Origin of the sequence: Shewanella sp. MM_2022_3 (genome assembly GCF_022557375.1) — a bacterium.
GTDB lineage: Bacteria > Pseudomonadota > Gammaproteobacteria > Enterobacterales > Shewanellaceae > Shewanella > Shewanella xiamenensis.
On record NZ_JAKZGV010000005.1, the window covers coordinates 846 to 58,516 of the forward strand.

Sequence of the window (57,671 nt, forward strand, 5' to 3'; positions counted from 1 at the left end):
CGTTCGTGCTGACAGGCGGCACCTTAGTGCTCAATAGCAACGGTAGCTACAGCTTTACACCTAATGCCAACTGGAACGGTGCAGTTCCAGTCATTACGTACACCACCAACACCGGTGCCATAGCGACCCTGACCATCACGGTCACACCAGACAACACCGATGCGGCCAATGACAGCAAAACTGTCGTTGAGGACACCGTCGCCAGCGGCAACGTGTTAACTAACGATGAAGCGGGCAATACCAGCGTGGTCAGCTTCACCGTCGCCGGCAGCAGTGTGGTGCATAACGCCGGCAGCAGCGTCGTGCTGACAGGCGGCACCTTAGTGCTCAATAGCAACGGTAGCTACAGCTTTACACCTAATGCCAACTGGAACGGTGCAGTTCCAGTCATTACGTACACCACCAACACCGGTGCCATAGCGACCCTGACCATCACGGTCACCCCCGCAGATGATCCAGTGACGATCATTAATACGGTTGGACCATTAAATGTTTATGAGTCGGCTTTAGCAAATGGCACCGGTAATCCGAGTACAGGACAAACATCTGCTCAAGGCAGCATGAGTATTACGGCTAATGATGGGTTAAATAGAATAGAAGTTACAAACTCTGTTGGCATAACCTCAACTTTAACATTAGCAACACTACTAAGTGCATCATTAACATCCCCAATTGTTATTGCTGGTGCTAATGGAACGCTTTACATTACTGGTTATAGCAATGGTCAGTTGCAATACACCTATACTCTTACCCATGCTCAAACTCATTCTACGCAAGGAAGTGATACGCTTAATGATAATTTCCAAGTTAAGGCTATCGACACCGATGGCGATTTTGCGACAACGACAATAACAACGACCGTCCATGATGATGTTGCTACTGCGCATAATGATACTGACCAACTAGAAGTAGTTTTAGACTCCTTTAACTTCTCCGGTATTGTGGCAAATTGGACAACTATCAACGGCGGCTCAGATGTCAGGAAGTTTGATGGTCCTGACAATGATAGCGGCAAAGATCAAGTCCGCTGGGGTGATCCTGCGAGCTATAATGGAAGTCAATCGGGATATGGTTTTGCTGACAATGATGCCGCTCTAAATGGCTCATTATCACTAAACCAAGATATAGTACTTGGTACTTTCACTCACTATAACTACCCGATTGATTCAGGCACATCTATCACATCTGCAACAATGCAAATCACTTTTAATGTGACTGATGCCTATGGTGTTACAACACCTGTAACTTTAACACTCAACTTTAGCCATAATGAAACGCCGAACGATGGTCCAGATCCTAGGGATATAGTGACTGTAGGGCAAACAAGTGTAACCTTTAATTACGAAGGTCAAGTTTACACAATGCAAGTCATTGGTTTTAAAGATAGTAATGGCAATATAGTTACTTCGATTTATACCAATGAAAATGATGCAACTAGCTATCAACTAGTGGTTCGTATGGTGGCGGGTAATGGATATACGTTGCCGCATACCGATGGCAATGTACTAACCAATGATACAACTGGTGCAGATACTGCTGTTACAGTCATTGGAGTTGCTAATGGTGACCATACAAATACGGGCGTATCGGGCCATGTAGGTACAACTATTAATGGTCTTTACGGCACATTGATACTTTATGCTGATGGAACCTATCACTATCAATTGACTGCGAGTGCAGATCTAATCCCAGCCTCTGGTGCAACAGAAACCTTTACCTACACTATGCAAGATGGTGATGGAGATAGATCAAGTGCAACACTAAAAATTAATGTGAGCCCCGTAAATGCTGATGGCGTCAACCTTGTCGATGCCAATGCGTTTACAACTCAAGGTTCTAGTTTGAATGATACTATCGTTGTGACAAATGGTGAAAACTCATCCAGTCACAATCGTCTAAATGTTACTTTTGGTGGTGGTTTAAGTGGCATCATTACAAACAGCAGTGAACAAAAAATTGTTTCTTCTGGAGCTAACAAAAAGAGCTATAGCACTACTGATGCTCAAATTGTAAGTGGAGGTGATGGTAACGACCATATCGAAACAGGTAGGGGCGATGACGTTATATACGCTGGCAAAACTGGTGCAATTGGTTATGGAACTGATGATCAACTCGAGTTATCAGTGAATGCTCTATCAACTCACCATATAATGACAGGCACATTAAGCGGTACAAATAGCATCGTTGATAACGATGGCTTGTTATTAGCCAATGATGTTGCATCTCAAAGAGCTGATGTTGTGAACGGTGGCAGCGGTGATGACCGAATTTATGGTCAATCCGGCTCTGACATTCTCTATGGTCATACAGGAAATGATTATATTGACGGCGGCAGCCATAACGATGCGCTTCGCGGCGGTGAAGGCAATGATACCTTAATTGGTGGCCTTGGTGATGATGTACTACGTGGCGATAGTGGCGCAGACACCTTCGTATGGCGCTATGCTGATGCCGACAAAGGTACTGACCATATTATGGACTTTAAGGTCGGTGAAGATAAGCTCGATCTAAGCGACTTACTCCAGGGTGAAACGGCGAATACGTTAGAAAGCTATCTAAGCTTTAGCTTAAACAATGGTTCAACCGTGATCGATATCGATGCAAACAAGGATGGCACGTTCGATCAACACATTGTGCTTGATGGGGTTAACCTCTATAGCCAATTTGGTGCAACGGATAATGCGGGTATTATTAATGGATTGCTCGGAAGCAATGGTAATGGCCCACTCATTATTGATACAGCGCCACCAGTAACACCTGATGCACCTCAAGGAGTGACACCACTGACCGATCCACACAACAATATCATTCCTTAATAAAAAATCAGTTCGGATGGCCTATAGAAATATAGGCCATCATGACCGATACTTCTGATAAGTAAATAAAAAATCAAAGGATAGATAATTAGGTGCCTGTTACAGCGTCTGAAAAAGTTGAGCAGTGGACGATATCCGCATCACAGCGAGTAATTGTTGACCCACTGCTAGATTGTTTAGTGCTTCTGACTGAACATTTTGGTAATCCATGCTCAAGTGAATCACTTGCGGCAGGCTTGCCTTTGTCTGGAGCGGTATTAACACCCGACCTGCTTCCTCAAGCAGCATCTCGTGCAGGGTTAGCAGCAAAATTATCTCGTAAGGGTTTAAATGAGATCTCGCCGATACTGCTACCCTGTATTTTATTATTAAAAGACAAGAAAGCCTGTATTCTGCGGGAATTAGACCTCGAGTCAGATAGAGCAATCATCCAACTGCCAGAAACGGGCGGTGAAGAAAAACTCACCATTGAGTCACTTGAAACTTTGTATGTCGGCTATTTGTTCTTAGTCAAACAAGAATATCGTGGCGACATGGGGTTTGATGTCTATTTGCACGATAATAAAACCCACTGGTTAGTTCAAACCTTAAAAGACTCCGCGCCCATTTATCGAGATGCGTTAATCGCCTCGGTGTTGGTCAACATATTTGCCTTAGTTTCTCCCCTGTTTATTATGAATGTGTACGACAAAGTCGTACCTAATTTAGCTTTTGACTCCCTTTGGGTATTAGCGATTGGCGCATCAATTGCCTATTTATTTGACCTTGTTATGCGGCAACTTAGAAGCTACCTAATTGATGTGGCTGGGAAAAAAGTTGATATCATTGTCTCGTCGAAGCTATTTGCCAAAGCAATTGGTATTCCATTGGAAAAACGTTCCCCAAGCATTGGTGGTATGGCAAAACAACTGGGAGAATTTGACAATATTCGGGAAATTTTAACTTCAGCAACGATAACAACACTTGTCGATCTTCCTTTCGCACTCTTTTTCCTTATCGTGATTTATATTGTTGCAGGTGATTTAGCCGTGATCCCTGTCGTGGGAGGCTTGATCATTATCGGCTTTACACTTTATACCCAACCTAAATTAAAAGCGGCGATTGAAGAAGGTAATAAGTTTTCCAGCTTAAAACATGGGCATTTGATAGAAAGTCTTTCGGCGTTAGAGTCTATAAAAGCCAACGGCGCAGAAGGTATTGTCCAAAAAAGTTGGCAACAAATGATCGGCCATAGCGCTAACTGGCAATTAAGATCCAAAAAACTGTCTAACTCAGTCTCAAATTTCGCTAACTTTATTGTGCAATTTTCCGTTGTATGTGTGGTGATTTTAGGCGTTTATCGTGTGTCTGATAACGCTATATCTATGGGGGGGATCATCGCTGCGGTGATGTTATCGAGTAGAGCAATAGCGCCAATGGCACAACTTGCAGGACTGATGACGCGCGCCAACCACACAGCCAGTGCACTGCGTCAACTCAATGAGCTCATGGTGCAGGAAGATGAGTTTGAAAATAAAGGCCACTTGGTGAGTAAGCAGCGTTTAATCGGGAAAATTAATGCTGACCATGTTGGATTTAGTTATCCCGGCTCAGAAAAGCCAGTGCTTCACCCGCTCTCATTAACCATCAACCCAGGTGAAAGGGTTGCAATTATCGGTCGTAATGGTTCAGGTAAAAGTACCTTAGCCAAACTTCTCGTTGGACTGTTCCAACCCACAACCGGTAGCCTACGTTACGATGGGGTCGATTCGGCACAAATTCATCCTAGCGATCTGCGCCGTAACTTTGGTTACTTACCGCAGGACGTCACCCTCTTCCACGGTACCATAAGAGATAACATTCTCTTTGGTACTCGCCAAGTGACAGAGCATCAACTTATCCGTGCAGTACAGCTTTCAGGTGTCAGTCAGTTCACCCATTTGGAGGCTGAAGGCCTAGATCAACAAGTCGGCGAAGGTGGCATGTCTCTTAGTCGTGGACAAAGACAAACCGTTGCCCTAGCTCGGGCGACTCTCAACGATCCGCCAGTATTGCTAATGGATGAGCCTACAGCCAGTTTAGATGCGAGAGCAGAACAACAGTTTATTCGCTCAATGCAAAATGTCAGCAAGGATCGAACCTTGCTATTAATCACTCACAAAATGCATTTATTACAATTAGTTGACCGTATTATTGTGCTTGAAAGGGGACATGTTGTTGCTGATGGTCCTAAAGCTGAAGTGTTAGAAAAACTCAATTTTGGCCTTGTAAATGGAGGCTCCAGACAATGAGTAAAAATCTAACGGCAAATGATTTAGACATGGTTGATGATGTTTACGGTGCCATGATGACAGATGCCCCAAGTGGACATAGGCTCATCATATGGGCGTTAGCTGCCATGGTTGTGTGTTTTCTACTTTGGGCAGGTTTTGCCAAACTGGATAAGGTGACAACGGGTTCAGGGAAAGTTATCCCTTCTTCTCAAGTTCAAGTCATTCAAAGTCTTGACGGCGGTATCATGCAAGAACTCTTTGTGAGAGAGGGTGATATTGTCACTAAAGGTCAGCCACTTGTACGGATTGATGATACCCGCTTTCGCTCCGATTTTGCCCAGCAAGAGCAAGAGGTCTTTGGCTTAAAAACCAATGCCATCCGAATGCGCGCAGAATTAGATAGCATTCTTATCTCAGATATGACTTCTGACTGGCGTGAACAAGTTAAAATTACCAAAAAAGCTTTAGTATTTCCCGATAGTATTCATGAGGCTGAACCCGCCCTAGTGAAAAGACAACAGGAAGAATATAACGGTCGCTTAGATAATCTGAGCAACCAACTGGAGATTCTGGTTCGTCAGATACAACAAAGGCAACAAGAAATCGATGACCTTGCCTCAAAAACGACGACCTTAACAACCAGTATGCAGTTGATTTCTAGGGAGTTAGAGCTTACGAGGCCTCTGGCTAAAAAAGGGATTGTGCCCGAAGTTGAATTACTTAAACTCGAACGCGCAGTGAACGATGCTCAGGGGGAATTAAACTCATTGAGACTGCTTAGGCCGAAACTGAAAGCAGCATTAGATGAAGCAATATTAAAGCGCCGTGAAGCGGTATTTGTTTACGCTGCAGATCTTCGTGCACAACTTAACGAAACACAAACCCGTTTATCCAGAATGAACGAAGCACAGGTGGGAGCCCAAGATAAGGTTAGCAAAGCGATTATAACTTCCCCTGTAAACGGCACCATTAAGACTGTGCATATCAACACCTTAGGAGGCGTGGTTCAACCCGGAGTTGATATAGTTGAAATCGTGCCATCTGAAGACCAGTTACTGATAGAAACCAAGATCTTACCTAAGGATATTGCGTTTTTACATACAGGCTTACCTGCAGTAGTTAAGGTGACTGCCTATGACTTTACCCGTTACGGTGGTCTTAAAGGTACAGTAGAGCATATTAGTGCCGATACATCACAGGACGAAGAAGGAAATAGCTTCTACCTTATAAAGGTAAGAACCGAAGAATCGAGTTTGATAAAAGACGATGGCACAGAGATGCCAATTATACCGGGGATGTTAACTAGCGTTGACGTTATCACCGGACAAAGATCCATTCTTGAGTACATTTTAAATCCAATTTTAAGGGCTAAGGACACAGCGCTCAGAGAGCGTTAAGCCTGTTATAAACCGGGAGGTTTGCAATGAAGACTTTAGTAAGACGACAATTTCAATGTTCAAAAATAGCGGTTCTGCTGTCAGCTATCTTGCTTCCACTATCGGCTCAAAGCCAAACGCTTGAGCAAGCGGTTGCGCACACGCTCGATACCAACCCAGATCTACGAGTGGCGTTTAACCGATTCAAAGCGAGAGAAGAGCAAGTAAATCAGGCAATTGCTGGTTATATGCCAACAGTCGATCTCACTGGTGGCTATGGCTACGAGCAGACGGATAGCGTATCAACCCGTCGACGCAAAAACGTCGGCGATGTTGATAGCAATGGCGTCGCGGAACTCAACCGCGGTGAGTTTGGTATTAGCCTAAAACAAATGCTTTTTGATGGTTTTTATACCAGCAGTGAAGTTGACCGTTATAGCTTTGAAGCCAGTGCAGACCAGTGGGCCTTACTTGCTGCTGCTGAAGATATGGCATTGGATGTCAGCAAAGTCTATCTCAACTACCTTCGTACTGATGAAGTGTTGAAACTGGCTGAAAAAAATCTTAACAGCCATAAAGAAATTTATGATCAAATCAAGCAACGTACTGATTCAGGTCTAGGCTCAACAGCCGATCTATCACAAATATCAGGCCGTCTTGCAAGGGCAAATGCGAATGTGATTTCTGCTCGAAATAATTTGCTCGATGCTAAAGCGCAATTTATCCGAGTTGTGTCTGCCGACCCAGTTGACTTAATTCAACCCGTTCCAGATGCCGATATGTTACCAAAGGATTTAAACAGTAGCTTAGCTGACGCAGAGAAAAATCATCCTATCCTTAAATCTGCAGCAAACGATATTCGTGCTGCTGAAAATGAGCGTTCATCCGCCCAAGCCAACTATTACCCGCAAGTTTCGTTAGAGCTAAATGGTAGCTGGAACAATGATGTGGGTGGCGAAGATGGCGTAAGTGCATTAGCGAGCCAAAATGTAGGTGGTTATAGCAACGACATCGTCGCCATGGTGCGAGTAAGATATAACCTCTTCGCTGGCGGTAAAGACCTCGCTCGTGAAAAAGAATCAGCCTATAAGCTGGGTGAAGCCAAAGAAATCCGTCAACGCGCTCAAAGAGAAGTCGTTGAGGGCGTCAATCTAGCTTGGAACGCGTACGAAATGTTAGCACCTCAAAAGCAATACATTCGTGACCATGTCATTGCAGCCAAAGATACTCAGTCCGCTTATGCGCAGCAATTTAACCTTGGTCAACGCAGCTTACTCGACTTACTTGATACTGAGAATGAATTGTTCGAAGCACGTAAGGACTACTTACAAGCTGAATATGATGAAATCATTGCTAAATATCGCGTGCTTAACGCGACAGGCCGCTTACTCGACTCACTGAAAGTGACGCGTCCGGAAGCATGGCGCGGAGAGCGTAGCTACGAAGGAGGAGCCAACCAATGAAAACCACTATCCTATTCCTTAGCGTGGCGCTTTTAGCAGGTTGTTCCATGCGTGATACAGTCAATATTGAAGATATGACAACAACTCAAGCATACGATCTTTCCGATAAGGATAGTGATGGAGTAGTTGAAGCCCGTGAACGCTGCAACGATACTGTTAAAGGTGCAGGCACGGATAACTACGGCTGTGGTCAGATCAAATCAATTAATGAGCGTAAGGAAATCAATGTATTATTTCCCAATAACTCAGCATACATTGCACCTGATTATTACCCGCAAATTGAAGAGATCGCAATATTCTTACGTCAATACCCCACAACGAAGGTGACCATTGAAGGACACACAAGTCGTACGGGTACAGATGAAAGAAACTCGGTATTATCACAGGAACGTGCTGATGCCGTTACCGCCGTTCTTGCCGAACGTTTTGGTATCGACAGAAGCCGACTCACCGCCATAGGATATGGCTCAAGTCGTCCAGTCGTTTTAGAACAGACACCTGAAGCAGAAATTCGTAATCGCCGAGTCGTCGCTGAAGTGACGGGTGATGACACCGCTACAGATATGAAGTGGACGATTTATTCCGTCGATGACACCAAATAAGGGCTAACAGAGTAGGTTATGAACGGCAGGCCAAAGGATATAAATGCATTTTTTCGCGCCTGCCGCTCAAGCCTAATTGCGTCTGCGTTGGGGATTAGTTGCCTGTATGCGGCACCGACCCAAACACTCGATGAAGCAAAAATCACCTCAACGCTAGAAAAACGCTATGGTGAGCGAGCAGGAATGCGAGCAAGAGCTTGGTTTAAAGTATTAGCAGAGGCAAACACGGTTGACGAAAAAGACAAGCTATTGAAAGTTAATAACTTTTTTAACTTATTTCGTTTCGTTGATGATATAAAATTATGGGGAGAATCAAACTATTGGGCCACTCCAATGGAGTTTATTGGAGTCAATGGTGGAGATTGTGAGGATTTTTCAATCGCCAAGTATTTTACACTGCTTCAATTAGGTGTGCCCGAGGATAAAATGCGGATCACCATGGTTAAAGCAACCAGTGTTAATCAGTATCATATGGTATTAGCTTACTATGATACCCCTTCCTCCATCCCTTTAGTGCTTGATAATCTTGATCATGTCATCAAACCCGCAACTCAGCGTAAAGATCTTATACCCGTATACAGCTTTAACGGTAAACAGTTATGGCTTAACAAAGAACAGGGACGAGGCGTTTTAGCTGGCTCGTCAACACGACTCGAAAAATGGAATGACCTAAACCATAGGTTAGGGGTTGATCGCTTAAGACAGCCCAAATTAAAACTGGAGTAGCACCCAAGATGACACTGTTTAGACAGATTTATTCGCTGCTTTTTAGCCTATTCTTGTTAGTAGTAGCAAGTCTTGGCTATGTGCAATTTACTGAGACTCAAAGCTTTTTGACCAAGCAAATGGAATCGGATCTAAACAATACCAGTACCTCGCTTGGATTAATGCTAACTCCCGCGCTTGAGGCGGGTGATACTGCAGCCGCAGAAACCTTAGTCAACGTTATTTTTGAAGGCGGCTATTATAAAAATATTAAACTGACGTGGATGGTTGACGGTAAACAGCAAGAATGGGCTAACCCTATTAAAATTGATGATGTACCTCAATGGTTTATCAATTTGAACCTATTTAAAACCATCAAAAAAGAAAGCACGATTACCTCTGGATGGTTACAGCTAGCTCAGCTTGAAATCACTGCGCACCCAGGATTTGGTTACCATGAATTATGGCGCATCATGTCCAATACTATTATCGCCTTTTCGTTGCTGTTTTTAGTCGCTATTTTTACCGCAAGATTAGGATTAACTTGGATTTTAAAACCACTACACGCTTTATCTGATCATGCTAAAAGGATTGCGGCTCGCCAGTTTGGGCCAGATATGCCTTTGCCTAAAACCACAGAACTCAAAGATCTCGTTACCGCGTTCAATAGCATGTCAGCTCAACTAAAACAGCTCTTCCAATCACTCGATGAGGAGGTAGGTACTTTACGCAAAAAGAATCTCACAGACCCCGCCTCAGGACTGCCTAATCGCCAATATGTGGTGAGCCGTCTCAATGGCTGGTTAAGCGAACCGAGCAGCGGCGCCCTGTTCTTAGCTAAGTTAGACTGGCTCGAAGAAGTTCACAGTAAATATGGCTATCAGGTTCGCGATGAAACCATTCGCCTATTGGCCGAAAAACTAGTCCAGCAATTAAATGAGATCACCCCCTCTGTGGTTGCGCGTATTGCCGCATTTGAGTTTGCCTTCCTTGTAACCGATGTAGAACATGATCAAATTAGCAAATATTTGCAAACGCTGATCCGCACAATCAATCAAGAAATATCAAAAGCAGGTTGTAAGCCCAATGAGAATTTTGCGATTGGGGTGGCTGAACGGATTGGCCAAATGAAGGTCTCCGATATTCTTGCCCAAGCAGACAACGCTCTGCAAAAAGCGCTCAAAGAGAATAAAACCTTCCATTGGTTCGAGACAACTGAACAACAACTTTTCACCCGAGAACAATGGCGTGACAACCTTAGCCACGCGATTAGCAACAAAAAGTTCAAGTTCCGTTGGCAACCTATCCAATTTTGTAATGGCGATGGCGTGAGCCAAAGAGAGCTCTATTGCCAACTCGAGTTGGGTGATAAGCTCGCTCATGCTGGCCAGTTTATGCCTTACATAGAGCTACTGTCACTCGGCTCATTACTCGATAAATGCCTCATTGAGACTGTCTACGAGCAAAAACTGCTTGAGCGTCATTACGAGCCTTTAGCGATAAACTTAACGCATCAAAGTATTAGTGATACACAGTTCCACGACTGGCTTAATCACTTCCTGCGCACGGCTCAGCAGGTTGAACGGATTTGCTTTGAGATCCCTGAAGCAGGGGTTTATAGCGACTTAGAATCCTGTACTCGCCTTTGCAATATTATTAGGGACAATGGTGCTAAATTTGGTATTGACCATTTTGGTAGACAATTTGGCTCCATGTCTTACCTCCAAGAGCTAAGACCAAGTTACGTTAAACTTGACCAATCTTTCTCTTACTATGACGAAGCATCACATAATAGCGAGCTCTGCCGTGCGATTATCAATGTAGCTAGAGGATTAGATATTCAGGTGATAGTGACAGGAATTCAAGAAAAGGCTCAGCTAGAGCGCTTCAATGAGCTAAAAACGGATGCCTATCAGGGCTTCATTGTCCCGCCAGAAAATATCGACTAAATCGAATACCATTGATTAAGGCTCCTTCGGGAGCCTTAATTATTTGAGATGTTGCTAACGGCCTTGAATCCTCGCAGCACCATGTCATGCAATCACAACGAGCCAGCAAGATACGAATAGCAAAACAGTACCAAGAGACAAATACAAAAAAGCCTCAGTACTTCTTTCGAAATTCTGAGGCTTCAGTGTAATTGGTCGGTGATAGAGGATTCGAACCTCTGACCCTCTGGTCCCAAACCAGATGCGCTACCGGACTGCGCTAATCACCGTAACTGTTAACTATTTGCTTGAAAACTCAAACGCGCTAGTTATGCGAAGAATGTGGTCGGTGATAGAGGATTCGAACCTCTGACCCTCTGGTCCCAAACCAGATGCGCTACCGGACTGCGCTAATCACCGAAATTTACTTTAGCTAAAGAGAGTAAAACCCTCTGGTCCGCTCTTATCCAAAAATCTGGATGCGCTATCGGACTGCGCTAATCACCGAGATGTTAAATGAAATGGGGTGACTGATGGGGCTCGAACCCACGACAACCGGAATCACAATCCGGGACTCTACCAACTGAGCTACAATCACCACTGAATTTCACTTTACTGCTAACCTCAAGCTCACAACTCATTCGGAGAGATGGTGCGCCCAAAAGGATTCGAACCTTCGGCCTCACCCTCCGGAGGGGTGCGCTCTATCCAGCTGAGCTATGGGCGCTCGCCTTGGTTAGCGCCGCATATAGTATGGACAAATAGCCTTTGAGTCTATAGCTGTTTTGCACTTTTTTTACTGACTGCTCAAGTTTTGATACATTAGCATGCTTTTTCAGCGAAAACACAGTTAAAATATGACTTGGATGTTACGGTATTTCGTGCTAATTATAACGTTTGGCAACAATTAACGCAGAACTGATTAGTGAGTATCATGTTTAGGGATGAAGATGAAACTACCCAACCTCGAGCTCCTGAGCTTGAACGCTTAAAAAAAAGACTTAATCGCCTTAAATATTTGGCGCATAAGTACAAGCGGGCGGAAGTCGTTCAAAATGCGTTACTCGAATTATCCCATATTGCCACTCAGGTTCCTTCCCTTGAAGAATTCTATTTAGGGGTTCACCACCACCTAAAAAAGCTTATTTCTGCTGATAATTTTTTTATCGCGACTCTCGATATCAATACCAACACCATTTCGGTTCCCTTCTTTGCCGATGAAAAAGATGCCCATCCTGCCCAGCTTTATCCCGAGCAATCCCTATCAACGCTGTTGCAACAAGGATTAACAGGTTATGTGTTTCGCACAGGAAAAACCCTACTATGCGATGAATCCAAGGTTGAAGAGCTGGTCGAAGCGCAGGAGATCGTCAATTTAGGTTCTCCTTGTCACCTTTGGCTTGGAGTGCCTATCAAGCATGAAGGCATAGTCACTGCCGTACTGGTAGTACAAACCTATGATACCAATGTCAGTTATGGCGATATCGAGGTCGAGTTAATGACCTTTATTTGTCACCATATTGCTGGCGTGATGGAAAGACTTAAGCATCAAGAACAGCTAGAGCAAGCAATACAACAACGGACTAAAGAGCTTAGCCAAGCCTATGACAAGCTCAAGCAAGAAGTGTATGAAAGACGCAGAGCCGAGCGGCTGCAAAAATCATTATTTGAAATAGCAGAACTAGCAAGCTCTAGTTCAGATAATCCTGAATTTTATGCACAGCTACATAATGTGATTCGGCACCTTATTCCTGCCAATAACTGTTACATCGCACTGCTAAATGAACAAGGTACCCACTTAACCTTCCCGTTTTACGTTTCCCAATTAGGTAACCAACACCCTGGGACTCGGCCATTACAGGATGGGCTTACGGAGTATGTGCTCAAACACAAACGTCCACTACTGCTAGACCAGAATGATATTCATGGTTTGATTGCCTCAAAAGAAATTTACGCTAAGGCACCCACACTTAATCACACTCAAACAATGCATCAATGGATAGGTATCCCACTGTTTATCCATGATGTAGTACGAGGTGCGCTAACCATTTATAGCTTTAGCATGACCCAAAACTACCAAACGAAAGACTTGGAGTTACTCACCTTTGTGTCACAACATATCGGTGCTGCTATCGAGAAAAAACTCGCTGCAGAGTCATTACGCCGCAGCTATGAAGAACTAGAGGAAAAGGTTGCAGCTCGTACAACTGCACTCGCTGAGCTCAATAAGGACCTAGAGAAAGAGATCCGTCAGCGCCGTAATATGGAAGCTAAACTCGTTCATGATGCCAAACACGATGCGCTCACAGGATTGCCCAATCGTGCGATGTTTATGGAACGTCTCAATCAGGCTATCAAACATGTTCGCCGCCATAGCCTAGAACAGTTTGCCCTGCTGTTTATCGACCTCGACCGCTTTAAGCAGATTAACGATACTATGGGGCATTTGGAGGGCGATAGATTCTTAATTGAAACCGCCACTCGCTTACGCGGTTGCATCCGTAGCAACGATACCTTGGCGAGGCTCGGTGGCGATGAGTTTGTTATCCTGCTCGATACCATCAACGGCATCAACGATGCCCGTGATGTGGCCGAACGGGTCATTCAAAAAGTCTCACAATCCTACAAATTAGGGACAATCGAGTTTCACTCAGGTGCCAGTATCGGCATAACCATTAGTGGTAATAAGTTAGATACCAGTGAATCGATGCTACGTAATGCCGACACCGCAATGTACCAAGCCAAGGCGAATGGCAAAGGTTGTTATGTCATTTTTGACGATAGCGCGTCACAGCAAAAAATCCAGGATATTGCCTTCGAGAATGATTTTAAACAGGCGCTGCAAGCAGAGGAGTTACAACTCAATCTTCTCCCAATAGTTGATTTACAGACTCTACAACCCCATGCTTTTGAGTGTCGATTAATTTGGGAGCATCCCGTATGGGGAAGTATTCCGCACGAAGTTTTAAGCCAATTAGCTGAGCAAGCTAACCTCATGGTTGAGTTGGATAAGTATGCAATTAACTTACTGAATAAGCATTATCACCAGCTCGTTGTGAGCCATGGAGATAACCTTGATTTACACCTTATGCTTTCCAGTCAACATCTTAAACACAAGCATGTACTTCGTGGTCTTAAAAATGCGCTCAAACAAACTCAGCTTCCTCTCCCGCAGCTATGGTTATTTTTTAATGAAAAAGCCTTAGTTCAAGAAACAGAGAACCACATAAGCGGCTTTGAATTATTAAATAAGCAGGGGGTTAACTTAGGGATTAGCCACTACGGAAGCGGCCACAGTGCGTTAAACAGTTTGTTATTCCTCCCTGTAAAAGGCTTAAAGCTGGATGCGAATATCACGAAACAACTGCAAGATGAACAACACATAAAGCTGATGTCTGCCTATCAAAAGGCGGCCTCAACCTTAAACTTACAAACCTTTGTTGACGGACTTCATCACCCTGAGCAAATCAATATATTCAATGCACTAGGTTATCGCTTCGGCCAGGGTAGTGCCATAGCCCACCCTTTTACCTTAGTGGAAACCCTGCATCAGGTTTGCGCCTAAAACTGCAATTACATGATTAATTATGACTTCTTAAACATATCTCTTAAATTCGAGATATGGCTGCGCCCGGTCTGCATTCGCTCTTGCTCTGTTTGCTGTGGCTTACGGTTTTCCCAAATAAGGTCATCCTGCGGTAACTCATGCAGAAAGCGGCTCGGCTCGCAGCGCATAGTTTCACCAAACTGGCGACGCTCACGGCAGAGGGTGAACCATAGCTCACGTTGTGCCCGCGTTATCCCCACATAGGCAAGACGACGTTCTTCGTCGACGTTATCTTCATCTATGCTAGTTTGATGCGGCAGAATGCGCTCCTCAACCCCCACCATAAACACGAAGGGGAATTCCAGCCCTTTAGAGGCATGCAGCGTCATTAATTGCACCTGATCGCCACCTTCATCTTCGCTGTTACGCTCCATCATATCCCTAAGCGTTAGTCGGTTAACCACCTCAGGCAAGGTCATAGGTTCATCTAACTCATCCCCTGAGAGCATTTCCGTCACCCAGCGATACAACTCGGAGATGTTTTTCATCCGCATCTCGGCGGCCTTAGCACTGGTACTGGTCTCGTATAAATAGTCTTCGTAATTAATCTTACGGATCAATTGTTTTACGGCTTCAACCGGTTCGCCCCGCTCGGCGTGCTCACCCGTATCGACAATAAATCGACCAAATTGATACAAGGCTGACATGGCATTAGGCGGCAGATGATGATTCAGCTCAGGGTCAAAAATCGCCTCGAACATGGAGATATGTTTCTCGTTGGCAAAGTTACCCAAACGCTCCAAGGTGGATGGACCAATACCCCGTTTAGGTAAGTTAACCACCCGCAAAAAGGCATTATCATCATCGGGATTGACCACCAGTTTAAGGTAGCCCATGATGTCTTTAATCTCGGCTCTGGCAAAAAACGAAGTGCCGCCGCTTAGCTTGTAAGGGATACGGTTCGTCATCAACGCCCGCTCAAGTAGGCGAGACTGGTGGTTACCGCGATACAGAATTGCGTAATCACCAAATTGGGTACGGCCGACAAATTTGTGGCGAATGATTTCGGCGACCACACGCTCGGCTTCTTGTTCCTCATTGGCAGCAAACAGCACCCGCATCGGCTCACCATAAGCCAGTTCGCTAAATAACGACTTATCGTACACATGGGGATTGTTGGCGATAAGAATGTTCGCCGCCCGCAAAATGCGTTGGCTAGAACGATAATTTTGCTCAAGTTTAATCAACTTAAGCTTTGGGAAGTCTTTACCCAACAACACTAAGTTCTGCGGCTTAGCACCACGCCACGAATAGATAGACTGGTCATCGTCCCCCACCACGGTAAAACGCGCGCGCTCGCCCACCAGTAGCTTGACCATTTCATATTGGGAAGTGTTGGTATCCTGATATTCGTCCACCAGCAAGTATTGGATCTTGGTTTGCCAGCGCGTACGCACTTCTTCATGATGGCGTAACAATAGGGTTGGCAGCAGAATTAAGTCATCAAAATCCAAAGCGTTGTAGGCTTTCATATGCTGGGCATAACGCTGATATAACAGGGCAAACAACTGCTGCTGTTCATCCTTTGCCAGCTTGCGCGCTTGGTCGGGAATAATCAGCCCGCTCTTCCAATTGGAGATGCTGCTTGCCAAGGCTTTGAGTAAATCTTTATCTTCCTGTAATTCTTTTTGAGTCAGCTCTTTAAGGAGCGCAAGCGTATCTTGGTCATCGAATAACGAGAACCCAGGCTTTAAACCCAACACTTTATGCTCACGTTTTACAATCTCAAGACCTAAGGTATGGAAGGTCGAAATCCATAAACCTCTAGCCTCTTTACGCCCCATAGACTGTGCGACCCGCTCCTTCATCTCGCGCGCCGCTTTGTTGGTAAACGTCACGGCGGCGATATTGCGGGCATTGTAGCCACACTTTTGCACTAGATAGGCAATCTTGTTGATAATTACCCGCGTTTTGCCACTGCCCGCGCCCGCTAATACTAAGCAAGGCCCAGAAACATAATGAACGGCATCATTTTGGGCAGGATTGAGTTTCATCGTCGCGCAATATCCAAACAAGTCTTCAGAAGGGGGATGGGATCATAGCAGAAGCGAAGGTTTTAAGGCCAACAAATCCCCAGATATCAATTGAGCAAACAATAGAAATGACTCGTCTCTTCAAATGAATAAGCATTTGAATATGACATCCTAAAAACCAGTCAAATATGCTGCAATCAGTGTGCAGGCAAGCTTATTACAAAATAACTTTCTTAAATCACACTTTTGCCATTTTTTGAGCTAATTTGTTGCTAAGGTTGATAATGCGCAGTAGAATTCCGCATGAATGAACGTTCATTCACAGATGTCAATATCGGAAAGCAGAATGGATAACAAACGTGACTTAATACTTCGCTCCGCCGAAAAAATCATTGCGACAGCAGGCTTACATAACCTTTCAATGCAAAAACTAGCAGTAGATGCAGGCGTTGCCGCAGGTACGATCTACCGCTACTTCAAAGATAAAGAAGATTTGATCATTGAACTGCGTAAAGACGTATTACAACAAATTGCCAGCAAGTTGCTTGAAAACATTAATGAAGGCAGCTTTGACGAAAAATTTCGCCGCCTATGGTTCAAGATTGTTGAACTGGGTCGTGAACAATCCCATGCAAATTTGAGTTTTGCTCAGTATTCCCACCTCCCAGGGGTAGATGCACCTGAGCACCAAGCATTTGAAAGAGAAATATTTCAACCGCTACACCAATTATTTGAGCAGGCAAAAAACCAAGGAATGATTCAAAAGCTTGATAATACCTTGTTGTTTTCTATCGCCTTTGAGCCGGCTATCGCTATAGGCAAACGCCTACGGCGAGGCCATTTGGAATGTACAGAAAATGAAATCCGGCGGGCATGTGAATTATGCCTAAAGGCCATTTCAATCAATCTTCAACTTTAACTCTAGGAATCTTTAGCACCATGAAAAAATGGACTCTAAGTATGCTAGCGATCGCTGTACTTGCCTTTGGCTCGGTGATCGGCTTTAACCTGATGGTAAAAAATAAAATCGCCGAGGCGATCGCCAATATGCCAGAGGCTGAGTTTCCTGTAACAGCCATGACATTAGATATGCAAAAGTGGCAACCCACAATTGATGCGATTGGCTTTGTTGAGCCGCATCAAGGGGTGACCATCTCCAACGAATTAGCAGGACGCGTCACCAGCATTAATTTTGAAAACGGTAGCCGAGTGGAAAAAGGCCAACTACTGGCCGAACTCGATGCCAAAGTGGAAAGAGCCAACCTTAAAAGCAAAATGGTACAACTGCCCGCCGCTGAGGCCGACTTCAAACGCCTTTCAAAACTCTATGCGCAAAAGTCAGTCTCTAAACAGGATTTAGACAATAGTGAATCTAAATACTTGGCCTTACAGGCGGATATTGAAAGTTTAAAAGCCACTATCGAGCGCCGTGAAATCAGTGCGCCTTTCAGTGGTTTAGTGGGTATTCGTAACATTAACTTAGGTGAATATCTTCAGCCTGGTACCGATATTGTGCGTCTCGAAGATATCAGCACAATGAAAATCCGCTTCACTATTCCGCAAACCCAATTACCTCGTATTGCCGTAGGTCAAAAAATCCATGTGTTTGTGGACTCTTATCCTGAGCAACCCTTCGAAGGTGAAATTGCCGCGATTGAACCCGCCGTGTTTTACCAAAGCGGTCTGATCCAAGTGCAAGCACGCATTCCTAACGATAACGCCAAACTGCGTAGCGGGATGTTTGCCCGAGTATCCATCCTATTGCCAGAACTGAACGATCAGTTTGTACTGCCACAAACCGCCATCAACTTTACCCTTTATGGTAACTCTATTTACCTCATCAAAGAGGTCGAAGAAAACGGTAAAAAGCTGGCTAGAGTCGAGCAAATCAACCTGACGGTATTAGAGCGTAACGGCAATAACGCGCTGGTGAGTGGAGCGTTAAAAGCGGGAGATCGCATTGTCACCTCAGGGCAAATTCGCCTCAGTAACAACAGTAAAGTGACAGTGGTTGAAGACCAAGCCCTGACCCACTCCGACACTATGCCAAAGCTGTAATAGGAGCAAGATAATGCGCTTTACAGATATCTTTATTAGGCGACCCGTACTCGCCGCCTCAATCAGCTTTCTCTTGCTGCTGTTAGGCTTTAATGCCCTCAATAGCATGCAAGTGCGTGAATATCCGAAGATGACGAATACCGTAGTCACGGTATCGACCAGTTATTACGGCGCGGATGCAAATCTAATCCAAGGTTTTATTACTCAACCGTTAGAGCAAGCCTTAGCGCAGGCCGATAACGTTGACTTTATGACCTCAGAGAGCTTCCTCGGCACCTCGAAAATTTCGGTGTATATGAAGCTCAATACCGATCCGAATGGCGCCTTGGCCGATATTCTCGCCAAGGTGAACTCAGTAAGATCGCAACTGCCCAAAGAGGCTGAAGATCCCAGTGTTGAAATGTCCACTGGCTCGCAAACCTCTGTACTGTATATTTCATTTTTTAGTGATCAGATTAACTCAAGCCAGCTAACGGATTACCTTGAGCGCGTCGTCAAACCTCAGCTCTTTACCATTGACGGCGTTGCTAAAGTGAATTTATACGGCGGTATTAAATACGCCATGCGTATTTGGCTCGATCCCGCCAGAATGGGGGCATTTAACCTCTCCTCCAGCGATGTAATGCAAGTATTGCAGGCGAACAACTACCAGTCAGCGGTAGGTCAAACCAACAGTGTTTACACCCTTTTTAACGGCACCGCAGACACTCAAGTTGCCACCATCGAAGAGTTAAAACGCTTAGTGATCGGCAGTAAAGATGGTTTAGTCGTTCGTCTCGGTGATATTGCCGATGTTAGCCTCGAAAAGAGTCATGATATCTACCGCGCCTTAGCCAATGGCAAAGAAGCCGTGGTCATCGGCCTTGATGTCACGCCAACGGCTAACCCGCTTACCGTTGCGGCTGATACCCGCGCCCTGTTACCTGAAATTGAGCGTAACTTACCGCCATCCATTGAATCGAGCATTCTGTACGACTCCTCACTCGCAATTGATGAATCGATTAAAGAAGTGGTTAAAACCATTGGTGAAGCCGCGATTATTGTTATCGTGGTAATCACTCTCTTCTTAGGTTCGCTTCGCGCCGTGGTGATCCCGATTGTGACCATTCCGCTCTCGCTGATTGGGGTTGCCATCATCATGCAGATGTTTGGTTTTACGCTCAATCTCATGACCCTACTGGCCATGGTGCTCGCCATTGGTTTGGTGGTTGACGATGCGATTGTGGTGGTCGAAAACGTCGACAGACATATCAAGCTGGGTGAATCGCCCTTTAGAGCCGCGATTATCGGTACCCGCGAAATCGCGGTGCCAGTGATCTCCATGACCATTACCCTCGCCGCGGTTTATGCGCCGATTGCCTTAATGGGCGGGATCACCGGCTCATTATTTAAGGAGTTTGCCCTTACACTCGCAGGTTCTGTGTTTATCTCGGGCATAGTGGCACTGACACTGTCACCCATGATGTGTGCCAAAATACTCAAACCCCATACCGCACCTAATCGGTTCGAAATGGGAGTCGAAAACTTCCTCACGGGGCTGACTCGCCGTTACAGCAACATGCTAGATGCGGTGATGTTACATCGCCCTGTCATCGTCGCCTTTGCGATTATCGTGTTCGCTTCACTGCCAGTACTGTTTAAGTTTATCCCATCAGAACTGGCGCCCAACGAAGATAAAGGCGTGGTAATGATGATGGGCACGGCACCTTCGACTGCCAACTTGGACTACATCCAAGCCAATATGGGCTTAGTCACGGATATGATTAAGGCACAGCCTGAATCAGCCGCGTCACTCGCCTTTGTGGGCGTACCAAGTTCCAGCCAAGCCTTCGGGATCGCGCCATTAGTGCCTTGGAGTGAGCGGGATAAGAGCCAAAAACAAATGCAGGAGTTTTTTGCTAAAGAAGTGAAGCACATTCCTGGAATGGCGATTACAACGTTCCAAATGCCTGAACTGCCTGGGGCGTCGAGTGGTTTACCGATTCAGTTTGTGATTACCACATCAAACTCCTTCGCTAGCCTCTTTCAAATCGGTACAGGCGTACTGGAAAAGGTGCAAAAGAGTCCCTTGTTTGTGTACTCAGAAATCAACCTGAAATTCGATTCAGGCACCATGAAACTGCATATCAAGCGTGACTTAGCCGGGACCTACGGCGTGACCATGCAAGATATCGGGATCACACTCGCCACCATGATGAGTGATGGCTATGTGAATCGCATTAACTTGGATGGTCGCTCCTACGAAGTGATCCCACAGGTGGAGCGTAAACTGCGGGCGAACCCAGAATCGCTGGCTAATTACTATGTCAAAGCCGCCGATGGTAAATCCATTCCGCTATCCAGCTTGGTTGATATTGAAATGGTGGCCGAGCCTCGCTCACTGCCGCACTTTAACCAAATGAATGCCTTGACTGTGGGTGGTGTAGCCGCGCCAGGCGTAGCCATTGGTGATGCCATCAGCTTTTTGCAAAATATTGGCGATAATGAGTTACCTAAAGGTTATAGCTACGACTTCCTCGGTGAAGCGCGCCAGTTTGTCACTGAAGGATCGGCACTTTATGCCACTTTCTTGCTGGCAATTGCGATTATTTTCTTAGTACTCGCCAGCCAATTTGAAAGCCTTAAAGATCCCTTAGTCATCTTGGTATCTGTACCGTTGGCGATTAGCGGCGCCTTGATTGTACTCGGGTGGACCCATGTATTTGGCTTAGCCAAAATTAATATCTACACCCAGGTAGGATTAATTACGTTAGTGGGTCTTATCACTAAACACGGGATCTTGATGTGCGAAGTGGCCAAAGAGGAACAACTCCACCGTGGGCTATCTAAACTTGAGGCGATTAAACTGGCGGCAACCATCCGCTTACGCCCGATTTTAATGACCACTGCAGCGATGATTGCGGGTCTATTGCCGCTATTATTTGCTTCCGGCGCTGGGGCGGTAGCACGCTTTAATATCGGTATTGTGATTGTCGCTGGTTTATCGATTGGGACCATTTTTACCCTGTTTGTATTACCGGTGATTTATACCTATCTTGCTGAAAAACATGAGCCTTTGCCCGTGTTTGACGAAGATACCGACGGGCTAGCCCACAACAGCTAACCGCATCCAAGTAAAACCCACGTCCCTTAAGACGTAGGTTTTGCAAGGCGGTTTTCTTTTGAAAGCCAACGTACTAGGTTACAATCCACCCATTCAGTAAAGAGGCGGACAAGAAGATGATCAATCCAAAGAAAATCGAAGAAATGGCGAAGCAACTGAGCGATAGCCTGCCCAGCGGTCTTAAGCAATTTGCCGGCGAATTTGAAGAGCGCAGCAAGCAAGTGCTGCAAAATCAATTGCTCAAGTTGGATATGGTGTCCCGCGAGGAATTTGAAGTACAGCAGCATGTATTACTGAAAACCCGCGAGAAATTAGAAGCCCTGCAAGCACAAGTGAATGAGCTTGAGAAAAAGCTAAACGCCGCGGACTAACTTATAATGCGTGTTTGAAAGAGCACAGTTAGCGATGGCGCAGCTGTGCTTTTTTGTTTTAACACTTCAAGCATTAAGTCACTTAGGGAAATAATGCAACAACTCGCCAGCTACATCCTTGCTATTCAAGGCTATCCTAGCCCAGTGTCAGTGGTGAGCCACACCCAAGAGCAGCAAAGTTATCGAGACGATAATGCTGAAATGTGTGAATCTTTGACCTTATATCACTTCAACAACGGGGTTGTGGTCAGTCTGTTAAGCGAGCAAGATAAACAAGCTGATGAGCCAAACGCGGTTTGTGAGGATTATTGGTTGAGTTATCGAGTCGTCACCGCCAATATCGCGATTTCGCCGCAGCAAAAGTCCTTTAGCAATCTCTGCCAACAAGGCTTTTGGCTTAAGATGCAGCAAGGGCTTAACGAGTAAGAATAGCCGTCGGCGCTTAGACCTAGCGCCAGAGTTCGAATCGTCAGGGAAGAAAGCCATGGATATCGCAAGCACCACTTTTAATCAGGACTATCTGCTTTGGGGATTATTGCTCCTTGGCGGCCTGCCACTGCTCAGCTATCCCTTTGTAGTCCTCGCCAGCCTGATGGGACTTGCCAGCCGAACCACGATTAACGTGCACTGGTTTTACCGGCTGATGAATAAGAGTTTTCTGTGGGGAACCCTTGCCTATCCCTTAGTGTACATTCCCTGCTACTGGCTCGCGCGGGCGGAGAACAGTTCATTATCCTTAGCCTATGCCACCCTGCCGCTGCTCTTTTTAGCACTGCTGTACCTGTGCTTTCGCTGGATGGATGTACCGCCTAAAGACAAACGCCCAGATAATGACAAAGATCCCGATTAGATCTTCTGCTGCCGTGCGTATAGTTGTTTAAATTCCTTATGGTTAGCCTTCACCAGTTTCCAGCGGCTGCAACCATTAAAACGCGCATACTCAGTAACTGCCGCCTCAAATGCCGCACAAAAGCCATCATCCATGCCGCTAAATCCCTCTTCTAAAGTCAGCTGTTGTAATAACAGTAAACCGCTTTGCCGCTCGGCTTTCACATCCACTCGACCAACAAAGCAGTCACGCCACAAAATCGCGAGGGAGTAATAGCCATATTGGCGTTTTTCGGCGGGCACATAGACTTCAATTTGATAATCAAAATCAAACCATTGCTTTAATCGCTGCCGCTGAATTAATAGATTATCGAAGGGATTGAGTAACCAGACTCGATTGGGTATTGCAGCGGTTATTTGCAGCTCGGGGCGATAAAAATACCATTGCCCTTCCGCCTTAAAGCTTGCCAACTCACCTTGAGACTGCATAGCGGCTAATTGCTCATTCACATTAGCTTTTATGCCTTTGCGCAGATAAGCGATTTGCGCTGCCGAGCCAAAGGCATGGGCAGCGAGATAACGCTCAATCAAGTGGCGAGCAAATTCGCTCTCGCTTGGCGCTTGGGTATTGATATGCTCTGGCAGCACGCGCTCGGTAAGATCATAACATTTTTGAAATTTCTCCCTGCGCACCACCATTAACTCGCCGCGCATAAACAACTGCTCTAGCGCCTTTTTGGCGGGCTTCCAATCCCACCAGGCACCGTTTTTGCCTTCTGCATGTTCAAAGTCACTGGCCTTCAGTGGTCCTTCGGCGCGAATGCGGGCGCGCACTTCCTGCATCACCTTATCGTCTGGCTCAAACCAATGTTTGCCGCCATTTTGCAGCTGTTGTTTACGTTGCAAACTAAAACGGTAGTCGGCAATGGGTAAATATGCCGCCGCATGGGACCAATATTCAAAAATCTCGCCCTGTGCCAGCGCAGTATCTAACATCTGCGGTTGATACTGTGGTATCCGGCTATGCAACACATGGTGGTGCGCCCGCTCGACCACATTAATCGAATCGATTTGCACATACCCGAGACGGCTAATCAGCTCACAGACCGAAGTCTGCGGTTGTAATAAGCCCTGCTGTTGCATATTCAATTGCAACCACTCACGGGGTGAAAAAGGACTCGACATAAATTCTCCCAAAATGCTCAAAAACAATTGCGCCCAAAGATTGATGCCATGACTGACAGATGATCAAAAGGATAATCCTCTTACTTTTGTCGGATATTTCGTAAACTTAGCGTGAATTTGTCAGCTCGCGTACAACTTGAGTTAACATAGGGCATTTCCTCGCTTAGGGCTATCGCTTACCTCGAGTCAAACAACTCCCTCTTACAAAGGTTAGCCCCTCATTAAGGATTGATGAATGAATATCTATTACCGCGAAGCCAAACTCTGCGGCCGTAAAACCGGCAATGGTACTAAACTGCCATTTTTAATGAATATGCTGTACTCACTCGGTGAAAAGAATGGCGAGTTACAACCTTTCAGCATCGACGATATTAAGGCAGTCCTGTTTAACCAACATCAATCGATTGGCTGCTCCATCAAAGCGCCTTTACCCATAGTCTCTTGGCGCAGTGAAGCCATTTGGTACGAGCTATTCAAAGGTGAAGCGCCCGTGTATCTGCCCCAATGCATCACCTTTAGCAATGGCGCAATCGACTATGCGATTGTCGTGATTGGCGATGAGTATGAGCTACGTATTTGGCCGGACTGCAATAATCGTGAGCGTGAAAAACACCAATGGTTTTCACACCATGCCGCCGTCTACTCCGAAGAAATCGATGTCTTTAAAGAATGTCTTGAGACGCTACTCAAACATATCCGCAAGGAAGATGACTTTGAGGCTAAACACCCGAAATTTGACAAACAACGCACCAGTTCAAAATAGGTTTTAGCGCACTTAAAGGCGATTGCCATAATTTTGCCACTATTGATCAGCAACTTGCCCGCAACTTCCGTGGGCAAATCTGCTTTAATACCCGCCGTAATATCGAGTTAGCCCAATAGTATGCAATGGCGACTCGCGCGTATTTCATAGGGAATGAAATCCATGTTTAACATTATTTTCTGGGTGCTCACGTTACTGAGTTTGGCGCTGTTTGGCGGCGCTATCTATTTAGTGGCGCGCGCACTCCTTAAAAAACTCAATCGTGATCAAGGAACCGATATGTCAACACAAGAGCCGTGGGCAGCAACTACGACAAAGGGAACGGCAAAGAACACCACGCTATTAAAGGCCTTAACCATTGGCATACTGTCGATTGTGGCCTTGCTACCGCTCGGGATCATTATGGATATGACGTCCGATCGCGAAATGCTTTACAACAGTGTGGTCGATGAAATCGGCCGCTCATGGGGCGAGCAGCAAACCCTCTCAGGTCCTGCGCTAGTGATCCCTTATAGCTATTTTGTGATGCAGGAAGAAGTCAGTAACGACGGCAAAACCCGCCACGAAGTGAAGCGCACCTATCAAGATGAGCTGGTGATTCTGCCGAAAAAGCTCACTCTCGATTTAGACCTAAAACATGATTTCCGTACCCGTGGCATTTATCAATCGCTGGTGTATAACGCGGCGCTTAAGGGGCAGGCTGACTTTCGCTTAAATCGTTATGACATTCCTAACCTTATCGCCTTTGATAACAAAAATGCCCGTTTAGTCTTTGGTGTGTCATCAAACCAAGCAATTGATAAAGTAGAAAAGATTGAGGTGACAGGCGATTCAGTCTTACTCTCTGGCTCGCTGATGTCGGGCACTGGCTTGACGACTGGCGGTCTAGAGAAAGGCTTTAACCAAGGGATCCAAGTCGGCGAAGCAAGTGATTTTAGCGTGAACTTTGCCATGACACTGCGCGGCTCTCAGTCGATTAGTGCCCTGCCATTAGGCGAGCAAACCTTGTTGAATATCCATGCCGACTGGCCGCACCCGAGTTTTAAAGGCTTACTCCCAGCAGAGCGCGAAATCACTGCCAACGGATTTACCGCCAACTGGAATATCAGTCACTTAACTCGCAACTACCCGCAGGAGTTTATTAAGAGTAATCAGTCGACGCTTACCGAAGTCGTGGCCAATGCCATGTTATTTGAGCCAGTGACCCATTACGGCAAGATTGAGCGCTCAGTTAAATACGGCCTGCTGTTTATCGTACTGACTTTTATCATGTTATTTATTTTTGAACTGGGACAAAAGACCAGCCTAAGCACAGTGCAATATATGCTGGTTGGCAGTGCGATGGCCCTGTTCTACCTGCTGTTACTGTCACTCTCGGAGCACCTCGCCTTCCTGCAAGCCTATCTGATTGCCGCCTGTATTCCTGTGCTGTCGGTATCCGCTTATGTGGGCAGTGCCACCGCTAGCGTTAAACGTGGCGCGATAGTAGGCACTATGCTGGTGAGCTTGTATGCGGTGTTGTACTCAATACTGCAATTAGAAGATTACGCCCTACTGATGGGTACTGGCTTGTTATTAGTGGTTTTACTGATTTTGATGTTCGTAACCCGTCATCAACCCAAGGACACAGTGCAATAGCACCTACAGCTCCACCCTTGAAGCCCCCCGACAGCGCACTTTTTGCTGTCGGGATTTTTTTATTGGCAAGACCACATGTGACATGTAGCCTATTGCGTTTACTCGGAGGCGAATATTTTGACTCATCCAGCCTATCTTCTACGTCGTTTGGTGCTTGTATGGTTACTGCTAGCAGCGATTCCAAGCCTACTGTTACTTACGCAAAATCAATTATTTCCGCTGCTCGATCTACAATCGCCCTTAGCCAGAGCCTTGTACTGGCTCACCACAACCGGCACAGCGCCCTATGGGGTTGCGACTGTTTTAGTCGTGTTGGCGCTTGCCTATTGTTATATGCCTAAAGCATTATTTATTAACTTGTTTTTAGCCATCAGCCTAAGCCAAGTATTAAGCCTAAGCACTAGCCATGCCCTTAAAAGTTTTTTTAAAGAGCCAAGGCCCAATCTGGTGTATCTATCTGAGCAAGCACTCCCAGATGATGCACAGTTAACTCCGCAAACCTTCTATCAACTCGCAAAACCAGAACGCTCACAGGCCATTGCTGAGGCGCTGACCGAGCTGCAAACGAGAACCTCAGCGGTAAAACTGTCCCCAAAAATCCACCAACATTGGGAAGATGAAATCGGCTATTCCTTCCCGTCTGGACACACCATTTTTGCCGTAACCTTAGTGCTAACCGCCAGCTACTATCTGCTTTTAGCGGGTTTACCTCTATTCACCAGTGCGTTATTGGTTTGGGGATTATTGATGGGCCTAAGCAGTATGCTACTCGGCATGCACTGGCCGCAGGATGTGCTCTTTTCCACCCTACTGGCCGCTATCATCAGCAGCTTAAGCATATTTTTGGTCAGTAAAATGCGTCTATTCACGCAAAGGTTTGCGAAAACCTCTTCGCAATAACGCCTAGAGCGACAATTCGCCATCAGACCTTTATACCAATCGTATTAAATATCTGTTCATTCAGCGGGAGTTAAACGCGCTTTAGACAAGGCGAAGGCTTGAAGGCATAGTGGTGCTCTGTCGAAAGCCTTAAACGCAGTATAAAGCACGTTCAATCCCGCCCTTCGGGAGCCTCACAGGCATCCCACTCCGGTGTTGCATTGACTTAAAAGGGAATGACCATTTCTGCGTCAATGCGCCTTGGATTGAAATGCCTGTGAGGCTCTGAACTGATTAGATATTTAATGTGATTGGTATTACACAAGATTTTTGGCAAACAGCGCTAACACTGGCAAACTAGGGGTAGAGTCCGCTACCCCTAAACTTTCCATGACTGAAACTCACCCATATAAACTCGACCAACTCGATTTAACCATTTTGCGTTTACTACAAACCCACGGCAGGTTATCGAATCTTGAACTGGCAACGAAAGTCGGCCTGTCGCCGTCCCCTTGCTCACGCCGCGTTAAAGCCCTAGAAGAAGCGGGTTATATTGCCGATTATGTCACGCGTCTGTCAGCGGATAAATTCAACCTACATTTGACTGCGTATATCCATGTAAGGATGGAAAAACACACGCCTGCAATCCTCAACCAATTTGAAGCCAATATACTGGGCTACGAAGAAGTCCAAGAATGCGCGCTGATCACCGGTTCTGAAGCCGACTATCAACTCAAAGTGTTAGTCCAAGATATGGCGCACTTTCGTACTTTTCTGTTAGATAAACTCACCACCAATGTGCATATCGCAGGTGTGCATTCCAGCTTCGTGTTGAAAAAGGTCAAAGAGCACACGGCCATCCCCTTAAGCCATATCACCATTGAACCCTAAGCGCAGTAAAAGTGACGGCCGCTGCGATAGCGTGAGACCAATGCAGCTATGGTTGCAGCGTCGCTACCCCAAGCAGCTCATCCTGCGAAAGGTATTTTTGGCGATAAGATCACAATTTATTAGGTTTTTACCATCGCAATTAATCGCTAAAGCGAGGCTGCCAGCCACCGCCACGAGCAACATAATCTCGAACCTCACCACAAATCAAAATTTAACACCAAAATCAAAGCAAAATACGAACAATAATTGCCGATTAACATCAATTTAACGCACAAAAATTGCGTTGAACTTCTTATTTATCCGCCTAAGATACGCCTTCTTTTTACGGGAGGCACAATGCAATCGGCCAATACAAATTCGACTAACCATTTCAGCTCACGCTTAGGTTTTATTATGGCGGCAGCCGGCAGTGCCGTTGGTGTCGGCAACATTTGGGGATTCCCCACCCAAGCGGCAACCCATGGCGGCGGGGCCTTTTTGCTGGTGTACCTAGTACTGATTTTTATCCTAGGCATTCCCATGCTGATGGCCGAACTGATGATTGGTCGCCACGGACAAACCAACCCCGCCGATGCCATGGGTAAACTCGGTTGCAACTCGCTCACCCGTAATTTAGGCAAGACAATAGGGTTGATTTCTATCGTAACAGCAGGGTTGATCTACACCTTCTACAGCATTCTTTCTGGCTGGTTTGTGAGCTACGCCATCGCCCCAATTGCCACGGCTATGGGCTCGCACGATACCGCTGCTTGGCTAATGGATTTCTCGCTGTCGCGCAATCTGGTATTCACGCTAATTTTTAGCGCGCTGGTATTTTTGGTATTGCTGCAGGGCGTACAAGAAGGTATCGAAAAATGGTCTAAACGCTTAATGCCGCTATTGTTGATCATGCTGATCGCGGGAGTGGCCTATATCTTCACCCTCAATGGCGCAAGTGAAGGTATTACCGCACTATTAACGCCTAACGTTGCCAAGGCTATCGCGCCAGATACCTTGATCAACGCACTCGGACAGACCTTTTTCTCACTCACCATAGGCACTGGTGCCATGATGGTTTATGGCAGCTATTTGAGCCAAAAAGAGAATATTGCCAAATTAACCATCTGGGTTGCCTTTACCGATAGCGGCATCGCCTTTCTCGCCGCCTTTTTAATCATCCCAGCCATGTATGTAGCCCAGCATAATGGCGTGCAGATTTTTAGCGCTGAAGGCAAGTTAATCGATTCGGATGCATTGGTCTTTACTGTTTTACCCGCCTTATTCTCAACCCTAGGCGACACGGCCAACCTCATTATTAGCGTGGTGTTCTTTATGCTGCTGATCATCGCCGGCCTGACGTCAGCCATTTCCATCGCCGAGGTGCCAACGAGTTATGTGATGCAAAAATGTGGATTCAGCCGCCAACGTGCTACCTTGATCATCGGCCTATTGTTGACCTCATTATCCCTATTACTGGCGGTATTTTTTGAGACGCTATTTAGTTTCACTATCATGCTAACCACGCAAATGGCCCAACCGCTGGTAGCCCTCGGTATTGCGATTTACTTAGGTTGGATTTGGCGCCAAAGCCAGTTACTCAAGGCGATAAGTGGACAAGAGGGTGTCGATGCCACGGGGCTTTTCTGGCGCATTTGGCCAAGGTACGTGAAGTATGTTTGCCCAGTACTAATCATCGCGATCGCGATCAGGCAATTTGTGTAACCTCTTTCCAAACGCTAACAATCCATGCTGAGTTCGGGGATTGTTAGCTCCTCATCAAAAAACTAAGCCCAACCTTTTATTCTGTTTAAATATATAATGCCAACCAACTTAAAAAACACCTAAGGTATAGCACTTTATTTTTGTATAAGTATAATCAGCCCCCAATGGGAGCAATTGAAATTGATTTCCTTTAAACGTTGCAGATTAATTTTGCAATAGACTTTCATATAAAATGGATTTTATTATGCTAGCGTGGCTCATCTTGATATTAATAACGATTGTTCCAGTAAAAATTGGAGCTGAGTTATTTGAAGCAGAAAACAAAAGTATTATACATTGTGGTTTAGCCGTTACGATTGGAACAATACTAGCATTCACAATAGTTATTGCTATCAAAGGATTGCTTGGGCTAATTGTGACATACATTGCAATATCAGTAGTTTACAGCAAAATCTTTCAACTATCCTTTGGTAAAGGTTTAACTTTTACATTAGTAGTATTTGTAATTCAATTAGGAATAGTACAAGGTTTAACTGATTTTGGCCTCCACCTTATTTCTCCATATATTAGCACCTCAACTTAACGAAAAATCAGCACTATAAAATATAATCTACAAATAATAGCCATCATAGTGAGTGACTTAATTACAGCTCGTCTCGCAACGACTGTATAGCCATATTAGTAAAATAGTCAAAGTAATGATAAGCGATTTTTCAATCAATAACGTTGAACTACTGAGGGAAGGCTGGATTGACGCGAAAGGGAATGTAAGCAGCCTTAAGAGATAAAGGCTGCTTTTGAAGGCGGACAGATTACTGCTCGATACCCACGATTAACCAAGGCGCGTTGGCTTGTGTAAGGTTACGCTCTAAATGCCAGATTTCCTTAATGTCTTCTTCGACACCTTCAACCGTATCACGGTAGCGGCCGCTAAACTTAACACTCACTTCCGCCAGATTAGCATTGTGTGTCGCGCGGACCAGTTCAGCATCTAAAAACATCACTTCTGTATGCTGTTCGCCAACGAGCTCACGGCGTTGGTTGCTGAGCTCATTAAAAAGCTCAATCGAAACATACTCTTGAATTTTGCTTAAGTCGTTTTCGTTCCATGCTACTTGCAAAGTTTTGTAATGACTACGCGCGCCTTCTAAAAAGCTAGGTAAATCAAACCCCACAGGCAAATGGAAAGGCACTGTGCTCGCCGCTTGAGCAAAACCATTGCTGCCACTGTTTGCACTGCTGGCAAAACCGGTTTGTTCCGCTTGCTGGCGTTGCAGATTCGGATTAGGTTGACCCGCACCTGCGTAGGCAGGTCTTGGCTGGGTACTGGCTTTTGAAGCCATCAGAGTACGGACAATTTTAAACAGCACGAATGCCAACAGAGCGATAATCAAAATATCCATAAATTGAATATTTTCAAAACCTTCGCCCATAAATAGCGCAGCCAATAAGCCACCCGCTAATAAACCGCCTAACATGCCGCCCATCATACCTTTCTTGCCCGCAGCAGGTGCTGGTGTAGCGGTAGGCGGGGTTGTGGGAGTATTAGTTGCCGCAGGCTGAGCCGGCGCTGTTTGATGACTTTTGCCAATAGACTTATTACTGCCGAATTTTTTTGCTTCTGCGACTGGACTAGCAGCCAAGCTAACCGCAAAAATCATCGCCAGCATAATAAATAACTTTTTCATTTATAAGATCTTTGTATGTATAACCAGAGGTGCAGGCATCATAGCGGGATGACATTATATGTCAACTATCAAAAGAGGGGTCTAGGCTTACAAACTTCGTTTGTTCTTCTAAATCAAAATCAAAGTCGTGGGGCTTCGTCCCTAATTGTTCAACATGATTCGACTAAGAATGCGACAAAAGACACGTCAGTTCTGACTATGTAATGTGAGAAATGATTAAGCACTGTCATTCCAGTGACACGCAGCAAGCACATCCCTGTGTGCTCGACCGTGACATCCCTGTCACGAACGGTCACTTACATGCAGTGCTTAATCCCGTTAACTTCCGTGTATCCTGATAGCCAGAACTCCGAAACCCGAAGCCAAGATCTAAGTACCATCTAAGCAGATATAGCTTTGGAAGAGCCATTAACACAGTCGCCATAGTGAAAAAAATGCATGTCCTATCTTTTAGGTCATTCCAGTAACTCACAGGCTTTAGTTATAAAAAGATTCGACGAAGAGTACCTAAAAAGATGTGTATGTTCTGACTCTGCGACGTAAGAAGTGATTAAGCACTGTCATTCCCAACAGTAATCTGTCCCCCCTCTTACAAATATACACTCTGTAAATTTAACAATGGTTAGCTCGTTAATTAAATTGTTAACTAACGGCCAGCGAATAAATAAAACAAGTGAAAATCACAAAAGTTGATAACGAGCAGGTTAATTTAAAGTTGTTCGATAACGTCTTCCAGTTATAACCAAGAATCAGAATGTATGGTATCCACACGACAGCTGAGTATAGCCACATTAATCCAATTACTAGATTTCCTTCATGGCTTCTTGTATTTGCTGTATCAAGAGTAACCCAAATACCTTGCAAGCAATAATATGTAGGGAAAAGCAGAATAAAGCTTAAAATTATCATCCATACTTTAGCACTAATCATCAGTATCAATCTCCATTTGCAACCTAATGCCCACTTAATATCCTTACTACTTACTAACAGTCAACCCACTTTATAGAAGCTTAACAAGGCACATATTGTAAATTTTTCACATATCAAAACTTAAAATATCCCAAAGCTAGATTTCCACTTAAACACATTGCGGGAATGAAGAAAAAATATCTTTCACCATAAAAACCTTATAAACCAAACCTTATCATAGAGGCAAAGCGTTTGCGGTATGGTGTTCGTTCATATCTGATCCTCTAGCCTAAAAAATACCGCACATAGGAATATAGGGAGTGTCACTTTGATAGCAGAAGCATTATTGGCCATGCACTACATGATACAAATAAAAATTGCTATTGGTGTTATGCAACCAAGTACGTAAGTGATAATACTTACTCTAATACCCTCTAGGTCTTCATCATTTGGACCGTATAACGGGTATTTACCAATAGTTACAACTCTCAGTACAAACCACCCAATCCAATACCAAGGCCGTGTAATTATGCCCTGCTCAAGCAATAATACTAACAATCTAAATATCCATATGAAAGGCTTAACAATTAATTCAAAAATATCCATTTATTATTGGTAACCTTAGATTATAAGCAGTATTAAGCCACCCCAAATGAGCACATCATTAGACACGATACCAATCACTGCTTTTGTACTTTTCAGGAATATCTTGTTCAAACGGTTCGCTATAGCCAAGTTTACCTAGCTCATCAAACCATTGTTCACGTCTTGATGTAGGTAACCTAGAGCCACACCATGGGCAAAAATTTATCGTGATTGATGATGTGCCGCCGTCATGAATAATCAATCCGTACTCATCGAATTTATCAGAATAATTAATAAGATGAACGGCGCATTCCTCCACGTGGTGGTCGCATTTGTTGTTTATAAAACTTTTCATTTGTTCACAGCAGTGATTCATAAGGTACCTGCATAATAGTAAAAAATTTAACGAGCCGCCCATTGTTAAACTCTTGAAATGCCCTAGTTGTAAATAACAGACTATCAGGTATAGCAAAGCCTTAACCGGATTAAGCACTGTCATGAAAGTGACCGTTGGCGGCATGGATGCCGCCATCGAGCCTATAGGGACATATTCACGGCGTGTCACTGAAATGGCAGTGCTTAATCAATATACCCCGCACTAAAGAACGGTACTGTCTCTATAAAAAATCCCCGCATTACGGGGATTTCTAAACTATCAAAGACTGCTAAAACTAACTAAGTTACAAACACTTTCCATCCGATTTATCATCGGAAGAAAGTGCTCGACTAATGCTGCCGAAGATTGCGGTTAAAATCCCGATGCCCACATCCATCTGCCGGGCATTGCTATCATCACCGCTGGCCTCGCGTTGACTCTGATTACCTGCTGTACCTCGCACAAAATCACAACTGGCATTGCTCATATTGCTGGAGGCACAACCACTTAAGATCAGAATCAAACCGCCAATCAATAAACGTGAGCTAACTAAGCGCAAACTCACTCTGCGTAACATCCTTATACGCGAAACAGACATATTAGTTCAGCACCTCTTCTAGGGCGCGCAAACAGAGCGCGACATTCTCACGACGGGCACCAAAGCCCATTAGACCGATACGCCAAGCCTTACCTGCAAGTGCACCAAGACCTGCACCTATTTCAAGGTTGTAATCCTTAAGTAGACGCGCACGCACCGCGGCATCATCAACACCTTCGGGGATATAAATGGCATTAAGCTGTGGCAAGCGCGAATCTTCAGCGACCACAAACTTAAGACCGAGTTTTTCAAGGCCGGCGCGCAGCACTAAATGCATGTCTTGATGACGTTTCCATGCATTTTCTAAACCTTCGGCCGCCAATAAACGCAGCGATTCGTGCAGGGCATAAAGCGCATTAACAGGCGCGGTATGGTGATAGCTACGCTTACCGCCAGCGCTGGTCCAATAAGCCATCACCAGACTTTGATCGAGGAACCAGCTTTGCACTGGGGTTTTGCGATTCTTCAGTTTTTCGACCGCAGCGGATGAGAAGGACACGGGCGATAAACCCGGTACACAGGAAAGGCACTTTTGGCTGCCAGAATAAATGGCATCGATGCCCCATTCATCGACCCTTAACTCCACGCCGCCAAGGGAAGTCACCGCATCAACAATCGATAAACAGCCGTATTGCTTTGCCAGCGCGCACAGGGTTTTAGCGTCACTTAACGCGCCTGTTGAGGTTTCGGCGTGCACAAAAGCAAGGAATTTAGCATCGGGGTTGGCCTTAAGTGCTGCTTCAACGGCAGCAGGGTCGACCGGTGTGCCCCATTCATTATCCACCAGCACCGCAATCGCACCAACGCGCTCGACGTTTTGGCGCATACGCTCACCAAACACACCGTTGCGGCAGACAATCACCTTTTCGCCGGGTTCGACTAGGTTCACAAAGCAGGTTTCCATGCCCGCACTGCCGGGGGCCGACACTGCCATCGTCATTTCATTTTTGGTCTGAAACGCATATTGGATCAGGCTTTTAAGCTCATCCATCATAGCGACAAACAATGGGTCGAGGTGACCGACGGTCGGTCTTGCCTGTGCGGCTAACACTTCAGGATAAACATCCGATGGACCTGGGCCCATCAAAATGCGGCGAGGGGGATTAAAGGCAGAAAAATGCGGTGCAGGTAACATCATGTCTCCTTAATGCGTAGGGTCGAGGTCTGACTATTATTAGAGCATTCACTATTGATTTGTTAAACCAAATTACCACAAAAAGGGGCGCCTGTGCGCCCCTCCTTTAGCCTAAGTTGTAACCTAAAGCTAAGTGACTACAAAGGCAGGTTGTTTTTTCCTTTTCCGGCATTCAAAAACAGCTGATAAGCAGGGCTTTGGGTCTCTTCTTGATAGACAAATCCCAGCTCAGTTAAAAACTGCTGAAACGGCAAGGCATCGCCCTCGGGCACTTCAAACCCCGCCAGCACTCGGCCAAAAGCTGCGCCGTGATTACGATAATGGAATAAACTGATATTCCACTTGCTCTGCAAGGTGGTTAAAAACTTCAGCAGCGCACCGGGATGCTCGGGAAACTCGAAGCTAAATAGGCGCTCCTCTAATGGCTCTGGCGGATGACCACCGACCATATAACGCACATGCAATTTCGCGGTTTCATCACCGGATAAGTCCTGCACCTCAAAGCCATTATCTTCTAAGGTATTGATAATTTGCTCTAGCTCACCCTGACCTTTGGTTAGGCGAATACCCGCAAACACCACCGCCATATCGCGGCTGCTAAAACGGTAGTTAAATTCGGTCATCACCCGCTTTTCGAGCAGCTCACAAAAACGCAGGAAGCTACCGGGACGCTCGGGCACTTTAACCGCCAGCACCGCTTCTTTTTGCTCACCCAGCTCGCAGCGCTCCGACACATACCGCAGGCTGTGGAAGTTCACATTCGCGCCACTTAAAATCGCCGCGACTTTTTCACCCTTACCACTCTCGCCTGAGGCATTGGTGCTGACATATTTTTTAAGCCCAGCAAGGGATAAGGCACCCGCAGGTTCGGCAATGGCGCGGGTATCCTCAAAAATATCTTTCACTGCTGCGCAGATTTCGTCGGACGTGACCGTCACCACTTCATCCACAAACCACTTAGCTAAGCGAAATGGCTCGGTGCCGATACGTTTAACCGCCACACCATCGGCAAATAAACCGACTTGCGCCAGCGTCACCGGCTCGCCCGCTTCCATCGCCGCCTTTAAGCAGGCCGCATCTTCAGGCTCAACGCCAACAATTTTGACCTGTGGCATCACCGCCTTGTAATAGGCAGCAATCCCAGCAATTAAACCGCCGCCGCCCACGGGCACAAATACCACTTCAAGGTCGCGCTGCTGTTGCAGCATTTCTTGGGCGATAGTGCCTTGGCCGGCGATCACCGCTTCATCATCAAAGGGCGCGATATAGACTCGGCCCTCTTCTTTGGCCAGCGCCATCGCAAAGCCATTGGCTTGATCGAAGGCTTGGCCGTGCAATACCACGTTGCCACCTAAACGGCGCACAGCATCGACTTTAATATCCGGCGTAGTTTCGGGCATCACAATCACTGCATCCACACCACGACTGGCCGCCGACATGGCCACGCCTTGGGCGTGGTTACCCGCCGAGGCGCACACCACGCCGCGTTGGCATTCGGCTTGGCTCAACTGGGCGATGCGGTTATAGGCGCCGCGCAGCTTGAAGGAATGCACTGGTTGCATATCTTCGCGCTTTAAAAACACTTGGCAGCCTAAACGCGCCGAGAGTTTATTGAGACTCGAGAGTGGTGTCACTTTCGCAACATCATAAACCGACGACAGCAGGATTTTTTGCAGGTAGCTTTGCGCAAGCTGACTCTTTTCTAAGGCAGAAGTGACCGATTGCGCCTTATCGGACTGAACTTGAGAGGCCTGCGTCTCAGCCTGCTCCGTTTGCGACGATGCGAGAGATAACATATCAGTCCTCCAACTTACTGCGATCGCGCACCGCGCCCTTATCGGCACTGGTGGCAAGCATGGCGTAGGCTTTAAGCGCCATAGACACATAACGCTGACGCGAAAGCGGTTTCCACGCCATTGGACCACGAGCAAGCATGGTTTCACGGCGCGCCGCTAACTCGGCATCACTCACAGCGAGCTTGATACTGCGCTTAGGAATATCGATTTCAATGCGATCGCCGTTTTCAATCAAGGCAATCGTGCCGCCCGCTGCTGCCTCAGGCGACACATGGCCGATGGATAAGCCGGATGTCCCACCAGAGAAACGTCCGTCGGTAATTAGCGCGCAAGCCTTGCCTAAGCCGCGGGATTTTAAGTAACTGGTGGGGTACAACATTTCTTGCATACCCGGACCACCTTTTGGCCCTTCGTAACGAATCACCACCACATCACCCGCCACCACTTCACCACCTAAAATGCCAGCGACTGCGTCATCTTGGCTTTCGTACACCCGAGCGCTGCCAGTAAAGGTCAGGTTCGATTCATCCACACCAGCAGTTTTAACGATACAGCCATTGTCGGCCAGATTGCCCGATAATACGGCCAAACCGCCCTCTTGGCTGAAGGCAAACTCGCGGCTACGGATACAACCTTCACGCCTGTCATCATCCAGCGATGGCCAGCGGCAGTCTTGGCTAAACGCTTTAGTGGTTGGAATGCCCGCAGGTCCCGCCATAAAGAATTGTTTTACGTTGTCATATTGGGTTTGCATCACATCGTACTTGGCGAGCACCGACTTGAGATTGCCGCCTGCATCGGCAGCAACATGTGGCACATCGGTATGCAGTAGTCCGGCGCGGTCGAGTTCGCCTAAGATGCCCATCACACCACCGGCGCGGTGCACATCTTCCATATGGTATTTAGCGGTCGACGGCGCCACTTTACAAAGGTGCGGCACTTGGCGCGACATACGGTCGATATCGTCCATAGTGAATGCCACGTCAGCTTCCTGCGCCGCAGCCAATAAGTGCAACACAGTATTAGACGAACCGCCCATGGCAATATCCAGCGCCATGGCGTTTTCAAAGGCTTTAAAGCTGGCAATGTTGCGCGGCAGTGCCGAGGCATCATCTTGTTCGTAGTAACGTTTGGTCAGTGCCATCACGCGGCGGCCCGCTTCTAAAAACAGTTCGCGGCGGTCGCTATGGGTCGCGAGCATGGAGCCATTGCCCGGCAGCGACAGGCCTAGGGCTTCGGTTAAACAGTTCATCGAGTTGGCGGTAAACATGCCCGAACAGGAGCCGCAGGTTGGACACGCACTACGTTCGATCTTGGCACTATCTTCATCGCTCACACTCGAGTCGGCCGCGGCCACCATGGCATCGACTAAGTCGAGCTTAATAAGTTTGTCCGACAGTTTGGTTTTACCCGCTTCCATCGGCCCACCCGAAACAAATACCACGGGAATATTGAGGCGCAGCGCCGCCATCAACATACCGGGGGTGATTTTGTCGCAGTTAGAGATACAAACCAGCGCATCGGCGCAGTGGGCGTTGACCATATACTCGACGCTATCGGCGATCAGTTCCCGCGAGGGCAGACTATAGAGCATGCCACCGTGGCCCATGGCGATACCATCGTCGACGGCGATAGTATTGAATTCTTTGGCGATACCGCCCGCCTCTTCGATGGCGCTCGCCACCAGAGAGCCCATATCTTTTAAGTGCACATGGCCGGGGACAAACTGAGTAAAGGAGTTGGCAATCGCAATAATCGGCTTACCAAAATCATTGTCTTTCACCCCTGTGGCGCGCCATAGCGCACGGGCACCCGCCATATTGCGGCCTTCGGTACTGGTTGCTGAACGTAACTTTGGCATTGACTCTATCCCTTATCTCAAATCGAAAATCGTGCCCTTAGGGCGTTGCTGCAGTGCTAATACCGCAGCCACTGGATGCTTATGCGTGTACTTTTTGTTGTTGCAAGTTTAGCGGTAACAAGACCTTGCATTGAGTGACATCAATCAATTTATTCAGTTGATTGCTGAGCAGCTCGATGGCGCGCTCGCTGTCCACTTCCATATCCAGCGACAGACTCGCATCGTCGTTCATCCGCATCTGCATTTGGGTGACCGTAAAACCACGATGGCGAGTCACGCGCAAAACACGCTCAAGCACTTCGGGGCGTTGTTGAACCGTTAATTCTAGGGAGTGGATCATGTTTGTTTCTCCATTTCGTCCATCATATCGCTGTTTGATGCACCAGGGGGCACCAGTGGCCAAACGTTAAAAGCATCGTCAATTGCAACGTGTAACAAATACGGGCCCTTAGCCGCTAACATCTCGGTTAAGGCCTCCTCCACTTCATCGGAAGAGAAAATCGTGCGGCCGGGAATATCAAATGCAGAGGCCAATAACACAAAATCAGGATTGTCAGATAAATCGGTTTCGCTGTAGCGTTCTTCAAAGAATAGCTGTTGCCACTGCTTCACCATTCCCAGTTTTTGGTTGTCGATTAGTAGGATCTTCACCGGTAATTTGCGGCGCTTGATGGTGGTTAGCTCCTGCACGTTCATCATAAAAGAGCCATCGCCAGACACTGTGACTACTGTTGCATCGGGGCGGGCGACTTGGGCGCCGATAGCAGCGGGTAAACCAAAGCCCATAGTGCCTAAACCTGCGCTAGATAAATGATCTTCAGGGCGACGGAACCACATATGCTGGGCAACCCACATTTGATGCTGGCCCACATCGCAGCACACTACGCTGTCTTCGGGCAGTTTATTGGCTAAACGGCGCAGCATAGCAGGGGCATAGATTAAGCTGCCGGGATGTTGATAATCCCATTGATGTTTACGGGCAAGATGTTCCACTTCAGTCAGCCAAGGAGTGATATCCAGCGACATAGCAAGGGCGGGGAAAATCTGGCGTAAATCCCCGGCGATAGCCACATCCGGCTGGCGTAATTTACCCAGCTCGGCGGCGTCGATATCTAAATGAATGACTTTGGCCTTGTTGGCAAAAGTCGCTAAACGGCCTGTTACTCGGTCATCAAAGCGCGCACCGGCAACCACTAATAAATCACAATCCTGCACCGCGAGGTTGGCCGCCTTTCCGCCGTGCATACCTAACATGCCTAAATAACCGGGCGTACCATGGGCGATGCTGCCCAAGCCCTTTAACGTGGCGACCGATGGCATACCCGTGGCTTTTATAAAATCCCGCAACTGATCGACCGCGCCCGCCATACCCACACCGCCGCCCACGTACAGCATAGGTTGCTTTGCTTGCGCCAACAGCGCACGGGCAGCATCGATATCGCTCATCTCAGCTTGGGGTTCATTGGTCACGGCCAGTAACGGTGTGCGGTATTCAAGGTGAGCGATTTGGATATCCTTAGGGATATCCACTAGCACAGGGCCGGGTCGACCCGATGCGGCGATTTCAAAAGCTTGGTACAAGGTTGGGATCAGATCGTTGACATCCGTCACCATAAAGCTGTGCTTAGTGCAGCTTAAGGACATGCCCAACACATCAATCTCTTGAAACGCATCTGTGCCAATCACAGCAGTTGAGACCTGACCCGTAATCGCCACCACAGGCACTGAATCCAATAGCGCATCGGCAAGCGAAGTGATTAGGTTGGTCGCGCCTGGGCCAGAGGTGGCAAAGCACACGCCGGTTTTACCACTGGCTCTGGCGTAACCTACGGCGGCAAAGGCTGCGCCTTGTTCGTGGCGGCTTAAGAGATGTTCGACAGGGCTTCCATAGAGGGCATCGTAGATTGGCATAATGGCACCACCTGGGTAACCAAATACTGTGGTAACACCATGTGCTGCCAACACTTTTATAACCGCGTCTGCGCCTCTTATCATCTGCCCTGGTTCCATATTTTCTCTCGCTACCTTAATTCTGAATTGTCGAAAATCGACTCGTAATCTGTGCTGGTTCGAAATGTAAGTCCCAAAACCTGGGGCCTGAAAACGAAGAACCCCCCGGTCCTTTCGGAGCGGGGGGTTCTTTCGAAACTTTTAACCTTTTAGGTCTACCAGTTTGCCATGCGCCGCCCCCGCTGTGATTTAATAATCACGACGGTAATAATCACGAGAATGAGCTTGGCAGCTTGGTTAAACATCAATATGGATTCCTAATCGGTATTCTATATGAGTATCGCGTTAATTCTTGCGTCCCTGACTGAGACGGCTTACGGCAGGAGGCTTACCCCGCCGCGAGCTATTAGCTTTACCATAAAGCGACAGCCAAACACAATAAAAAATTTTCTAATGTCAAAAAAATTCAGCTTCCCTGCCGAGACAATGCAAAACAACAAAGTAAAACGTTAACAAAATCGCGTTAGTGGCGAAAAACGCCGACTAACCCATGTCAGTTTTGCCCGCTCGACAACCAACGAAGCAGGAATCAATTTGTCACGCCAAGCCCCACATCCTTAGGGGCTCGGCTTTTATCCATTAAGCTCCAACAATACTTTTCATATCAGTCATATAGCCACGAAGTTCGGCACCAATATATTCCACAGCTGTGTGGCGAATCGCATCGTTAATCGCGATTAATTGCAGATTATCAACACTATTAGAACTGTCCTTCAGACCCGCACCTAAATACTCTGGCGACATGGCATTCACATAGTCACGCAGCAGTGGCACGGCGGCATGGTTGAACAGATAACAACCGTATTCTGCGGTATCCGATATCACCACGTTCATCTCATACAGACGTTTGCGGGCAATGGTGTTGGCGATCAGCGGTGTTTCATGCAGTGACTCATAGTAAGCCGACTCTTCAACAATCCCCGCCGACACCATAGTGTCGAACGCCAGTTCCACACCCGCTTTGATCATCGCGACCAGGAAAATCCCTTTGTCGAAATAAGTTTGCTCGTCGATATGTTCGCTCGAAACAGGCGCATTTTCGAAGCCCGTTTCGGCTGTTTCGGCGCGCCAACGCAGCAGGTTCGCATCATCGTTAGCCCAGTCTTGCATCATAGTGCGAGAGAACTCACCGCTGATGATGTCATCCATGTGCTTTTCAAATAATGGTTGCAGGATTTCTTTTAAATCTTCTGCAATTTCAAACGCTTTAATCTTGGCAGGGTTAGACAGTCTGTCCATCATGTTGGTGATACCGCCGTGCTTAAGCGCCTCGGTCACGGTTTCCCAACCTTGTTGGATTAACTTAGCGGCATAGCCAGGCTCAACACCATCGGCCACCATTTTTTCATAACCTAGGATGGCACCCGTCTGCAACATACCGCAGAGGATCGTTTGCTCACCCATCAGATCCGATTTTACTTCAGCGATAAAAGAGGATTGCAACACGCCAGCACGGTCACCGCCTGTGGCGCTCGCATAGGCTTTCGCGATGTCTAAACCATCCCCATTTGGGTCGTTTTCGGGGTGCACTGCAATCAAGGTCGGCACACCAAAACCGCGTTTGTATTCTTCACGCACTTCGGTGCCTGGGCACTTAGGCGCAACCATGATCACTGTAATATCAGGGCGGATCTGCATGCCTTCTTCAACGATATTGAAACCATGGGAGTAAGACAGAGTCGCGCCTTGCTTCATCAGCGGCATCACGGCACTAACCACGTTAGAGTGCTGCTTATCGGGCGTTAAGTTCAGCACCAAATCCGCCGTTGGGATCAACTCTTCAAAAGTACCGACTCTGAAGCCGTTGTCTGTGGCTTTTTGCCATGAGGCACGCTTTTGGGCAATGGCTTCTGGGCGCAGGGCGTAGGCAATATTCAGCCCCGAGTCACGCATGTTCAGACCTTGGTTAAGACCCTGAGCACCACAGCCTAAAATCACAATATTCCAATCTTTGATGTAATTGCAGCCATCACTAAACTCAGAGCGGTCCATAAAACGGCACTGGCCAAGTTGTGCTAATTGTTGACGCAAATTCAGAGAGTTAAAATAGTTAGCCATCTGAGATACCACCTTTCAGTCGGGAATTGGGGACTCAACCAATATCAACCTATTGTTAACGATTGGTTGTGATTGAAATCACTATAACCTATGGCTATCGTTGCTTAAAATGATATATTCGAAACCTCATATTGCGTTTTTTGCAATGTCATTTTCAGTTTCAATACCGCAGATAAGCGGCCAATAGGACGAGGTTATGGACATACGCACCCTCAAATTGTACCTACACTTATGTGACAGTTTGCACTTTGCCAAGACGGCGGAGCAGATGCATGTCAGTCCCTCGACCTTAAGCCGCGCATTGCAGCGGCTCGAAGATGAAGTGAACGCAAAGCTGTTTGAGCGGGATAACCGCAGCGTGACCTTAACCCATGCGGGACGTGAGTTTAAATTGTTCGCCGAGCAGACGCTGCACCATTGGCGCGACCTGCGGCATAGTATTGATCTTAAGCAGGACGTGCTGCGCGGCACCTTAAATCTCTATTGCTCAGTCACCGCCGCCTACAGCCATTTGCCGCAATTATTGGAGCGTTTTCGCCAAGAGCATCCCTTTGTCGAAATTGCGCTTACCACGGGAGATGCGGCTAATGCACTGGCCGAGGTACAACAAAATCGTGCCGATATTGCCATTGCCGCGCTGCCGGATCCTTTTCCTGCCACACTACATTTTGCCAAGATTGATGATGTGCCGCTTTCATTAATCGCTCCCACTATGCGCTGTGCGGTGCAGCAACAGATTAACCAAGCTCAGATAGACTGGTCACGAGTGCCTTTTATCATTCCTGACCATGGACCAGGGCGACGACGAGCCGATAATTGGTTCAAACAGATGGGGATTAGTCCGAATATTTATGCCCAAGTGTCGGGACAGGAAGCCATAGCATCTATGGTGGCACTTGGCTGTGGCGTGAGCATTAGCCCTGAGGTGGTGATCAATAACAGTCCAGTACGGGATCGTATTCAGTTGTTACCTTCGCCAGTCAGTATTGCTCCCTTCGAACTAGGCTGTTGCTGTAAGGTCAAACGCTTGGACGATCCGATTGTCAATGCGTTTTTAGAGGCGATTTAAGCTTACAGGAGATAAAACGGGACTGAGTCCCGTTTTCCCTACTTTATTACGCTAGATTAGGTATCTGGCGACTGTAATTTATCATTCGCCTCAATACGCGTCACCAGCAATTGGTCGACCTTGTAGGCGTCAATATCCACCACTTCAAACTTATAACCGGCGTAATTAACAAAGTCGGTGCGCTTAGGAATTTTGCGCAGCATGTACATCATAAACCCGGCAATGGTTTCGTAGTTTTGGCAGTGAGGAAACTCTTCAATACCAAAGGCGCGCATGACGTCGGTAATCGGTGTCACCCCATCCACTAACCAAGAATTACCATCGCGGGCAATAATTTGCTCTTCGCTTTCGTGTAGCGACCAAGCGCCCATCACCGCTCGTTGTAAATCGTTGGTGGTCACAATCCCAACCACAAGGGCGTATTCATTCATCACCACGGCGAAATCGGCGCGGCTATTTTTGAAGTATTCCATCGCCTCAGAAAGACTTAAAGTGTCAGGAATAATCAACGAAGTATGGACAAGGCTGGTGTCTTTTAAGGTAATTTTTTCGCCGTTAATCACACGGATCAACAGCTCCTTTGCGTCAACAAAACCTTTGACCATATCCAATTGGCCATCGCAGACCAAAAACTTAGTATGGGGATCTTCGGCAATTTTACGCTTGATATCCTCCTCGCTATCTTGCAGCAAGAAATACACTAAGCTCTCTCGTGCTGTCATGGCAGAAGTGACTGAAACGGTCTGCATTTCAAACACATTTTCCATCATTTGTTGCTCGCCCTTGTCGAGCACCCCCGCTTCAGCACCAGCGTTCATTACAGCATAAATATCATCGGAGGTGATTTCGTCATTTCGAGCCGTTGGAATTTGTAGCAGCTTAAAAATCGCGCTGGCCATACCATTAAAAAACCAAACTAATGGTCTTAACACGGTAATACAAAAACTCATCGGGCCAACAACGGCCAAAGCAACCTGCTCTGGCATCGCCATCGCGATACGCTTAGGCATTAAATCCGCGACCAAAATAAATGCACTGGTAACAAGCACAAATGACATCACAAAGCTCACCTGACTCAGCCAAGGATCTGCCAACCAAGGTGAAAGGAATTGATAAAAATAGGGGCGAAATGCTGATTCACCCACAATACCACCCATGATGGCAACAGCATTCAAGCCTATTTGAACCACAGTAAAAAAGCTGCCGGGATACGACTGTAAATGCAGCACTTTTTCAGCTCTGGCATCGCCCTCATCGGCTAACTGACGTAAACGGATTTTCCGTGATGCGGCCAAAGCAATTTCCGACATGGAAAAGAAACAACTTGCACCAATTAAACACAATATAATCATCACGTTATCTAAGAGACTCATGTAACACCTTTTATTTCACACTTGACTTACTTGCACCAACCCGCGCAGTGATTTTCGCGTGCCAGTTAAATATTACCCAGATACAGGGTTGAAATGTCGCGATAAAGAGCCAGTACAGCAAATAACCCTTTGCTACACTTTAATAATCGCCATTGAGCTTAAAGAGTATGATGCGTTCATTATATCCGCTAATCGCTTTACTATGCGTGATTCTGCTCTCGCCTGTTACCTATGGCGCCGATGAGCTTTCCCCATTTAGGTTACGCTTTTGTGTCGAAGAGACTGAATATCCACCATTTAATTACTTTGTTCGACAAGATGGTATTAAGACTTCCACGCTTAGCGGCTACGACATTGACCTGCTAGAGCGCACCTTTAAGCCCATTGGAATTGATTATGAAGTACTGGCTTTGCCTTGGCTCCGCTGTTTAAAAGACGTCCAAAATGGCAGCATAGATGCTGCGATGAGCGCATCGCTCAACCGACAAAGAGCGACTGATTATATCCCATCTATCGCTTATTATTACCTCACTCCAAGTTATTTTTATTTAAAAGCTGAATTGGACCCGCTGTTTCATATCGATGATATCAATCAATTAGCTCACTTTGGCAAGGTTTGCGGCATTAAAGGATTCAACTACGATAATTTTGGCTGGCGTAAAGAGACTCCTCTTAGCGAAATACATTCCCTAGGACATTTACCGGAAATGCTACTAAAACAAAGATGTAAGTTCTTTCTCGCCCGCAAAGAAATACTGGCGGGCACGCTAGCTTTGGCGCATGCTGCACAACTCCCTCAAGCACTAGCATCAAAGATCTCTCCTAATGCTCAGCAAGAAGCGTTTTACATGCTGATTTCTAAACATTCAGCCCATAAGGAGCTGATTGCTCATGAGTTTAATCGGCAGGTAAAAACGATGCAGGAGAATCATCAACTCGAAACCCTCTATCAATTTCATATTCAAAAACTTACTCACGGGGACGATAAGGGCAGTAATTCGCTTTAGGGCCAATTTGTGGGTGGTTACGACAGGTTTCAGGGCGTTGGTGATAAATAGTACAGCGGCGAGTTTTACCATCTAGATATAGGCAATCATCATTCGCCATACGGGCAAGGGTAAAAATCGCCGTTTTATGGTTATAGTTGTCAATAATACGCGCTTTTTGCAGGCGCTTGGCAATCGCCTTAAGATCGCCTTCAGCTTCAAAGTCATCCACCAAACCCATGCGCACTAAGTCACTTACGGTCACTTCAACGGGCAAAGTACAACAGGTTGCATGGCAGGTATCACACAGGCCTTTGCGATATTTTTGCCAAGTTGATAAATCATCAATATTAAAAATCGATACCGAATTTACCGTATTTTTGCTCCGTTTTGACACACCAAAACCTTCAGATAAACAATAAAGGGCGGCAATTATAACAGGCCCCAAATAGAAATAAATCTGTGGTCACAAACGGAACCAAGGCTTGACTAATACAAGCTCAAGAATGAGCTAGCGCTGTTTGAGGCGACTCCATCACCACTGTATTGCGACCACGCTCTTTAGCGCGATAAAGGCAGATATCGGCACGGCGTAATACATTCGAAATGGTGAGTTCATTTAATGCATCCGGCGGTAAATACACTCCACCAATACTAAGAGTAATCTTACCGGTAGGTGCACCCAAGTGCGGAATATTCAATGCAGCGACTTGATTGCACAGTTGGGTAGCAATGGCTTCCAATTGGATTGGTGTGATTTTCGCTAAAACAACTGCAAACTCTTCGCCACCAATGCGCGCTAGCAGCGCATTGGGTGGTAAAATTTCACAGCCTTTTAAATCCTGAGCCACTCGCCTAAGTACAGCATCGCCTTCAATATGCCCGTAGTTGTCGTTGTAACTCTTAAAATAATCAATATCCAACATCAACACACCGACTGCTGTGTTGCCATGGAGTAATGTGTCGAGTGTTTGTGTAAAGGGGCGTCGATTGCTCAGCCCAGTTAATTCATCGGTTTCAGCCATGACTCTGAGTTGCGTATTCACCGTTACCAGTGCTTGCTGTAAGTTAAGCATCTGTCGCTCTTTTTCTTCACGCAGCAATAACTCGTTCAGCGCTGCGGAAAACTGAGTCAACATCACTTTTTTTTGTTTAGTCCAATTTAGTGGCCGAGAAACCATTGATAGCGATAATAGCCCGACAATTTCATCGGCATTTTTCATGGCAAATGCGGCAATAGAGCAAATACCAATACCTCGAAGTAACCCGTATTCTTCAGGCGATGTTTGCTTCAATGAGTCGACATTCTCGATAACTAATGTCGATTCCTGCTCAAATTTTTGTGCCAGCAAAGTAACAATATCCGCAGAAATGCTAATAATTTCAGATACATTAGGTTCACTAGACCAAACGCAACGGTAGTTTACCTGTCGTTGGTTAAACTCTATTAGGCTTACCCTTTCGACATCAAATAATCGCCCGATTTTACGGCAAACCTCAGTAAGGTTGTTGTCTAAGTTAAGGGTCTCCACTGTTAAAAATTGCAATGATATTTCAGCTAACAGTTGGCTAGCTTGGGACTGCCAATTGAGCGCTTGAGTCCGCTCATCAACTAAACGTGCTAACTGACTTTGCTGTTGCTGCAATGCACGCTTTTGGCGTTTATTAACCGCAAGATCGTTACGAATTCTTTGATACATAGCCTGAAGCGATTGAGCAACATGACCAATTTCATCAGGATTTCTCACCACACTATCGGGTACGGTTAACTTAGGTAATGCATTCAGATTTATCTGGTTAGCAAACCGCTCCAATTCCGATAAACGATTGGTCACCAATAAACGCACCAGCGTAAGGATAAGATAAATCATCAGTAAGGTTTTAAGCCCATTGCCTAAGACAATAATGATCAATTGTTGCCATAATTCGTAATAGAGTTTGTCCGTATCCAGCCCGACAGTCAGCATACCAATCTGTTGTTCCTGATACATAATTGGGTAACGAAACAGAGTTTGTCGGGAATCCTTAGCGTGAATCGCCTTGCCCAACTGCATGGCTACGCCATCGATACTCTCTAAATTGACACTCGACACCATCGGCATCATGCCCAAGCCTGAAAGCAAATCAGATAACAGACCATGGTCCACATCCCAAAGTGACTTAGCAATAGTGGGTAAGATCGATTCGGAATATTCACGAATATCGGCAGTTGTATTATCAATGCTTTCTTGATAATTCCACACTAACTGCACCAGCATGGTCAGGACAGCAAAAAATGAGCTCACCCCAATAATAGTGAGCGTCATTCTATGACTGATGGAATGATTACGATGCTTCATGAATACCTATTAATTACTGTTGTGATAACTTATCCACTATTTGTGTCTTAAAAATCCCAGCCCAATCCCTTGCAACTAACTTCTGATAAAAAGCTGAATCGGGATTAAGTACCCTAAAGAGTTCTATATCCTCATAGGAGGAATAACGTTGGGTCTCTTGGTATTGTTTGAGCTGAATTAACCCTAAAGCACCCGCTAAAAAATGCCCACCTCCCAGAGCACTCACTTTACGTTCTTGGCAGAGCGACAAAATCTCAGGGGAAGTATTAATCGAACTGACCAGTACATCACGTCCAGGTTCAAGGCCCTTTTCGCGGAGTGCTTTTACCACTCCGATAGCCATTTTATCGTTCGCCGTCCAGATTAAGGTTAAATCCGGATAACGGCTGAGCAAGGTTAATGTTTGATCATAAGCAATATCTTCACGCCATTGACCATATACCGTTTGAGTAACAATAACATTGGGTTGCATAAAGAAATAATCATTAGCGCCTTGAGTTCTTAACACTGATGCGGGCGTAGATTTATCGCCCGAGATTAATAAAACCTTAGCCTTTTTATTTTCTAAACGACTTAGCAAATTTTTAGCGGTATCAGCACCAATAGCATAGTTATCTGGGATAAGCGCTGGTAATAAATAAGTTTGCCAATGTGGATCTGCCAATAAGTGTTCTCGCTCGGCGACAGAAATATCATTTAAAATCAATTGAACATATATGGGATATTGATAAAGCATCTGCAACATTTTTATCGCAGACTGCTTCTCATTCACTAAAATAATATGAGTAGGAAGTGATGGCTGAGATTTTAGTAACGTTTCTAATTGAGCAATCATTTTAAAGTGATTGCGATCTGAATGTATGATTTGCAAATTAATATCAAGCTTTGATGAAGCCACCTGCATTAATTTATCGACATCACCCCAAAAGCTATCCGTAACCGCGCCTGGATTAAAAAAAACCACATCCAATTTAGCCCACGCAGGCAAAGCAAAACACAGTATGCCTATCCATAAACAACGTAAACATAATAGATGCAAAGGCGAGTACTCCTCGACCGTGTTTCCCCGCATGTGATCCATCACAGAGGTCACTTTATTATTATCGATTCACAACCTTGTTACCGCATAATTACCAAAACAACTCAATGGCAACCAACACTTCGATTAAACCACAAAATAACAAAAAGTGTACTTTATAATAAAGAATATTAATTTTTGCTCCTGTTTTAGGCTCGAAATTATAGAATATTCATTTAATATTAATAAGATAACTCGACGTATAAGATAAGAGGCTATTTTTAATTCCAATATTGCTCATTCAGCCTCTTTACATAGCGCACTTAACCACAGTCTATCCCCCAAGATTGCCTTACGTTTATTCTCTGTTAGTATATGTATAAATTAACAGTGATTGAGTGCTAACGACTTGCAGCAATTGGATCTTGTTCCGATCACCGAACTCAAGGGCGTCGCCAAAAGAGTCGCGGAAAAACTCGCCAAACTCGGCATCACAACAGTACAAGATCTGCTGTTTCACTTGCCCCTGCGCTACGAAGACCGCACTCAAATCTATCCCATCGCCGCACTCATGCCCGGAAATTACGGCACCATTGAGGCCGAAATCCAGTCGACTCAAATCCTTCAAGGCCGTAAACGCATGCTCGTCTGCAATGTGCGTGACGATACTGGCAGCATGAGCCTACGCTTTTTTAACTTTTCAATGGCGCAGCGCAATGCGATGCAAAATGGATTAATGATCCGTGCCTATGGCGAAATTCGTCGCGGAAGTCATCAAGCGGAAATCGTGCACCCCGAATATAAAATCGTCTATCCGGGTGAGGATATTCACCTAAGCGATACACTTACGCCGATTTATCCCACCACCGAGGGCTTAAAACAGGCGAGTTGGATTAAGCTCACCGAACAGGCACTTGAATTATTAGAAGATGGCGGCTTGACCGAGTTATTACCCGCCCATTTGCAGCCAAACAACATGAGCCTAAAACAGGCGCTGCAAACCCTGCATCGCCCCCATGCGGGGATTTCACAATTTGATTTAGAGCTTGGTCAACACCCCGCGCAGCAGCGACTGGTGCAGGAAGAATTACTCGCCCACAACCTGAGTATGCTACGCCTAAGACAACGCAGTAACCTCGACGCCGCCGTGACCATGCATGCCACGGGGCAATTACTAAAGCCTTTTCTCGCCTCACTGCCCTTTAAACCCACAGGCGCGCAGCAACGTGTCGTTGCCGAGATAGGTAAAGATTTAGCACAACCGCACCCCATGATGCGCTTAGTGCAAGGGGATGTCGGCTCAGGCAAAACCTTAGTCGCCGCCCTCGCCGCCCTTCAAGCGATTGAAAACGGCTATCAAGTGGCCATGATGGCGCCCACCGAATTACTCGCCGAGCAGCATGCAGCTAACTTTGCCGCGTGGTTTGAACCACTAGGATTAAAAGTCGGTTGGCTTGCGGGTAAGCTTAAAGGTAAAGCTCGGGCGCAATCTTTAGCGGATATTGAATCTGGCGCGGCACAAATGGTGATCGGCACCCACGCCATTTTTCAGCAACAGGTTATCTTCCATAGGCTCGCTTTAATTATCATCGACGAGCAGCACCGATTTGGTGTCCACCAGCGGATGGGACTCAGGGAAAAAGGTATCAATCAAGGGTTTCATCCCCATCAGTTGATTATGACGGCAACCCCGATCCCACGGACGTTAGCCATGACAGCCTACGCCGATCTCGACACCTCGATTATCGATGAGTTACCCCCAGGGCGCACACCCGTCACCACAGTCGCCATACCCGATTCGCGCCGTAATGAAGTACTCGAGCGCGTCCGCAACAGCGTGATCACGGACAAACGCCAAGCCTATTGGGTCTGTACCTTGATTGAAGAGTCCGAAGTCCTCGAGTGCCAGGCCGCCGAAGATACCGCTGAAGAATTGCGCCAAGCACTGCCGGAGCTGACCATAGGTTTAGTACACGGCAGGATGAAAAGTGCTGAAAAGCAACAAATTATGACGGACTTTAAAGCGGGAACCATCAACTTATTGGTGGCAACCACAGTAATTGAGGTCGGCGTCGATGTCCCTAACTCTAGCCTGATGATAATCGAAAACCCCGAACGATTGGGACTTGCACAGTTGCATCAACTGCGAGGACGAGTAGGGCGCGGTGCCGTAGCCAGTCATTGTGTGTTACTCTACAAGGCGCCACTGAGTCAAACCGCAAGTCAGCGGTTGAATGTCCTACGGCAGAGTAATGATGGTTTTGTTATCGCACAGAAAGACCTAGAGATACGTGGTCCCGGTGAAGTGTTAGGCACTAAACAGACAGGGCTAGCCGAACTTAAGATAGCTGATTTAGTTAGAGATCAAGCGCTTATACCACATATCCAAAAGCTTGCGAATCATGTGATGTCGCAAGCACCCGATGCGGTTGATGCCATTATTCATCGTTGGCTTGGGCATAGGCAACAATATGTCCAAGCGTAAACCTTAAGCTAACCCCTTCAAGGTAAAATAAATTCAACCTGTTCAGCTAACCGCTATGGACAAGCGCGTGTAAACTTGCAAAATGAACTTGCAACCTAAAAGGCGGCACTTGCACTTTAATGTTAGCTGCATGATATTCACCACATTACCTTGACACTGAAGCGAAGGATGTAAAATGCAAGTTAATCAAGATGATAGAATTACACCTCAAGAGACCTCGTCTAGCAGCAATCGCTTTGCATTGATTGCGATTGTGCTCGTCATCCTGCTCTCTGCGGCAGGTTATTACTACTATAGTAAAGATGACTCACCCAAACTCATTCCTAATGCACCGATAGTACTACCAGAGCCACCATCGTCAGAACCGCTTACTCTGGAAACAAACCCGGAGCCTGAAACCACTCCAGTGGAAAACGTAACACCACAAACGACCACGACGGAAACTGACTCAACCACTACCGTTGAGCCTCAAGCGCCCGTAGAAACGGTGCCAAACTTGCCTGAGAGTGATGCTTTTGTGCATCAAAAAGCACTGGCACTTATCAGCAATAATGTCGTAGGTTCATCCTTAGTCACACAAGATTTGATCCGTCAGTTTGTAGTCTTCGTGGATAACTTGGCGCAGGGCGAATTGACCCGCAAAGTCAGCCCAATTAAGGGCCCTGAAAAACTCTTTATCGTGGCGGAAATCACTAACAAAGTGTATTTAAATCCAGAGAGTTACCACAGATATGATGCCTACGCGACCGTCATTGCCAATATGGATGAGCAAAGCTTAATGCACACCTACAAGCAACTCACGCCGCTATTTGATGAAGCCTTCGCTGAACTGGGTTATAGCAACGCCAAGTTCAATGACAGAATGCTACAAGCAATTAAGGTAATGCTCGCAGCGCCAATTATTGAAGAGCCCATTGAGCTGAGTTCAATTAGCGTCAACTATCGCTTCGTTGATCCCAATTTGGAAGCCTTACCCAGTGCCCAAAAACTGCTTGTTCGTATGGGACCAGAGAACACTCGTAAAGTGAAAACTGCACTGCGTAAAATGGAAAGCCAACTCGCACAATAGATTGATATTCAATCAATAGTGGCATTATTAATAATAAACAGGCGCCTCGAGCGTCTGTTTACTATTGATATCAGAGCCTGTTCAACTGAGGTTAAGCCACTTAGTCTACACTCCCTGTCTTTATCCCGTTCTGAAAACTATGTTAGCCAACAGTGACAAAGCAAAATCTCATTGCATTTTATTAACCTTGCATATGCAAATGACTTCATTAAAACTAAGGACTTAGTGTAGAATGTGCCGTTCAATAAATGGGGGAATTGTGTTCGTTCATCCAACGAGCAAATAGCGATAAGCCAGTCAATTCATTAATGTTTTCGCTTAGTTAGGGATAACTAAGACAGCTTTAAATAGTGTCGAGGCAAAGTAGTGCAACTCAGATTCAGCATCCTCTCTTGGGGGGCGTGGGCTCCAAACTATCAGCAGCATGATGACTGGCAAACTTGGTGCAAGCACTCGGCTGAAACGACCAAAGAGGCTTCACCCACTGACAGCATATCTCCGGCACTTCCCCAAGTGCCAGCCATGCAGCGTAGACGCTTTAGCCGTTTAACAAAAATGATGCTAGATGTCAGTTTTCAATGTGATACGCCACCAAACTGCCGTTCGATATTTGCTTCCCGCCACGGCGAACTGCATCGCACTATTGGCTTGCTCGAAGATATTATCGCTAAGCAACCGCTTTCTCCCTTAGGTTTTAGTCAATCCGTGCATAACACTGGCAGTGGTATTTTTGGCATTTTACACAATAACACCGCCCCTTCTACCTCAATTGCCGCAGGCACTGAAACCCTTTCCCAAGCCATGGTGGAAGCTTTCGCCCAGCTACATCAATCAGCAGAGCCGTTATTACTGATCTTTGGCGATGATCCTGTGCCGCCGGTATACGATGAGTTTACCCAAGAGTATGAACTCCCCTTAGCCTTAGGTTTTACCCTCGCGCCCGCTTGTCATCGCTCGTCCGTAAAGCTCACGCTAAGCCAACTGACTCAAGCACAGCAACAAGTTACTCCTGCGCTGTCCTACGGCATGTTGATCCATGCTCTAGCGACCTCACAAAACATTGCTGGCTGTTTATCCCATTGGCACTGGAGCGTAGAGCATGGCTAATCCCGCTCCACAGGGTGCACAGTTCAATGTCGCTTATACGCTGCCCGAAAAACGCCGCACGGGAATCAACTATATTCCCCGTTGGCTCGGTGGCGTCAGTTGCTATATTGCCTTTGGTTTAGGTGGACTGTTAAGTTCGCTCACTATATTGCCTTTACTGCGTTTTTGGCCCGGCACACCTGAGGCGAGGATTATCCGCGTGCAAAAAGCCGTGCACACTATGTTTAAAGGCTTTGTCGCTATGTTGACGTGGGCTGGGGTGATCAACGTTAGCACCCACAATGCCGAGCAGTTACATAGCGCCAAAGGGGTGATCGTCATAGCCAATCACCCGAGTCTCGTCGATGTGGTGGTGTTGATCAGTCTCATGCCCAATGCGGGTTGTATCGTTAAACAAGGCCTTTGGCGTAATCCGTTTTTACGTGGTGTGGTTTCCTGCGCAGGTTATATCCCGAATCGCGGCGCAGAGTTGATGCTCGAAGATTGCAGCGAAGTGCTCGCCAGAGGCACTAATTTAATTATCTTCCCTGAAGGTACGCGCACAGTATTTGGCTCAATAATCAATGAGTTTGCCCGGGGCGCCGCCAATATTGCCATTCGTACCCAAGCCGATATTTTACCTGTGGTTTTGCGCACCAATGTACGAGGTTTGACAAAGGAACAGCCTTGGTATGAGATCCCAAGGCAAACCATGGGAATGGCCGTCGAAATCGGCAATCCAATTCCTCACCAAGCCTATCAAGCCCCTTTGGGTGAGCATGCGAAAATGGCCCGACAATTAACTCGGGACCTTGAACAATATTATCAACAACAACTCGAAAATAATTATGACTTTACACAACGAAATTAAACAGTTAATTATCGACTGCCTCGACCTAGAAGATGTCAGTATTGATGATATTGAAACCGATGCGCCGCTATTTGGTGACGGACTCGGACTCGATTCTATCGACGCCCTCGAGTTAGGGTTAGCCATCAAGAAAAAGTTTGATGTCAAAATCGAAGCCAACTCGGATAGCACTAAAGCACATTTTTACAGTGTGGCCAGCCTTGCTAAATTTATCGAATCACAGCGCCCATAGGAGAGGAAGATGCAAAACCGTGAACAAATCCTCGCTATGCTGACCACGATTTTAGTGGATGAGTTTGAAATCGATGCCGATGCGATTACCCCTGACGCCAATCTTTACGAAGAGTTAGATCTGGACAGTATTGATGCCGTCGATCTGGTGATTAAGCTGCAACAACTGACAGGCAAAAAAATTCAACCCGATGAATTTAAATCCGTTCGTACCGTCAATGATGTGGTCAACGCCATTGAAGGCCTAGTAAAAGACTAATGCGCGTCCTGCTACAGGTGCTCACCGCACTCGCGCTGATCGCCTACCCAGTTGCCGTGTATTTGGGGCTAAACTATCTACCCGCAGGCACAATCGCCCTAGTGCTTTGCCTGTTGTTAGTAGTGCGTTTAATGCTGCAAAAGCAAAAGGTTAAAACCTTAGTCTTGCCTTTGCTTGTGGGGATTGCCCTCACTGCTGGCAGTTTTGCGGCAAAACGTAGTGACTGGCTGTTGTATTACCCGGTGGTGATGAATCTCACCATGTTAGCCCTGTTTAGCTACTCGCTATACCAAGGCCCAAGCATGATAGAGCGGCTCGCGCGGTTAAAAGAACCCGACTTGCCGGATGAAGCCATAGGCTACCTTAAAAAAGTCACCCTACTTTGGTGCGGCTTATTTATCCTTAATGGCTCAATGGCGGCCTATACCGCCGCATTTACCAGCCTAGCAACTTGGACCTTGTACAACGGTTTGATTGCATACGTACTCATGGGACTGCTCCTCGGTGGGGAATGGTTATATCGCAGCTTTTGGTTGAAGAAAACATGACACAGCTACTCAAAAACTGGTTAATCCAGGGGCCATTCGCCCAACAACTGATCAGCTTTAACCACCATGACATAGTCACAGGTACCTTGTTTACCAATCAGGTGACCCATTTTTATGAGCAGCTGCGCCAAGCGCCTGAGCGAAAATGGCTACTGGCGAGTGATACCAGCGATCTGTTTGCCGTTGGCCTATGTGCCGCACTCTTGGCAGGCAAAGAAATTATTTTGCCCCCTAACACCCAAACCGGCACCCTGAGCGAATTAACACACCAATTTGAAGGCATATTGTCCGACAAACCATTGTGCGAGAGTCACGCCTTTATCCTATTGAATAAAGAGCTGAGTCTGCCCACAAAATCTTGGCCCAAGAGCGACAGCTTTGGTGAACTGGTGCTGTTTACCTCGGGCAGCAGTGGCGAGCCTAAGGCCATTCGCAAGAGCTTAAGGCAGCTCGATGCCGAAGTGACTGTGCTCGAGCATACCTTCGCCGAACATTTGCCCCATTGCAGTGTGGTCTCAACCGTTTCCCATCAGCATATCTATGGCTTGCTGTTTAAAATCCTCTGGCCCTTAGCCGCCAGTAGACCCTTTTTAAGCGAGCAAATTGAATATCCAGAGACCTTAAGCTACTACACTGCGCTGTTACCTAATCTGTGTTTGATCAGTAGCCCGGCACAATTATCCCGTTTGCCGAAGGCACTGGAGCACGAACGCCAATTACGTTCTCCCAGCTTAGTCTTCAGCTCCGGCGGCCCCTTAAGTTTCACCGCCGCCCAAGGTGTCGCCCAATGTTACGGCCATTTACCCATAGAGATTTTTGGTAGCACCGAAACCGGCGGTATCGCCTATCGCCGCCAACATGAGGCCGATGAACCTTGGCAAGTGTTTGAACAAATTACCATAGACCAAGACGCTGACGATGGCGCCCTGCTGCTAAAGTCACCCTATTTGGCCGACGATCAATGGTTACGTTGCGAAGATAAAATCGAGCCGACGGCAAATGGCCAATTTAGACTCAAAGGCAGGCTCGATCGCATCGTTAAGATTGAAGAAAAACGCCTGTCGCTGGCGCAAATGGAGACCTTGCTCTGTAGCCACGCCTATGTCGAGCAGGCGGCATTGGTGGTATTGCCCCAGTTTAAATCCCAGTTAGGAGCCGTCATTACCCTGTCACCATTGGGCC

General features: G+C 46.4%; 45 protein-coding genes and 4 tRNA genes (1 of these 49 only partly in view). 30 read left to right on the plus strand and 19 right to left on the minus strand.

All coding sequences use genetic code 11. The annotated features are described in order from the left end of the window. The first annotated feature begins 26 nt into the window (after positions 1 to 26). From MMG82_RS04500 to MMG82_RS04530, 7 genes are all read left to right on the plus strand, one after another. Positions 27 to 2,816 (plus strand): choice-of-anchor K domain-containing protein, encoded by a 2,790-nt coding sequence (locus MMG82_RS04500; RefSeq protein ID WP_241406532.1) that lies wholly within the window; start codon positions 27 to 29, stop codon positions 2,814 to 2,816. Positions 2,817 to 2,908: 92 nt separating this feature from the next. Continuing rightward, positions 2,909 to 5,086: a type I secretion system permease/ATPase gene (locus tag MMG82_RS04505; RefSeq protein WP_047535309.1), complete on the plus strand. Its 2,178-nt coding sequence runs from the start codon at positions 2,909 to 2,911 to the stop codon at positions 5,084 to 5,086. Beyond that, positions 5,083 to 6,465: an HlyD family type I secretion periplasmic adaptor subunit gene (locus MMG82_RS04510; RefSeq protein WP_037423406.1), complete on the plus strand. Its 1,383-nt coding sequence runs from the start codon at positions 5,083 to 5,085 to the stop codon at positions 6,463 to 6,465. Before MMG82_RS04505 ends, MMG82_RS04510 begins: the two co-directional genes overlap by 4 nt. A gap of 26 nt (positions 6,466 to 6,491) precedes the next feature. Further along, a complete protein-coding gene (gene aggA, locus MMG82_RS04515; protein WP_047535307.1) occupies positions 6,492 to 7,907 on the plus strand; it encodes a type I protein secretion system protein AggA in 1,416 nt (471 codons plus the stop codon). Next, the gene (locus tag MMG82_RS04520) at positions 7,904 to 8,509 is read left to right on the plus strand and encodes an OmpA family protein (RefSeq protein WP_047535304.1); all 606 of its coding nucleotides are present in this window, start codon (positions 7,904 to 7,906) and stop codon (positions 8,507 to 8,509) included. Before aggA ends, MMG82_RS04520 begins: the two co-directional genes overlap by 4 nt. Before the next feature lie 18 nt (positions 8,510 to 8,527). Further along, positions 8,528 to 9,235: a transglutaminase-like cysteine peptidase gene (locus MMG82_RS04525; protein WP_047535300.1), complete on the plus strand. Its 708-nt coding sequence runs from the start codon at positions 8,528 to 8,530 to the stop codon at positions 9,233 to 9,235. An 8-nt stretch (positions 9,236 to 9,243) separates the two neighbouring features. After that, complete coding sequence (locus MMG82_RS04530; protein ID WP_047535297.1) at positions 9,244 to 11,163, plus strand: EAL domain-containing protein; 1,920 nt, start codon at positions 9,244 to 9,246, stop codon at positions 11,161 to 11,163. A 192-nt stretch (positions 11,164 to 11,355) separates the two neighbouring features. Here the strand turns inward: MMG82_RS04530 and MMG82_RS04535 are convergent. The 4 genes from MMG82_RS04535 to MMG82_RS04550 form a co-directional block, all read right to left on the minus strand. Then, a tRNA-Pro gene (locus tag MMG82_RS04535) sits at positions 11,356 to 11,432 on the minus strand. A gap of 53 nt (positions 11,433 to 11,485) precedes the next feature. Continuing rightward, a tRNA-Pro gene (locus MMG82_RS04540) sits at positions 11,486 to 11,562 on the minus strand. 102 nt (positions 11,563 to 11,664) lie between these two features. After that, positions 11,665 to 11,740, minus strand: a tRNA-His gene (locus MMG82_RS04545). 52 nt (positions 11,741 to 11,792) lie between these two features. After that, positions 11,793 to 11,869 (minus strand) — tRNA-Arg (locus tag MMG82_RS04550). A gap of 207 nt (positions 11,870 to 12,076) precedes the next feature. Between MMG82_RS04550 and MMG82_RS04555 the strand changes: the two genes are divergently transcribed. After that, positions 12,077 to 14,707: a diguanylate cyclase gene (locus tag MMG82_RS04555; RefSeq protein ID WP_172591061.1), complete on the plus strand. Its 2,631-nt coding sequence runs from the start codon at positions 12,077 to 12,079 to the stop codon at positions 14,705 to 14,707. Positions 14,708 to 14,727: 20 nt separating this feature from the next. Here MMG82_RS04555 and rep read toward each other — a convergent pair whose 3' ends face one another. After that, positions 14,728 to 16,743, minus strand: a complete 2,016-nt coding sequence (gene rep, locus MMG82_RS04560; protein ID WP_241406533.1) for a DNA helicase Rep — start codon at positions 16,741 to 16,743, stop codon at positions 14,728 to 14,730. A gap of 325 nt (positions 16,744 to 17,068) precedes the next feature. On the opposite strand from rep, the gene MMG82_RS04565 reads away from it, so the two are divergent. From MMG82_RS04565 to MMG82_RS04590, 6 genes are all read left to right on the plus strand, one after another. Beyond that, positions 17,069 to 17,641, plus strand: coding sequence for a TetR/AcrR family transcriptional regulator (locus MMG82_RS04565; protein WP_037423387.1), 573 nt, complete (start codon positions 17,069 to 17,071; stop codon positions 17,639 to 17,641). 20 nt (positions 17,642 to 17,661) lie between these two features. Continuing rightward, positions 17,662 to 18,780: an efflux RND transporter periplasmic adaptor subunit gene (locus MMG82_RS04570; protein WP_037423385.1), complete on the plus strand. Its 1,119-nt coding sequence runs from the start codon at positions 17,662 to 17,664 to the stop codon at positions 18,778 to 18,780. A 13-nt stretch (positions 18,781 to 18,793) separates the two neighbouring features. Beyond that, positions 18,794 to 21,883 carry a multidrug efflux RND transporter permease subunit gene (locus MMG82_RS04575; protein WP_047535294.1) on the plus strand — a complete coding sequence of 1,030 codons (3,090 nt, stop codon included), beginning with the start codon at positions 18,794 to 18,796 and terminating at the stop codon, positions 21,881 to 21,883. Positions 21,884 to 21,999: 116 nt separating this feature from the next. Then, positions 22,000 to 22,254, plus strand: a complete 255-nt coding sequence (locus MMG82_RS04580) for an accessory factor UbiK family protein (RefSeq protein WP_023266071.1) — start codon at positions 22,000 to 22,002, stop codon at positions 22,252 to 22,254. A gap of 93 nt (positions 22,255 to 22,347) precedes the next feature. Beyond that, positions 22,348 to 22,680, plus strand: a complete 333-nt coding sequence (locus tag MMG82_RS04585; protein WP_023266072.1) for a hypothetical protein — start codon at positions 22,348 to 22,350, stop codon at positions 22,678 to 22,680. Between the two features lie 58 nt (positions 22,681 to 22,738). Then, complete coding sequence (locus tag MMG82_RS04590) at positions 22,739 to 23,104, plus strand: hypothetical protein (RefSeq protein WP_037423378.1); 366 nt, start codon at positions 22,739 to 22,741, stop codon at positions 23,102 to 23,104. On the opposite strand, the gene MMG82_RS04595 is transcribed toward MMG82_RS04590, so the two are convergent. After that, entirely contained in the window at positions 23,101 to 24,267 is a 1,167-nt protein-coding gene (locus MMG82_RS04595) for a crosslink repair DNA glycosylase YcaQ family protein (protein WP_047535291.1), read from the minus strand. The genes MMG82_RS04590 and MMG82_RS04595 overlap by 4 nt on opposite strands. Positions 24,268 to 24,502: 235 nt before the next feature. Here MMG82_RS04595 and MMG82_RS04600 point away from each other — a divergent pair, with 235 nt between their 5' ends. From MMG82_RS04600 to MMG82_RS04625, 6 genes are all read left to right on the plus strand, one after another. Beyond that, a complete protein-coding gene (locus tag MMG82_RS04600) occupies positions 24,503 to 25,030 on the plus strand; it encodes a hypothetical protein (RefSeq protein ID WP_023266075.1) in 528 nt (175 codons plus the stop codon). Between the two features lie 162 nt (positions 25,031 to 25,192). Next, entirely contained in the window at positions 25,193 to 26,668 is a 1,476-nt protein-coding gene (creD, locus tag MMG82_RS04605) for a cell envelope integrity protein CreD (protein ID WP_241406534.1), read from the plus strand. 117 nt (positions 26,669 to 26,785) lie between these two features. Beyond that, positions 26,786 to 27,568, plus strand: coding sequence for a phosphatase PAP2 family protein (locus MMG82_RS04610; protein WP_241406535.1), 783 nt, complete (start codon positions 26,786 to 26,788; stop codon positions 27,566 to 27,568). A gap of 369 nt (positions 27,569 to 27,937) precedes the next feature. Next, complete coding sequence (locus tag MMG82_RS04615; protein ID WP_037427707.1) at positions 27,938 to 28,438, plus strand: Lrp/AsnC family transcriptional regulator; 501 nt, start codon at positions 27,938 to 27,940, stop codon at positions 28,436 to 28,438. A gap of 336 nt (positions 28,439 to 28,774) precedes the next feature. Beyond that, positions 28,775 to 30,139: a sodium-dependent transporter gene (locus MMG82_RS04620; protein ID WP_088586560.1), complete on the plus strand. Its 1,365-nt coding sequence runs from the start codon at positions 28,775 to 28,777 to the stop codon at positions 30,137 to 30,139. 244 nt (positions 30,140 to 30,383) lie between these two features. Continuing rightward, the gene (locus tag MMG82_RS04625; protein ID WP_037423361.1) at positions 30,384 to 30,722 is read left to right on the plus strand and encodes a hypothetical protein; all 339 of its coding nucleotides are present in this window, start codon (positions 30,384 to 30,386) and stop codon (positions 30,720 to 30,722) included. Positions 30,723 to 30,951: 229 nt separating this feature from the next. Here MMG82_RS04625 and MMG82_RS04630 read toward each other — a convergent pair whose 3' ends face one another. The 9 genes from MMG82_RS04630 to ilvC all read right to left on the minus strand — a co-directional run bounded on the left by MMG82_RS04630 (position 30,952) and on the right by ilvC (position 43,155). Beyond that, positions 30,952 to 31,827 (minus strand): Tim44-like domain-containing protein, encoded by an 876-nt coding sequence (locus MMG82_RS04630; RefSeq protein WP_047535279.1) that lies wholly within the window; start codon positions 31,825 to 31,827, stop codon positions 30,952 to 30,954. Between the two features lie 1,573 nt (positions 31,828 to 33,400). Further along, entirely contained in the window at positions 33,401 to 33,886 is a 486-nt protein-coding gene (locus MMG82_RS04635) for a hypothetical protein (protein WP_231570476.1), read from the minus strand. Between the two features lie 115 nt (positions 33,887 to 34,001). Then, positions 34,002 to 34,262 (minus strand): hypothetical protein, encoded by a 261-nt coding sequence (locus tag MMG82_RS04640; protein WP_231570475.1) that lies wholly within the window; start codon positions 34,260 to 34,262, stop codon positions 34,002 to 34,004. 34 nt (positions 34,263 to 34,296) lie between these two features. Further along, a complete protein-coding gene (locus MMG82_RS04645) occupies positions 34,297 to 35,430 on the minus strand; it encodes an alanine--glyoxylate aminotransferase family protein (protein ID WP_047535269.1) in 1,134 nt (377 codons plus the stop codon). A 137-nt stretch (positions 35,431 to 35,567) separates the two neighbouring features. Further along, complete coding sequence (gene ilvA, locus MMG82_RS04650; RefSeq protein WP_241406536.1) at positions 35,568 to 37,226, minus strand: threonine ammonia-lyase, biosynthetic; 1,659 nt, start codon at positions 37,224 to 37,226, stop codon at positions 35,568 to 35,570. A gap of 1 nt (position 37,227) precedes the next feature. After that, complete coding sequence (gene ilvD / locus MMG82_RS04655; protein ID WP_241406537.1) at positions 37,228 to 39,087, minus strand: dihydroxy-acid dehydratase; 1,860 nt, start codon at positions 39,085 to 39,087, stop codon at positions 37,228 to 37,230. Between the two features lie 79 nt (positions 39,088 to 39,166). Continuing rightward, positions 39,167 to 39,427 (minus strand): acetolactate synthase 2 small subunit, encoded by a 261-nt coding sequence (gene ilvM / locus MMG82_RS04660; RefSeq protein ID WP_037423344.1) that lies wholly within the window; start codon positions 39,425 to 39,427, stop codon positions 39,167 to 39,169. Next, positions 39,424 to 41,097, minus strand: coding sequence for an acetolactate synthase 2 catalytic subunit (gene ilvG, locus MMG82_RS04665; RefSeq protein WP_047535261.1), 1,674 nt, complete (start codon positions 41,095 to 41,097; stop codon positions 39,424 to 39,426). The genes ilvM and ilvG overlap by 4 nt, the downstream gene beginning before the upstream one ends. A gap of 579 nt (positions 41,098 to 41,676) precedes the next feature. Continuing rightward, the gene (gene ilvC / locus MMG82_RS04670; protein WP_241406538.1) at positions 41,677 to 43,155 is read right to left on the minus strand and encodes a ketol-acid reductoisomerase; all 1,479 of its coding nucleotides are present in this window, start codon (positions 43,153 to 43,155) and stop codon (positions 41,677 to 41,679) included. 196 nt (positions 43,156 to 43,351) lie between these two features. Here ilvC and ilvY point away from each other — a divergent pair, with 196 nt between their 5' ends. Continuing rightward, positions 43,352 to 44,224 (plus strand): HTH-type transcriptional activator IlvY, encoded by an 873-nt coding sequence (gene ilvY, locus MMG82_RS04675; RefSeq protein ID WP_069454085.1) that lies wholly within the window; start codon positions 43,352 to 43,354, stop codon positions 44,222 to 44,224. 56 nt (positions 44,225 to 44,280) lie between these two features. Here the strand turns inward: ilvY and MMG82_RS04680 are convergent, their stop codons facing one another. Beyond that, positions 44,281 to 45,597 (minus strand): hemolysin family protein, encoded by a 1,317-nt coding sequence (locus tag MMG82_RS04680; RefSeq protein ID WP_241406539.1) that lies wholly within the window; start codon positions 45,595 to 45,597, stop codon positions 44,281 to 44,283. Positions 45,598 to 45,764: 167 nt separating this feature from the next. On the opposite strand from MMG82_RS04680, the gene MMG82_RS04685 reads away from it, so the two are divergent. Beyond that, complete coding sequence (locus MMG82_RS04685) at positions 45,765 to 46,604, plus strand: transporter substrate-binding domain-containing protein (RefSeq protein ID WP_037427690.1); 840 nt, start codon at positions 45,765 to 45,767, stop codon at positions 46,602 to 46,604. Here MMG82_RS04685 and MMG82_RS04690 read toward each other — a convergent pair. From MMG82_RS04690 to MMG82_RS04700, 3 genes are all read right to left on the minus strand, one after another. Next, on the minus strand, positions 46,567 to 46,980 hold the full coding sequence (locus MMG82_RS04690) for a YkgJ family cysteine cluster protein (RefSeq protein WP_037423422.1): 414 nt from the start codon (positions 46,978 to 46,980) through the stop codon (positions 46,567 to 46,569). The two genes, MMG82_RS04685 and MMG82_RS04690, sit on opposite strands and share 38 nt — an antisense overlap. 103 nt (positions 46,981 to 47,083) lie before the next feature. Continuing rightward, positions 47,084 to 48,922, minus strand: a complete 1,839-nt coding sequence (locus MMG82_RS04695; protein WP_231570464.1) for a GGDEF domain-containing protein — start codon at positions 48,920 to 48,922, stop codon at positions 47,084 to 47,086. 13 nt (positions 48,923 to 48,935) lie between these two features. Continuing rightward, entirely contained in the window at positions 48,936 to 49,994 is a 1,059-nt protein-coding gene (locus tag MMG82_RS04700; protein ID WP_069454082.1) for an ABC transporter substrate-binding protein, read from the minus strand. A 355-nt stretch (positions 49,995 to 50,349) separates the two neighbouring features. Between MMG82_RS04700 and recG the strand changes: the two genes are divergently transcribed. The 8 genes from recG to MMG82_RS04740 all read left to right on the plus strand — a co-directional run. Then, on the plus strand, positions 50,350 to 52,425 hold the full coding sequence (gene recG, locus MMG82_RS04705; RefSeq protein ID WP_047533960.1) for an ATP-dependent DNA helicase RecG: 2,076 nt from the start codon (positions 50,350 to 50,352) through the stop codon (positions 52,423 to 52,425). 175 nt (positions 52,426 to 52,600) lie between these two features. Then, a complete protein-coding gene (locus MMG82_RS04710) occupies positions 52,601 to 53,494 on the plus strand; it encodes a DUF3014 domain-containing protein (protein WP_241406540.1) in 894 nt (297 codons plus the stop codon). A gap of 366 nt (positions 53,495 to 53,860) precedes the next feature. Next, the gene (locus MMG82_RS04715) at positions 53,861 to 54,601 is read left to right on the plus strand and encodes a beta-ketoacyl synthase chain length factor (RefSeq protein ID WP_037427685.1); all 741 of its coding nucleotides are present in this window, start codon (positions 53,861 to 53,863) and stop codon (positions 54,599 to 54,601) included. Beyond that, complete coding sequence (locus MMG82_RS04720) at positions 54,594 to 55,451, plus strand: lysophospholipid acyltransferase family protein (RefSeq protein WP_047533957.1); 858 nt, start codon at positions 54,594 to 54,596, stop codon at positions 55,449 to 55,451. The genes MMG82_RS04715 and MMG82_RS04720 overlap by 8 nt, the downstream gene beginning before the upstream one ends. After that, on the plus strand, positions 55,429 to 55,683 hold the full coding sequence (locus MMG82_RS04725) for a phosphopantetheine-binding protein (RefSeq protein ID WP_011074022.1): 255 nt from the start codon (positions 55,429 to 55,431) through the stop codon (positions 55,681 to 55,683). The genes MMG82_RS04720 and MMG82_RS04725 overlap by 23 nt, the downstream gene beginning before the upstream one ends. A gap of 9 nt (positions 55,684 to 55,692) precedes the next feature. After that, positions 55,693 to 55,941, plus strand: a complete 249-nt coding sequence (locus tag MMG82_RS04730; RefSeq protein ID WP_011074023.1) for an acyl carrier protein — start codon at positions 55,693 to 55,695, stop codon at positions 55,939 to 55,941. Next, complete coding sequence (locus MMG82_RS04735; protein WP_055647381.1) at positions 55,941 to 56,489, plus strand: hypothetical protein; 549 nt, start codon at positions 55,941 to 55,943, stop codon at positions 56,487 to 56,489. Before MMG82_RS04730 ends, MMG82_RS04735 begins: the two co-directional genes overlap by 1 nt. Then, a protein-coding gene (locus MMG82_RS04740) for an AMP-binding protein (RefSeq protein ID WP_047540663.1) crosses the window boundary here: on the plus strand, positions 56,486 to 57,671 show its 5' portion. 179 nt of this gene lie beyond the right edge of the window; 1,186 of the gene's 1,365 nt are visible here — the first part of the coding sequence; the start codon lies at positions 56,486 to 56,488; its stop codon lies off the right edge, out of view. Before MMG82_RS04735 ends, MMG82_RS04740 begins: the two co-directional genes overlap by 4 nt.

Coding starts and splice junctions, on each gene's coding strand:
- ilvG (WP_047535261.1), bottom strand. CDS start 41,097: ATGGAACCAGGGCAGATGATAAGAGGCGCAGACGCGGTTATAAAAGTG.
- MMG82_RS04530 (WP_047535297.1), top strand. CDS start 9,244: ATGACACTGTTTAGACAGATTTATTCGCTGCTTTTTAGCCTATTCTTG.
- ilvY (WP_069454085.1), top strand. CDS start 43,352: ATGGACATACGCACCCTCAAATTGTACCTACACTTATGTGACAGTTTG.
- aggA (WP_047535307.1), top strand. CDS start 6,492: ATGAAGACTTTAGTAAGACGACAATTTCAATGTTCAAAAATAGCGGTT.
- MMG82_RS04510 (WP_037423406.1), top strand. CDS start 5,083: ATGAGTAAAAATCTAACGGCAAATGATTTAGACATGGTTGATGATGTT.
- ilvM (WP_037423344.1), bottom strand. CDS start 39,427: ATGATCCACTCCCTAGAATTAACGGTTCAACAACGCCCCGAAGTGCTT.
- ilvA (WP_241406536.1), bottom strand. CDS start 37,226: ATGTTATCTCTCGCATCGTCGCAAACGGAGCAGGCTGAGACGCAGGCC.
- MMG82_RS04615 (WP_037427707.1), top strand. CDS start 27,938: ATGACTGAAACTCACCCATATAAACTCGACCAACTCGATTTAACCATT.
- rep (WP_241406533.1), bottom strand. CDS start 16,743: ATGAAACTCAATCCTGCCCAAAATGATGCCGTTCATTATGTTTCTGGG.
- MMG82_RS04735 (WP_055647381.1), top strand. CDS start 55,941: ATGCGCGTCCTGCTACAGGTGCTCACCGCACTCGCGCTGATCGCCTAC.
- ilvC (WP_241406538.1), bottom strand. CDS start 43,155: ATGGCTAACTATTTTAACTCTCTGAATTTGCGTCAACAATTAGCACAA.
- MMG82_RS04580 (WP_023266071.1), top strand. CDS start 22,000: ATGATCAATCCAAAGAAAATCGAAGAAATGGCGAAGCAACTGAGCGAT.
- MMG82_RS04730 (WP_011074023.1), top strand. CDS start 55,693: ATGCAAAACCGTGAACAAATCCTCGCTATGCTGACCACGATTTTAGTG.
- MMG82_RS04565 (WP_037423387.1), top strand. CDS start 17,069: ATGGATAACAAACGTGACTTAATACTTCGCTCCGCCGAAAAAATCATT.
- ilvD (WP_241406537.1), bottom strand. CDS start 39,087: ATGCCAAAGTTACGTTCAGCAACCAGTACCGAAGGCCGCAATATGGCG.
- MMG82_RS04720 (WP_047533957.1), top strand. CDS start 54,594: ATGGCTAATCCCGCTCCACAGGGTGCACAGTTCAATGTCGCTTATACG.
- MMG82_RS04695 (WP_231570464.1), bottom strand. CDS start 48,922: ATGAAGCATCGTAATCATTCCATCAGTCATAGAATGACGCTCACTATT.
- MMG82_RS04575 (WP_047535294.1), top strand. CDS start 18,794: ATGCGCTTTACAGATATCTTTATTAGGCGACCCGTACTCGCCGCCTCA.
- MMG82_RS04555 (WP_172591061.1), top strand. CDS start 12,077: ATGTTTAGGGATGAAGATGAAACTACCCAACCTCGAGCTCCTGAGCTT.
- MMG82_RS04645 (WP_047535269.1), bottom strand. CDS start 35,430: ATGTTACCTGCACCGCATTTTTCTGCCTTTAATCCCCCTCGCCGCATT.
- MMG82_RS04600 (WP_023266075.1), top strand. CDS start 24,503: ATGAATATCTATTACCGCGAAGCCAAACTCTGCGGCCGTAAAACCGGC.
- MMG82_RS04595 (WP_047535291.1), bottom strand. CDS start 24,267: ATGTCGAGTCCTTTTTCACCCCGTGAGTGGTTGCAATTGAATATGCAA.
- creD (WP_241406534.1), top strand. CDS start 25,193: ATGTTTAACATTATTTTCTGGGTGCTCACGTTACTGAGTTTGGCGCTG.
- MMG82_RS04525 (WP_047535300.1), top strand. CDS start 8,528: ATGAACGGCAGGCCAAAGGATATAAATGCATTTTTTCGCGCCTGCCGC.
- MMG82_RS04685 (WP_037427690.1), top strand. CDS start 45,765: ATGATGCGTTCATTATATCCGCTAATCGCTTTACTATGCGTGATTCTG.
- MMG82_RS04630 (WP_047535279.1), bottom strand. CDS start 31,827: ATGAAAAAGTTATTTATTATGCTGGCGATGATTTTTGCGGTTAGCTTG.
- MMG82_RS04590 (WP_037423378.1), top strand. CDS start 22,739: ATGGATATCGCAAGCACCACTTTTAATCAGGACTATCTGCTTTGGGGA.
- MMG82_RS04520 (WP_047535304.1), top strand. CDS start 7,904: ATGAAAACCACTATCCTATTCCTTAGCGTGGCGCTTTTAGCAGGTTGT.
- MMG82_RS04625 (WP_037423361.1), top strand. CDS start 30,384: ATGCTAGCGTGGCTCATCTTGATATTAATAACGATTGTTCCAGTAAAA.
- MMG82_RS04620 (WP_088586560.1), top strand. CDS start 28,775: ATGCAATCGGCCAATACAAATTCGACTAACCATTTCAGCTCACGCTTA.
- MMG82_RS04680 (WP_241406539.1), bottom strand. CDS start 45,597: ATGAGTCTCTTAGATAACGTGATGATTATATTGTGTTTAATTGGTGCA.
- MMG82_RS04570 (WP_037423385.1), top strand. CDS start 17,662: ATGAAAAAATGGACTCTAAGTATGCTAGCGATCGCTGTACTTGCCTTT.
- MMG82_RS04700 (WP_069454082.1), bottom strand. CDS start 49,994: ATGCGGGGAAACACGGTCGAGGAGTACTCGCCTTTGCATCTATTATGT.
- MMG82_RS04710 (WP_241406540.1), top strand. CDS start 52,601: ATGCAAGTTAATCAAGATGATAGAATTACACCTCAAGAGACCTCGTCT.
- MMG82_RS04585 (WP_023266072.1), top strand. CDS start 22,348: ATGCAACAACTCGCCAGCTACATCCTTGCTATTCAAGGCTATCCTAGC.
- MMG82_RS04725 (WP_011074022.1), top strand. CDS start 55,429: ATGACTTTACACAACGAAATTAAACAGTTAATTATCGACTGCCTCGAC.